The sequence below is a fragment of the Streptomyces hebeiensis genome, from assembly GCF_052983195.1.
The window spans coordinates 7,458,861-7,513,245 of sequence record NZ_CM129812.1; the positions used below are offsets into that span (position 1 = coordinate 7,458,861).

Here is a 54,385-nt window from a genome sequence, read left to right on the forward strand (position 1 = left end):
AGCACCGTTCCAGGGCGGCATCCACGTCGGCGTAGGCATATCGCCCCGCCGCGCTCAGGAGCTCCTGGCCGGTTGCCGTGACGTGGAGTTCTGCGGCGCGGCCTCGTCCAGGGTCGGTGTGGCGCTCGACGGCACCGCGCTCTTCCAGTTGCCGGACCGTGGCTTGGGCGCTCTGTGCGGTGATCCCCGCCCTGCCGCCCAGTTCGCTGTAGGACATTCCCGGTTCCCTCAACAGGTGACCGAGAGCCGAGAGATGGCGCAGCGTGTAACCGGTCGGCTTGAGCGCTCGCTCGACCTCCTGGCGTGCTCGTCGTCCCAGGGCCGCGAGCAGGAAGGCGGTGCTGGCGGGCGGGGGCTGCGACAAGTCTCCGGCCAGCAAATGCTCAGCTTCATCTGGCACCCGTGGATGCTCGCCGACCAACCCGAAGGTGTCCAGCGTTTTCTAAGCACTCCGGGCAACCGGCCCGCGACAGCATCCACCACTGCAACCTCAGCCTCGGTGAACGTCACTGGTCATGGCGCCGGTCGGCCACACAGTCGCTAGTCGGTCACACGGTCGATGAGCCGCGTGAGACTGGCGCTGTACTCTTTCAGTTCCGGGGAGACCAGCCCGCTTGCTCCTGCCAGTCGCCGCGCCACTGCTTCTTGCTCTCGCACGCAGTCAACTGTGGTGAATACTGAGCGGTCGCCATCTTCCACCGCTCCTTCCGCAGCTGCGAGGACAACCTCGGCGTAGCTTGGGTCCATGTAGGTCATGGTGTGCGGCACCTTGAGAGTGGACCCATCATCTAGGTGCAAGGTAAGTCGGAACTGATAAACGGTTGGAAAGGCCCCGGTGAATACGGATTCCGGGCCAATCGTGAAGGCGATCCGTTCCTGGCCGTGCGGTGATACGGAGTATGCCATCGCTCGCTTGAGAGTGAATGGGGCTTTTTTCTCGAGCGGGACTTTGAAGTGGTAGCGTGCCTGCACATCCAAATCCCCCGCCCCGTAAGGGCATCCGACTCTGGAAAGGGTGCTGAAGTGCACCTCGGCGCGCCTGACCAGCACGGGGTCGTCGCTCGGGTTGCGCAGTACGACTGAGACGAGAGAGGATTTCCAGTCCTCGATGGCAGTCTTCGAGCCGTCCGCCGCGGAAACGACGTCTGCGGCGATGGCCTGTTCGCGGTCGAGATCAACAGCTACGACCTCCAGGCCGGGCTGCTCCGGTTCCGGCTGTGCATCGGGAAATAGCAGAAAGAAGGTGCCGATAACAGTGCCGACCACCGTCAACAGCCCTCCGACGATCCCCAAGATCACCTGCGGGCGCTGAAGGAACGACTGCTCGGACGCGCCATCTGACGTAGCACTGTGTGGTTCTCCCTCATCTCGTGACATGAGCACTATGTTCCCCTGGATGCGCGGGTGCGCACAGAGGACGGAGACGAAGCCCCATGAGACCATCCTCCGTGCCTCGAGCAGGAGGGGAGAAGGCGATGAGCGCAAGGCCCTGGGGGTATCGACATCCTCGGGTTTGGTCCCGGAGTCGGCGAACACGCAGTTGAACACAGGCGGGGGCGTGCGGACTGCGTCGAGTTGACGTGCCAGTCCGCGCCAGCCGGGGCGGCCGGCGGCTTCTTCGTGCAGCAGATCGGTGCCGTCGGTACGGCTGCCCAGCAGACGGGTCCAGCCCCCATAGAACGCGGTGTATCGCGCCGGGAACGCACCGCGTGCAGTTCAACTCGTGTTCGGGCCGGCGGCAGTGGACCTCGGACGGAGCGAAGCGTCTGGTCGGGCAGCAGGTCGAGCGGCCGGTGACGGTCGAGGAGAAGGACAGGGCGGTCGAGCACCCGACCCGTGTCGGCGTACAAGTGGAAGTGCGCCACCTTGTGCGGATGAGTGCCCACCAAGGTTGATGCGGTGGCGGGTTGCGTCCGTGGGCCTGCTGCCGCTGATTCGGGTGCCAGAGGGGCGGCCGATCGGGATCACCTGACCTGCTGGATCAGGTGGCTTCCATGACCCGGCCGAAGAGCCGGCCGGCGAGATCGACGCCTATGACCGCGCCGTTGTCGTCGCGGGAGAAGTAGCCGCGCTGCCCCTTGAGGCCGCCTTCGGTGATGATGTACTCGTCGCCGTCGCCGGGAAGGAAGCCGATGGCCGCAGCCGCGTAGCCGGGTGGCATCTCCTCGTCCGATGCTGCGCGGGTCTCCGGCTTGATATCGACGGCCAGAGTGAGGCGCGTGCTGTCGGTGGCGATGTCGAGGTTCATGGCATCGATCTCGTAGTGGCCGACGACCTGCCGGGCCTGCTCCTCGTCGTACGGGAGCGGCTCCGCCGCCTGCTCGACGATGCCGAGGTATTGCTCGAGCGCCCACTTCACCACGGACTGGTTGAAGGGGTAGCCGTCCGGCCCGGCGTTGGCCAGGGAAACCACCGCGAAGTTGCGTTCCGGCACGATGAGCAGTTCGGCGAACTGGCCGTTGCCCGAGCCGCCGTGCCCGATGCGGTGGACGCCGTCCAGGCCGTTCAGGAACCAGCAGATGCCCAAGCCGTCCCCGAGCGAGCTGGCGCGCAGCTCGACCGTCTGCTCCCGCATGCGGTGCAACGATGAGGCGGGCATGACGTCGTCACCGTCGCCGAGTTGGAATCGTGCCCAGCGCAGCAGATCGCTCACCGAGGAGGCGAGGCCGCCGCCGGGGTTGTCTGCGCGCGCGCCCTCTTTGAACGCCCCCCACGGCCGGGCGGGCTGCGGTTCGCCGTTCTCGCTGCGGTTGTAGCCCACCGCGAACTTGCGGACCATCACCTCGGCCAGGCCGTACACGGTGTCCGAAAGCCCCACCGGCTCCAGGACGAGCGAAGCCATGGCCTGCTCGAAGGGCAGGCCCGTGACCTTCTCGATGATCCGCCCGGCCAGGTTGTATCCGGCCTGGCTGTACGAGGCGCGGGCACCGGGCGGCGCGATCAGTGGCAGGTCGAGCAGCTTCGCCATGAGGCCGGCCAGGGAGCGGTCGACCGTGCCGTCGCCGATCAGGTTCCAGTCCAGGCCGGCGGTGTGGTTGAGCAGGTTCAGGACGGTGATCTGCGCCGCGGCCCGCTCGTCGGCGAGCTTCAGCTCGGGGACGTAGCGCCGCACCGGCGCGTGAAGGTCCACCTTTCCCTCCGCGACGAGGCGCATCAGCGCGGTCGCCGTGAAGGTCTTGGACACCGATGCCAGATGGAACAGTGTCTTCTCGTCGACTGGCAGCGGACTGCCAAGGCTCGTCACCCCGTGCGATGCGTAGATCTCCTGATCGTCCAGCAGCACCCCGACGGCGACACCGGGAACCGCGAACTCCCTGGCGCGCGCCTCGACGAAGTCCGACAGCTTCTTCTGCGACATTGCTTCCCCTCCAGAGACTTGAACTAAGTACGAGAGGGAGCGTAGGCCGCCACTTGAACTAAGTGCAAGCCTGTGCGTGAACTAAGTTCAAGTAAGGTGGTGGCCATGCCGAGAGACACGCTGACCCCGGAGCGGATCGTCCACGCGGCCATCGAGCTGCTGGACGACGAGGGACTGGACGGCCTCAACATGCGCAGCCTGGCCAAACGGCTCGACTCGGCCGCCACAGCCGTCTACTGGCACATCAAGACCAAGGACGAGCTGGTCCGGCTCGCCAGCGATGCGATCTGGTACGAGATCGAGCAGCCCGATCTCGACGCCACCGACTGGCGTACGGCCGCCACCATCCAGGCCACCGGCATGCACGCGATGCTCAACCGGCACCCCTGGCTCGGCCAGGCGTTCGGCAGCCATCTCATGCACGGCCCCGGCCAGGCCCGCCATGACGATCTCAGCCTCGCCATCTACGAAAAAGCGGGCTTCACCGCCGCCGACGCGGACCGGGCAGCCGCCACCGTGCTCACTTTCGTGCTCGGCAGCGCACTCGGCCCCGCCGCGGAGGTATCACTGAAGCGCCGGCTGAGCAAGAACGGCGCAGATGCCGAGCAATTGATGACCGACGCCATGGCTCGCGCCACCGAGACCGCCCAGCGATACCCGCGGCTGCGCGAACGCCTCGGCACCCCAGCCGCCTCGCAGTACGCCGCGGCGCCCGACAACACCTTCGAGTTCGGCTTCCAGTCCATCCTCGACGGCTTCGAGGCCCGCCTCACCGGCGGCCGCGTCGGCCCGAGTGACCCGCGCACGGACTGAACCGTCCGGCCCAGCCCAAGGCTCTCTCGGCCTTGCGCCGGCCCGGCGGCATCCAGCCGCGAGCCGTCGAATGGGACACCGACGTGGCCTGAGCGGCGGTGCGGACAACTGCGTACGTGGCGGAGCACTCAGAAGGGGTACGGGGACAACCCGCGACGACGAGGTCGCGGCGCGGGCCGCGGCGAGTCTGCCGAGGCGTCCGGAGGCCGCGGCCGCGCTTCTGGCGGCCGAGCGTGTCCGCTGGTCGAAGAAGCCGCGACCGCACCCACCCCGGGCGGTCTGCCCGGCCCACTGGCGGGCCGCCCATGAGGGACAGGGCTGAGGCGCGGTCGGCCAGATCCTTCGCCAACTGTACGCCGCCGCCGGCGGCAGTCCGCAGTTCTGCCGCTGCCTGGGCGAGCGCCGCCTTCGACTCCAGGCCATCATCGGTCAGCTCAACAGGGCAGCCGTGAACGTCTTGCGGTGGTCCACCAGCCATGTCTGTATACGGTCCCAACGTTCCCATCCACCAAGCGCGGCCAGCGCCTGGAGATAGAGGGCGTCACCGTCGGCCACGCGGCGGGCGACGAAGGCCCGGCAGACCTCCGTGGCCTGCTCGATGACTCCGGGCAACTCGGCGCGGTCCCTCGCCGAGAGGCCATAGCTGTCGGCAAGGATCCGCAGCCGTGCGGGCGCATCCAGCCCGGAGGGGTAGAAGGCGGCTGCGGAGACGGGATCGAGCACGGGCACCCAGTAGCGGGCGGTCATGGCGATGTCCCAGAGGGGACGGCCTGGGGCCGCCAGGTCGAAATCGATCAGGGCAGCGGCACGGCCGTCGCGGAAGACGACGTTGTCCGGGCAGACGTCGTTGTGGCACAGCATCGTTCCTCCCTCCGGGTCGGCCAGGTCACGGGGCCACTCGGCATGGGCGTCGACCGCGACAGCCGTGCTGGCCTCATGCAGGCGCCGCAGCAGGCTCCCCACCGATTCGAGGGCAGTCTTCGTCATCGCCCAGTCCGGGAACGGCGGCAGAGCCACGTCGCCCGAGATGAAGGTCAGCTGCTCGCGGCCATCCGGGGTGAGGCCGACAGGGGCCGGCGCCGCGTCGAAGCCGTGTTCCTTCAGCGCGAGGAGATGGGCGTGCAGGGCGCGCGCGTTGCGCGGCGCCGGGCGCTCAACCAGCGCACCCCGGCGGAAGACCGCCCCCGCGTTCATCATCCCGCCGACCAGCGCCTCGTCTTCAGCCGTCATGGGGATCACGCTATCGCCAGTGCGACCCCGCGGGGCCGGGCTGCGAGCTCGGCGCGAACACGAACTCGGCGCTCACACGCAAGATCGGGTCGGGCAAACGCCGGGACCCCGACGCGCACCCGTGACGCACGGCGGGTTCTGCTCAGGCAGATGGCGAAGTCCGCTTTGCCGGACAAATCTCAGTCGCTCGCGCCGAGAGTCTGCGCAAGTGCGTCAAGAGTCACGTCGACGATGGCGCGCAACTGCTCCGTGCTCGTTCCGGCTCTGCTCATGACGGCGAGGGACTGGTTCACGGCCGCAAGGTGGGTCGCGAAGGACTCGGCCGCCTCGTCGTGCAGTCGGCCGGCCTTCAGCGCGGCGCGTAGCCGGGTGTGCTGGAAGCCGATTGCCTCCCGTGCGCGCGCCGCGACGCTCGCGCTCAGCACCGGGGTCGCCATGACGGTTTGGGCGACCAGGCATCCGTCGGGCAGACCGGGGTCCGCGATGCGTTCCAGGGTGACGTCGAAGAACGCCCGCACGGCTGCCAGGGGCCGGTCGGCGGCGCAGGACAACGCGGCGTCGTACTTGTCTCCGTAACGCGTGGTGTAGCGCTCCAGGCAGCGCATGAAGAGCGTGTCCTTGTCGCCGAGGGAGGAGTAGATGGAGCTGCGGTTGAGTCCGGTCGCCCGGGACAGGTCGTCCACCGACGTGTCCGCGTAACCGGCCCGCCAGAACTGGATCATCGCGGCATCGAGCGCCGTGGCGATGTCGAACCGCTTCTTGCCTGCCATGCCGCGCCTCCCTCCTGCGCTGCTTTCTTAGGGGAGACCATCATCCCATCTTGAACCAATCAGTTCAAGATGGGGTAGGGTGAAGGCATGATCATGGCCGGATGCCCCGTAGACCGCACAGCGCAGCGACACGCGCACCGCGGGCTCGCGGTCGGCGCCGTCGCGTTCGTCTGCACCGTTGTCATGGCGGGCGGAACACTGACGATCCCGCTGTACGTGCTGTCGGCCTCGCAATTCGGCTTCGGACTGCTCACCACCGTTGTCGTGTTCATCGCCTACGCCGTGGGAGTCGTCGGCACCCTAGTGCCGCGACCGGCACTAGTCGTGGCCGGTTCCATGTCCGACGCCATTGGCCGCCGTCCCGTTCTCGCGCTGTCGCTCGCCCTCACGGCGCTGAGCACACTGGGATCTGCACTGGCAGACGGCCTCACGGTCCTGCTGATCTCGCGTGTGCTGAACGGCGTGGCGACCGGGCTCGTCACCGCGACGGCAACGTCGGCGATCGCGGAACTCGTGCGCGGGCGCAGGACGGCAGCCGTGCTGAGCACCACGGCCAACATCGGCGGCCTGAGTCTCGGCGTCGCCGCGGGCGTCCCGGCACAACGCGTCACGGCACCGACTCACATGCGTTCCCGCGCGACGAACTGGGCGTGTCGAAGCTTCGCCGTCATCGGCGGGGGTGCCGGAACGCTGTTCCGCACACTTCACACCATGGAGGAGAATTATGAATGACCCCGCAAGCGCCCCTCATGTCTCCGGCAACCCGGTTCGCGACCTGCCGCTGCCTGACCTGGCCGGTTTCACCCACCGTTGGGTCGACGCGGGCGGCGTCCGGCTGCACGCGGTCAAGGGCGGTCAGCCGGACGGTCCAGCCGTCGTGCTGCTCGCCGGGTTCCCGCAGACCTGGTGGGCATGGCGCAAGGTGATGCCGAACCTGGCCGACCGATTCCACGTCATCGCGATCGACCTGCCCGGCCAGGGCCACTCCGAACGCCCGGACATCAGCTACGACACGCACACGGTCGCTGCGCACGTCCATGCCGCGGTCAAGGCGCTCGGAGTCTCGACATACTGGCTGGTCGCCCACGACATCGGCGCGTGGGTCGCCTTTTCCCTCGCCTTGAAGCACCAGAGCCGGTTGCGTGGCCTGGCACTGCTCGACGCCGGCATCCCGGGCATCACACTCCCTGACGCCATTCCGACCGACCCCCAGCAGGCGTGGAAGACCTGGCACTTCGCCTTCCACCTCGTGCCCGACCTGCCCGAGGCACTGCTCGCCGGCCGCGAACGGGAGTACGTCGGCTGGTTCCTGAAGGTCAAGACCCTCTCCTCCGACACCTTCGATGACGCCGAAATTGAGCGATACGCCGCTTCCGTGGCCGCCGGCGGCGGTCTCCGTGCATCCCTGGCCTACTACCGGGACGCCGCCGAGTCGGCGCGGAAGAACCACGAAGCGCTGGAACAACAGCGCCTGACGGTCCCGGTTCTCGGGATCTCCAGCAGCCACGGCTCCATCCCCGACATGGCAGCTTCCATCAGGCCGTGGGCCGACCACGCCACCGGGATCGTCGTGCCGGACGCAGGACACTTCATCCCCGACGAACAGCCCGATGCCGTCGCTGCCGCGCTGACCGACTTCATCACCGAAGACGATTGAGACTCGGCGGAAGCAAGTGCGAGGACCGGCACCCGCGCCCCTGACCGACTCGGCTGCCCGGCATCGCAGTACTGCGACTCCGCCTGGTCCACTCTGCGGGTGATGAGCGTCACCGAACTCGTCGAGCAGGCCGCTCCAACCCCAGGGGCCCGGTGTTCGCCCGGCTCGTCCCGGCTTCCACCCGTCCCCCATCGCTGCTCCCGTTCGCCCGCGCCCCACCAGGAGCGTGAACAGCGCCGGGCTCACCGGGCCCTGGCCCGGGCCGATTCGCACTTTCGGTTGGGGTGGGCGGACTGGTTGGGGATGGCCTGGAACAGCAGACGGAGCGAGGTGTCCATGTCGCTGAACCCGTTGGGCAGATGCCGGGCCCGGATCATCCTCTCGCGGACGGCGGGGTCGGCGGGGGCCTGGGCGTCCAGGGCGATGTCCTGGTGATCGGTCTCGGCGGTGCGGGCCACGTCGTGGATGAACGGGGCGTCGGGGGCGCCGCGGAGTTTGTCGTCGACGAAGTGGTCGGTCTGAGCGATGAAGTCGACGGCGGAACTCCAGCTTCCCGTAGACCCGGCGGTGGACGCCCTCGCGGTCGACGGTGACGACGGCGCCGGGTTCGACCTCGGCCAGGCGGTCGAGGCAATCGGCAGCGCCCGCCGCGAGGCAGCCACCGCCCGCGCCAGAGCAGAACGTGACGCCCGCGAACGGGAGTACAAGGAACAGCTGTGCCGCGCGGCCGAGCGGCGGAAGGCCGAGCGGGAAGCGCGCCGTCCCGTGTGCGCGGACTGCGGCACGAAGTTCACCGACGAACGGTGGCAAACGGTCGATGCCGCCGGGTGGGGTGCGCTCCATACGATGCCCACCCGCACCTCTGCGACGCCTGTAAGCAGCGGTACATCACCGTCGAACGCCGGGCCGGGCAGGCCGTGACCGAGCACCAGGCGCACGGCGAGACCGTGCCTGAGCAGAAGGCCGGCGGCTGGTGCTCGCGCCCGCGGAGCTGACCCGGGCGAGCACCGGTAGGGCGCGGGAGCGGATCCGGCGGCCGGTCGTGGGAGGCCGGGCCAGGCCAGGCCCGCATCCCCGCCGACAACCCGTCCGGGACATTCGGAGCGGGCAGCGCCTCCCGGCCTGCCAGAGAAACGCCGCTCTTCGTCATTGGCAGAGCCACGTGACGAACATGTGCCGGTCACCGGGGATCGACCAGCGGCCGCGCCTGGCCTTTGCCACGGCCGAACCCGTCGACGACGCTTCCTTGATCGGCATCAGCCTGATGGCGGGACTGGCAGCCGCGGGGCGGGTCCGCGGATGCGCGCGGCCGACAAGGAGCTCGCCATACGCCTGACCGAGACCGTGCGGCGCCTGGACGGGACCTGTCCCCGAGTGGTGGACACCTCTGAGCCCGGCCCCGGTAGGGGCCGGGTAGGAGGCATCTTTTATGGTGATGAAGGTCTACTCGCCCGAGTTCAAGGCGGACGCCGTCGCGCTGTACCTGTCGGACCCGGGCCACACCTTCGAGGGCGTCGGCAAGGACCTGGGGATCAGCCGGGAGACGCTGCGCAACTGGGTACGGACCGAACGGGCCCGACACGGCGGGGGCAGCACGACGAGTACGAGCACGGAGAAGAACACGGTGGATTCCCCGCCGACGGCCGAAGAGCTTCAGGCCGAGAACGAGGCCCTGCGCCGTGAGCTGGCGACGGTGCGCAAGGAGAACCAGAAACTGGCCACCGAGCGTGACATCCTACGCAAGGCCACGAAGTTTTTCGCACAAGAGATGACCTGGTGACCAACCGCTTCCAGTTCGTCGAGGACCACCACCGCGCCTGGGGCGTGAAGCGGTTGTGTCACGTGCTGGAGGTCGCCCGCTCCAGCTTCTACAAATGGCGGGCCGGCCGTCAGGCCCGCGCCGCGCGCGAGCGGGCGGACGCCGCGCTCGCCGAGCGGATCAGGGCCGTGCACGCCGAATGGGACGGCACCTACGGTCGCCCGCGGATCACCGCCGAGCTGCGCGACCAGGGCGAGCACGTGAACCACAAGCGTGTCGGACGGGTCATGCGCAAGTACGGCATCGCCGGGCTGCGGCTGCGCAAGCGCCAGGTCACCACCGTGCCCGAACCGTCCGCGACGCCGGTGCCGGACCTCTTCCGGCGCGACTTCACCGCCACCGCCCCGAACACCAAGTACGTCGGCGACATCACGTACTTGCCGGTGGGCGACGGCCAGTTCCTGTATCTGGCGACGGTGATCGACTGCTTCTCGCGCCGCCTGGTGGGCTGGTCGATCGCCGACCACATGCGCACCTCGCTGGTCGCCGACGCGCTCCAGGCAGCCGCCGCGACCCGCGGCAGCCTGGCCGGAGCCGTCTTCCACAGCGATCACGGAGTGCAATACACCTCCCGCCAATTCGGCGATGTATGCGCTGAGTTGGGGGTGCGACAGTCCATGGGTGCGGTCGGCACGAGCGCGGACAATGCGCTCGCCGAGAGCTTCAACGCGGCCCTCAAACGCGAGACGCTCCGCGGCGCCCGCCGCTTCGACGGGGCCCGCGCCTGCCGCCTGGCCGTCTTCCGCTGGACCACCCGCTACAACACCCGCCGACGACACTCAGCGAACGGACAGCAGGCACCGATCGCCTACGGGCAACGGTCAGCTACCCTGACACTCGCCGCATAACAACACGAACAGGTGTCCACTCCTCCGGGACAAGGCCCGAGTGCAGCTCTGGTCGTCGAGGCCGCAACGGCGCAGCACAGCCCGCAATCCGCGCTCCTTACGGCGGTCCCGGCGACGCGGTGCGCCGTGGGACCGCCGTAAGGGGCGCGACAAGACGCGCCACGGCGGCGTGAGCTGCACCTGCGACCTCATCAAGCGCTGCGGACCGAACTCCGAGCGCGACGACCACTGGCTCCCGGCTCTGTGCGAGGCCCCGGGCCTCGCACAGAGCACGTCGGAAGGAGGCAGCGCGCCTCCTGGCTCATGACGACAGCGGCGGGCAGGCAGCTATTGGCCGCGGCAGGTCCTGAGGTAGCTGAGGAATGATGCCTGCAGCCCGGTCACGTGCGTTTCGCGCATGAGTGCGCTGGTGACGGAGCCGTTGCGCGCGGTGAGGTGGTGGAGGAACGAGGCCGCGTTCTTCGAAAGATTCTGATAGACCGCCAGGTCTCCGAGGACTTCTTTGTCGTTGAGTGTCAGGTGGAGCTTGGTGGCGGGCAGGGTGTCGCCCATCTCTCGAAGACGAGCGAAGACCTGGCTCTCCCCGTTGATGATGCCGGGGCTGCCCGCGCCGATGCTCTCGAAGAAGGTGCCGTTGGTGAGCCAGGCGTAGAGGCTGAAGAGTCCGCCGTAGGAGTAGCCGAAGAGGCCGTGCCCGCTCGGGGCGGTGCCGTAGTCGCGTTCGATCCGCCGGTGCAGGTCGTCGGTGAGGAAGTTCAGGAACATGTCCGCGCGACTGTCGTTCAGTTCAGCGAGGTAGGCGTCGGCTTGTTCGCGCGTCATCGTGCCTGCGTCGACCCTCGACTCCACCGCGTCGATGAACTCCTTCGCGATGGGTTCGCCGGGGGGCACCAGGTCGCGGTTGCGCAGCCGCTCCCAGTGCTCCGCTTCCTCACCCGCGTAACCCACGCTGACTTGGATGTAGGGCTGAATCGACTGCAGGGGGTCCAGTTGCGTGACGATGAGCGGGGCGGTCAGGCCCACGGCCCAGTTGCCGTCGAGCACGTACACGACGGGTGCTTGCGCCGCGGCAGGGTCGTAGTTCGGTGGGGTGGTGACCCAGACGCCGTAGTCGTGCCCACCGCTGGAGCGCGTCTCGAAGTAGTCGGTGTCGGCGAGGCAGCCCTGCCACATGGTGCTCATCTGAGGTCCTTCACGATTGGGCCGGCCTGGATGACGAGGACGGCGTAGGCGGGGTCGCGCTGGAGGCACCGGGCTGGGGCATGCGGCCGTTCTCGACAGTGACGTCGAGGTTGCCGGGATCGCGCCGCGATCCATCGACGGATGCCGCGCAACTGCCTGAGCAGGTCCCAAGGTCGACCCTCCGCCGTTTTGAGCTGACTGCGACCGTGTGCGAAGCAGCACGGGATCGCCTATCATTCTTTTCCAATGGAAAAACTATAGGAGTGATTCTGTCAACTTCAGACCACAAGGGCAGCGCGCCGCGCGAGCGGCTCCTGGCACGGCTTCTCGACGCCTTCGGAGAGGCCCTTCCCCCGCCGGAGATGTCGCTCCGTGAGATCGCCGCCCGTACCGAGACCAGCCATGCCCTGCTGCGCTACCACTTCGGGTCGCTCTCGGGCACCCTCGCCGCCATGCTCACGGCACAGCGGTCCCGTGACAACGAGAGGCTTCTGCGAGCAGCCCAGCAGGGCACCTTCGACGATTTCGTCGCGGCGATCTGGCGTACGTACACCCGGCCGGAACAGCTGTCGCGGGTCCGGGGCTTCTTCCACGTCGTCGGACTGGCCGCGTACGAACCTCAGAAATTCCGTGAGTTCGTGAAGTCGATCGGCGACCTCACCGTGACGCTGTCCTCACTCGCGGAACGCGAAGGGCTCGACACGGAGGAGGCGCGGAATGTGGCCGCCGTCACCGTTGCCGCGATACGCGGCCTCCTTCTGCAGGAGGTCCTGACTCCCGGAACCCGCCCGGAGGACGCGCTCACCTTGATCCTGCGCATGAAAGAGGGCCGGTCCCATCCTCGATCACATCCCGAGCGTTAAGCAGGCGCGCCGATCCGGAACAGCACAAAGATCACTTCGAAAAACTCGGCAGCCCTTGCCGCCGCCGACGGCCACCTGCCTCCACATCGCCCCTCGGGGGGCACGTTCGACAGCCATGGCATCGGCACGTGGAGGTGGCGGCAAGTGGCCGTTTCCATCGGATCACCGCGCCGACCAGATGAAGATGGCGGCGAGGTGGAGCCCGGCCAGGAAGACGGTGGCCATCTTGTCGTCGCGAGCGGCCAGGCCGCTCCATTGCTTGGGCTTGTTGATGCACCGCTCAACGGTGTTCCGTTGCTTGTACGTCTCGCGGTCGAAGGCCGGAGGGCGGCCGCCGAGCCGACCGCGCCGCTTGCGGTTCGCGGTCTGGTCCGCCCGCTGCGGGATCACCGCCCTGATCTTCCGCCGCCGCGGATGAAGACGGATCGACCGGGACGAATACGCTTGGCCGGCCAGGACCACGTCGGCGTGTCCCTGGGACGGCCGAGCCGTCTGGGCACTCGCAACCGGGCCATGACCTGCTCGAATGCGGGTGCGTCACCGGCATGGCCCGGCATGATGACGAACGCCAGCGGTCGGTGGCGGCTGTCCGCGGCGAGGTGGATCTTCGTGGTCAGCCCACCGCGGGAGCGACCGAGGGCATGGTCGGCGGGCTCGCCGGCCGGGGCCCCTTTTGACGGGCCCGGCGGCGTGCTGGTGTGCACGCACGATGGTGGAGTCGAGCGCGACGACCCAGTCCAGGTCGCCTTCGGCGTCGGCCTGGGCGAGCAGATCGTCGTGGTCCCGGGGACCGGCACCCTCGACATCGTCATCCCGTCCCTGGCCCGCTGCCAGCGCGGCAGATACCGCACCGCCTGCTGTGCCTGCCCGGCGCGCCGCGCGGTGTACGACCGGCGGGCGAACGCCGCTTCGCCCGCCACCGCGCCCGCCGCCCGCCACCGCGCCTGCGCCAGGGCGGCCTCCCGGCCGCTGCTGATCTTGGGATCATCCACGGTGAACGCGGGCAGAGCACGCGCCCGCACCGCCGGCTCGACCCCGCACAGCTCGGCGAGCACACCCCGCCCGGCTTCGTTGAGCACGATCTCCGCATCGGCCCGCACACCGCCGCCGTCGTCGTTCCGGGCGGGGGAGTTACGGCACAGCCACAGCCACAGCCACAGCTCACCGGCGACCGGCAGGCCGTAGCGGTCCGCGGCCCGGCTGATCAGTGACGAGGTCAGGTCCCCGGCCAGCCGGAACGGTCCGTAACGCTCCTGCTTTCACAGCTCTCCCCGACGCCCTTGTGTCGAAGCGTGTTAGTTGTCCCCATTGTAATTTCCGACCAGGAGCGTCCCGTCTCGCGAAGCAGGTCAGTTGTCATCGACGAGGCAGGCCGCTTGTCACCAGTGCTGAGTTCGCAGGGTTGTTGTCACCGCTCAGCGTCGTCCGACAGGCCGGGCGGGGGAGCTTTCGGGCAGACCGGGGCGACCGGGCGTGGCTGAAATCCGGCCTGGGTTACCGTCCGGACGCGAATGCCGCGGTAACGGCGGCCTCGGCGTGCAGGCGGGTGGTGGCGAAGACAGGAACCGGACTGTGCTCCGGGCTGATGAGGAGCTCGATCTCGGTGCAGCCGAGGATGATGCCCTCCGCGCCAGAAGCCACAAGCCGGCTGATCACCTCACCGTAGGCCGCTCGGGACTCCTCCCGGATGATACCGAGGCAGAGCTCTTCGTAGATCACTCTATGGACGACGGCCCGGTCGTCCGCGTCAGGCACCAGGACCTCCAGGCCGTGCCCGGCCACGCGGTCGCGGTAGAAGTCCTGCTCCATGGTGAACGCGGTGCCCAATAGCCCCACTCGGCGCAGACCTGCGGTCCGCACCGCAGATGCTGTCGCGTCGGCCAGATGAAGCAGCGGAATGTCTACCGCCGCCACCACCTGGTCGGCGACCTTGTGCATCGTGTTGGTGCAGATCAGCAGCAGGTCCGCACCAGCCGCCTGCAGGGACCGGGCGGCGTCGGCGAGTACTTCGCCGGCCTCATTCCAGAGCCCGGCCACCTGCAGCCGCTCGATCTCGGCGAAGTCGACCGAATACAGCACGCACTTGGCGGAGTGGAGGCCGCCCAATCGCTCCCGGACCCGCTCGTTGAGCAGCCGGTAGTACTCGGCCGTCGACTCCCAGCTCATGCCGCCAATCAACCCGATGGTCTTCATCGTCACACTCTCGCACGCACTTCGCTGGTCGCGGGGCGAGGGTCCGGGTGGCTTTGCTCACCAGAAGGAGCAGCACCTCGACACCGGTTTGGGAGGCGCCGCGCCGTGGGGTGCGGAGCGGAATGCTCACGAGTTTCGGCAGCACTCTCCCCTAGCGGCACGTATCAATCCATGAATCCATGAATTCAGGATTCAGTGTACTGTCGTGGTGTGCTGACTGTTGCCTCCGACATCGAGGTGCTGGCCCGGTTCGGTCGTGCGCTCGCCGACCCGATCCGCTGCCGCATCCTGCTCGCCCTGCGTGATGCCCCCGCCTACCCGTCTGACCTCGCCGACGCGCTCGGGGTCTCCCGAACGCGGCTGTCCAACCACCTGGCGTGCCTGCGGGACTGTGGTCTGGTCGTCCCCGTGCCCGACGGCCGTCGCACCCGCTACGAACTCGCCGACGAACGCCTCGGCCGCGCACTCGACGACCTGCGCACTGCCATGGTCGCCGTGGAGACCGACCGGACCTGCGTCGACGCCGACGAGAAGGGCTGCTGCTGAGATGGCCGCCGAGATACCAATATCCCTCGGGCCCTCCCCGGCCCGCCGCGACGCCCTCACCCGGCGGATACGGCTGCTGGTCGCGGCCACGATCACCTACAACGTCATCGAGGCGGTCGTCGCCATCACCGCCGGCACGATCGCCTCCTCCACCGCCCTGATCGGCTTCGGTCTCGACTCCGTGATCGAGGTCTCCTCGGCCGCAGCGGTCGCCTGGCAGTTCTCCGCTCGCGACCATGCCGTCCGCGAGGCCCGCGAGCAGCGCACCCTGCGGATCATCGCCGTCTCCTTCTTCGCGCTCGCCGCCTACGTGAGCATCGACGCCGTCCGGGCCCTGGCCGGCGCCGGTGAGGCCGACCGCTCGATCCCGGGCATCGTGATCGCCGCCCTGTCGCTGGCGATCATGCCGTTCCTGTCCGCCGCGCAGCGCCGCGCGGGCCGCGAACTCGGCTCCGCGAGCGCGGTCGCCGACTCCAAGCAGACGCTCCTGTGCACCTACCTGTCCGCCGTGCTGCTGCTCGGCTTGGTCCTCAACGCGACCCTCGGCTGGTCCTGGGCCGACCCGATCGCCGCCCTGGTCATCGCCGCCATCGCGGTCAAGGAAGGCCGCGACGCGTGGCAGGGCAAGGGCTGCTGCGCCCCCACCGCCACGCTCGCACCGCCCGCCGACGGCCAGGCGGATGGGTGCGGCTGCCAGCCGGGCTGCGACTGCTGCAACTGACCGCCACCGGCGCGAAGAGGGCCCTGGTCGGTTCCAAGGCCCTCTTCGTTCTGACCGGATGCCGAGATACCGCTCCCTGCATCAGGGCCGACACCAGGTGCCTCCCGTTCTCGTGAGCATGGCCTATTCGCGCGAGTGTGCGACGCCCAATTACATGTCAAACGACGACGCTTCTCGCGTACAAAGCCAGTCCGGGTGACAGCAAGGCTGCCTTTGTGACAACTATCGTGCTTCGGCTCAGCCCTGTCCTGCTTCCCGCCCCCGGTGCACTGACCGGCTAAGGCTCGAACTGCAGGTCGACGCTGACTTTGAGTTCCACTTCGAGGCCGTGGGCACGGTGGCCGCCGTCGCGGAAGTACACCTCACCCAACGCCTCGGCAGCGATACCGCGGAGGTCGTCCTCGTCGATCGCGGCCTCCCGGGCTTGAAAGAGGAGGGCGGCAGGGCGAGGGTGAGGTGGCGCACGCGGGCCTGGTCGGTGCTGCAGACGGCGGCGGTGTAGCCGAACCTCGCCTGCACATCGATCATGATGCCGCTTGTAGTGGCCGCGGCCTCCTTCGCCTTCGCCCTGATCTGCGGCTGCCAGCGCGTGCGCACTTCGCGTTCGAGGCACTCAGCGAGCTCCGGCCGGGGCCTTTTGATCTGGTTCTTCACATAGCGTTCGATAGTGCGCTGGCTGATGCCGAGCAGCTCAGCGACGCGCCGGGTACTGCGCTGGTGCTGCTTGACCAGGTACCGCATCTGCGCCCCGGCGGACTTGGGAACGGGAAGTAACGGCCCGTGGCTGCCGCCAGGGCGAGCATCTTGCGGTGCATGTTGACCACGGTCCTCAGCTCCGGAGCACGGCTCTTGTAACCGTCCATCGCCTGAAGGAACTCGGCCGGGGGCAGCTTCTCCGCGACGCCGAGGTCCGCCATGGTGTCGACGTAGGCGTTGCGCAGCCGCTTGTACCAGCCGTCCAGGAACCGGCTGCTCTCACGGCGCACCCAGGCTTCGACGGGGGCGACGTCGTAGCCGAGCTCGACGGCGTACGCGACCGTGGGGGTTGCGTACCAGTCCGGACCGGTGGGGCGCCGGCCGGTCGGCGTGAACGGGCTGGGCAGCAGCGCGGCGTCGAGGTCGTGCCTCTGCTTGCCGATCTTCACCCGGGAGAGGTCGGGAGCGTTGGTTACTCAGGGGCAGTGGGCCGCCGGTAGTGGCGGTCAAGGGGCGCTGAAGAGAAGGCTCGAGAAGTCCCAGGTCGGAGTGTTCTTCGCCTAGGCGACCAGCCGGGGATGGGCACTGGTCGACCGTCGGCTCGTTGTTGGTGGTTGGTTGGGTGGCTGGTTGGGTGAATGGTGATGAGTAGTTGCTGGATGGCTGTGTCTACGGTGCGGAGCGCGGTGACCTCAATCCTGGTCTGTTTCTGTACCGGACTTACGCCGGACTGGTCGGCGGCCCGCTGGGCGGTCTGCTGCTGGACATCCACGGCTGGCGGACTGAGGTACTCGATGGCGGCGTGGTTTTGACGGCTGAGTTCTCGCGGTGGCCCGGGGGCCGTGCCCTGTACGGTTCCGTGCTCCGGCGAGCCTCGTATATCCGGCCTGGGTGTGAGCTGCCGTTTCTACTGCTCCGGCGGCATGCTCTGAGCCTCGCCCTGATCACGGCGGGTCCGAGCGCTGCTCGTCCCCGGCCGGTTTGCCGGTGACCGGCCCTGGGTCAGCTCACTGGTGGTGCTCGGTGCCTCGCCCTGATCACGGCGGGTCCGAGCGCTGCTCGTCCCCGGCCGGTTTGCCGGTGACCGGCCCTGGGTCAGCTCACCTGGTGGTGCTCTCGACCCGCAGCAGTGTCCACTCGATATCGGCCTGTCACCCGGGCCGGGCTCGTACTGTCGTAGCGGCCTTCGGCGTTGGTACGGATGTCGGCTGCGAGGGGGCGCAGGTCCTTCTGTAGTCCCTGTTGCCGGGCTGTGTCCATGGCCTGGATGGTTTCCTCAGGGATGTCACCGGGTCGGGGCGCGCTCATCGCCCTGCCTTGGATGACCGCCCTACCGTTGGCCGGACCGGTCACGGCACCGGTCACGCGCCGTGATCCGTGACCATGACCCCGGCCAGGGCTGGTCGGCGGGGGGCAGCTGTGGCCCGCAGCGCTACGAGCCGGGTGCCTGGCGTCCAGCGCTACGAGCCGGGTGCCTGGCGTCCAGCGCTACGAGCCGGGTGCCTGGCGTCCAGCGCTACGAGCCGGGTGCCTGGCGCAGGTTGAGGAAGCAGCGCAGCCGCACACCGGGTTCGCCGGGCTCCCGGGTCGTATGGTCGGCCGGGGCGATCGCGTATCGTGCGGCGAGTGGTTCCCGGACCGGGAGTGCGGTTTCCTCATCGGTGGCCGCGATCTCCGCCATGGCCGGGCCAGGCGCCGCCCCATGTGTGTCATTGATCTGCTTCACGCACAGCACGGCGTCCGGCGGCCGCGGGGGGTTCTGCAGCCGGGCCGTCTTCCCCCGACCGGTTAGGTGAGCGAACCGGGACGAGAGGCGCGCACGGACGCGGTGCGGATACCGGCCTCGCTCGCCGGTGTTGTGTGCCGGTGCCGCCGTACCGGGCCACCGTCCCTGAGGGCGGCCGGGGTCAGGGGGCGTCGGGAGCGGAGTCGGTGATGTGGTCGAAGCCGCGGAGGAGAAGCGTGGGTTCCTGCGAGCACTCCTCGGGCGGGGCGTCGCCCTCCCGGACGGCCGCGTGCTGCCGGTCTCCGAGGACGGCCTCGCCCGACTGCCCCTGCCGGCCGAGTACACGATCACCGTGGCGGGCTTCGTCGAGCCGACGGGTGTGGTCCCGATCAGCTGCGACCGGGCGTACTGTGTCGCTTCCGCGGCGCCGGCCGTGGACCGTCCGTACGCCGTGCTGCTGGCCGGTGCGCTGGGCCGAGCCGGGCGTGGCCGCCGGTCACGCCCCGGCGCGGGCTGCCGGCCGCTTGTCAGGGTCCGGTGACGAGCATGACGATCAGGACGAGGATGAGCAGGGCCACGTAGGCGGACGAGTGGAGCCGGTCGGGGACCCGCGTGGCGATCCGCCTGACCAGGGCAACGGTCGGCAGTGATCCGCTGAGCAGCGCGGCGCACGCCAGGAGATCGACGTAGCCGACGCGGCCGGGGAGCGACTGGGCGGCGGGCGCGAGGGTGTAGACGAGGCTTCCCGCTACGGCGACGGGGACGCTGAGCGCGTTCGCCAGAGCGGTCGTGGTGGCCATGGGCAGCCCGCGCCGGCGCAGCAGCGGGACCGTCATGACACTGCCGCCGACGCCCAGGCCGGCGGCCACCGTGCCGATGCCGACACCGCCGAACGTCGTCGTGATCCGGCCGAGCGGGCGCGGCTCCCCGCCGTCGGTGGCGGTGAGGAACCCCTCGCGCAGCAGGCAGTCCGCGATCGCGATCAGCAGGTACACGACGAAGAGGGCATGCAGCAGGATGCCGCTGAGCCAGGTGGACGCGAGCGAGCCGATCGCCGCGCCCAGCAGCACGAAACCGGCCAGGGGCCACAGGTACTCCCGGCGCGGCCGGCCGGAGCGGCGGTGCCCCGACGCGGCGGTTGTCGCGTTCACGGCCATGACGGCCGTCGACGTCGCCACGGCCACGTGCATGGCGTCGGCGCCGTCGTCCTGACCCGTCGCGATCAGGAACCCGTGGACGACGGGGATGGTGACGAAGCCGCCGCCGAAGCCGAACAGCACCGTCGTGACGCCGGTCAGGCAGCCGAACAGGAGAAGGGTGAGAAACGCGGTCAGCACGGTGGACACGCTAGGAACCGGGGCCGCTGGCGGGCAATCGACTGTTCGACAGTGCCTTACTCGTACACGACAGCGTGGGCGTAGGGTCGCAAGGTGCGCAACATTCCCGTCGACGAGGTGGACGGCCTGGACCGGGCGGTGCTCGCCATCGGCACCGACTACCCGTACGAGCATCTGCTCCCCTTCCACGAGCACCGCCGCGCCCAGGTCCTCTACGCCGCGACCGGCGTGATGCGGGTCGAGACGGCGGACGGTGCCTGGACCGTGCCCACGGCACGCGCGGTCCTGATCCCGCCGCGCACCCGCCACCAGGTCACCATGACGGGGGTCAGCACCCGGAGCCTGTACGTCGAGCCCGGGGCCGCGCCCTGGTTCCCCGACCGCTGCCGGGTGGTGGACGTCTCCGCGCTGCTGCGGGCGCTGATCCTCGACGCCGTCGACATGGCGCCCCGCTATCCCGCGCACGGCCGGGACGCGACCGCGGTGGAGCTGATCCTTTACGAGCTGCGGAACCTGTCACCGCTCCCGCTCGACCTGCCCCTGCCCGCCGCCCCGGAACTCCGGCGGCTGTGCGACGCGTTCCTGCGGGCCCCCGACATCCACGACCCGCCCGCCCGCTGGGCGGCCGCCCTGAACGTCAGCGAGCGCACACTCAGCCGCCTGTTCCGGCGCGGTACCGGGCTGAGCTTCGCCCAGTGGCGGCAGCGGGCGTGCGTCCTGCGGTCGGTGCACGAACTGGCCGCCGGCAGGCCGGTGACCCGGGTCGCGGTGGCGCTCGGGTACGAGAACCCCGCCGCGTTCACGGCGGCCTTCCGGAGTTTGCTGGGCCGTGCCCCGTCCGCGTACCGGGCCGAGCAGCGTGCCACGCCGGAGGGGGAGCGGCCCGTCCGGCCGGACACACCGCCCGCGGGCGGTGTGTCCTGAACCGGCGGGGCACCGGCCGTGGTCCGACGGACGAATGCTCCTGCCGCGTGACGGAGCCGGGTCGTTGAACCGGTCGGCGGCACCGGACACCGGACGTGGGTGCCGCCGTCCTCGGGTGCGTCGACGGCCGGTGTCCCGCCGTGCGGATCGGCGCGCGTGCGCATGTTCGCCACCTCGCCCAGCGCCCCGGACACTGCCGAACCCCAGTCACCGCCCTGCGCGCCGTACCGTTCATAACCCAGCGAGACCATCAACGTGTCCCAGGCGCGCGCGGTGCGAGTGATGCCCCATCCGGTCGTCGACGGCTTGTCGCTCCAGCCGTACCCGGGCAACGACGGCGCGACCACGTGGAACGCGTCCGCCGGGTCACCGCCGTGCGCGCGGGGGTCGGTCAGCGGGCCGGGGACCTCCAGGAACCCGAGCACCGAACCCGGCCACCCGTGCGTGAGCACGAGCGGGACACGTCGGGCGGGAGCGCATCCCGGCTCGGGCGTCGACGGCTTCTACGACTGGGCGGTGGCATCGGACAGGCGCTTTGCCAGGATGCGCCGGTTCCCGCCCGGAGCCGGCCGGGTGGTCAGCCCAGCGCGGGGCGTGTGCGGCGTGCGGTGTGTGCGGGCCGCCCGACTGCGGCGTACCAGACCAGGGCCGCACATATGAAGCCCGTCGCCGCGGAGACCAGTGACCTTGTGAGGGTGTCGTTCCGTGCGCCGGAAACGAGGGCGACGGCCAGCGCCGGCGTCAGGGTGATGACGGGCAGCGCTCGGGGGCTCCGCGTGGCACCCGGCGCGGCGGCTGGCGGCAGCAGCCAGGTTGCGAGGCCGTAACAGGCACAGGCCAGCAGTGTGGCCCCCAGCACTTCGCTGGGCCGGTGGCCGCCGTTGGTCGCGCTGTAGGCGGCGATGCAGGCGAGCCACAGCACACCGGCCGTGGCGGCATAGGGGCGGATGCGGGAGGACACCACGAGGACGGCGGCGAGGGTCAGCGCGGCGGGGATGGCCGTGTGCCCGCTGGGGAAACCCTGATCAAGGAGATTCTCGGGCGCGCCCACCAGATCGGGGCGGGGCAGGATGGTCGATTTGAGGACCTCCTTGCCTCCGGTCGTGAGAATGACGACCCCGAGTGCCGCGCACCCCTGCCACCAGCACCGCCGCACCAGGGTGAGGACCACGATGACGGCCAGGCCCACCATCAGGGTGGGTTTGGCGCTCAATTCCAGCGGCGGCAGGGGCGTCGAGCCGTAGGCCGCTCCTGACAGGGGGTAGATCCATACAGCTTCGGGGTCCCCTTTACCGAGACCAAACAGGGCGTTCTCAGCTCGTTGCCCCCACGGGGTGCAGATGGCGAGCAGGTAGACCGTCAGGAACCCCAGGGTGTACAGCAGAGCCGGCATCCACGGCCGTGTCGTACGCGACAGGCTGGGGGCGTCGGGGGCCTCGGGGGCCTGCCTTGAGGCCCCCGGACGGTGCGCGGGCAGGGGCGGAGAATCGTGCTGAGTCATCGCTCTGTTTCTTCCGTTGAGGGGGGTTAGGTCACGCACGTCTTGTGGCACGACGTGGGCCGCCGGGCTCGGCCACCGGGGGTCCGCTCCTATTCGGGGAGTGCCTGCGCCTGTCGGCGCTGGGCGGTGATCGCCAGGGCGGGGAGGGGTGCCACAAGCAGGATGAGGACGACCATGTCCGGAAAGGACTGCATGAACGCGTCCGGCTGGACGATGATCGCCTGCGTGCGGACGATCGCGACCGCTGCGACGGGGATCAGCCACCGGTGGTCGCCGGTGGCGGCCGTCGCCACCCACGCGGCGATCAGCGCGGCGGCCTCGAGGGCGAACAGGCCGCGTTGGAAGGCCGGGCTGACGGAGATGATGTGCAGGCCCCCGGCCACGAACATGGCGAGTACGACGGGGGCCAGCCAGCGGTAGGAGCGGCGCCGTAGCCGACTGGGAGGGCAGAGCGCCAGCACGGCGCACGCGGCACACAGTGCCCCCGAGAGGGCCAGGTCACGGGCCGTTATCGGCGCGCCCAGCCCGTAGTAGCTCAGGCCTCTCTTGCCCTCGTCGCCGAAGAGGGTGCGGCCGTGGGACGTGGCGCCGGCCCAGATCATGGCTGCCGCGGCCGGCAGGGCGATCCAGGGCTTGCCGCGCAGCAGGGCGATCAGGCCGACCAGCGGGAGCAGCCCGTAGGGCAGGAGCCGTGTCGGCCCGGGCCCGCCCGCCCACGGGTACCAGCCGGAGAAGTGGAAGGCGATGGCATGCTGCCCGGGGTCGATGCGCAGTGCCCAGTGCCACACGTCCTGCAGGTACGGGACCAGCGCCAGCGCGGCGAGGACGAGGGCGGTCAGATGGATGCCGTCCAGCCACCACGGCCCAGTGGTGTCGTCAACGGTGGCACGGGCGCGGGCCTGCACCCCGGCACGCGCCAGGGCGACGACCTCCCGCGGTGGGGGCCAGGCGCGGCCGGGATACGCCTCGGCCAGGCAGGTCAGCAACTCCTTGCCCTGCCGGGAACGGTAGGACTTGGGATAGGCCGCGAGCAGCAGACGGTTCATGCGGGGGACGCCCCGGTGTTCCGTGAGCGTCCGATGACGACGGCCGCCGCCTGCTGCATCCTGAGCGCCTCCCGGCCGAGTGCCCGGGTGCCGTCCTCGGTGACTCGGTAGTAGCGCCGCGCCCGTCCGTCCACGATCTCCTCGTCGCCGGGGGCCACCAGTCCGGCCCGCTCCAACCGCTCCAGCGCGCCGTAGAGAGTGCCGACAGCGATCCGGAGCCGCCCGTCGGTGGCCTGCTCGGCGGCCTTGATGATGCCGTAACCGTGCAACGGGCCATCCATGAGCGCAGCGAGGATGAAGTATTGCGGTTCCGTCAGGGACGGGTTCCGTATGGTCATGCGTCAACTATATATCGGGCTGCGAAATATATCGGCCAGTCCTGAGTGATCTGCGCTGGGACACCACCGGCGTCATGGAGAACGCGCAGATCAGTGGGGTCTTCTGGCGGCGCCACCAGGGTTCGTCGTCGATCTGGGACGCGAAGACCTTCGGGCGGCGCCGGCGGCCGCGCCGCGTCCGGCGCGCACCACCAGGCCGACGTCGACGTCGCGCCGTCCGGGCGCGAAGAAGGCAGCCCCGGTCGGCACCCGGCGGGCGGCACTGACCCGCAGTTCGAGAACGGCCCGCTGGCGGTCGCCGGCGTCGAGGGCGGCCAGGTGCTGGCGTACTGCACCGGCGGCCTGGTCCTGGACGTGCCCGCCAAGTCCTTGTCGTCGTTGGTGGAATGGACGCTCAAGGAGGCCAAGCCCGGTCAGCCGAAGCTCTCCGGTCCCGGCAAGGACGCCGACCCGCTGCTCGTACTCACCGAGGCCGCGCTGGAGCGCTACGGTCTCCCGGCCACGCTCACGCAGGAAGAGCAGCTCGCCGGACGCCTGCCGGAGGGCCACAAGGTCATCAAGCAGCTGGTCCGCGCGGAGTGGAAGCTGACCGAGCGCGGATTCGGTCCGTGGGCGCGGATCTACCGCCCCGCGCAGGGCTCGGAGCGGGCCTGCGCGCAGCTGTGCATCCCGTCGTGGCACGCGCTGGACACCCGGCACCGGGGCGAGGCCGGGCAGCCGGCGCCGGCCGAACTCGCCCGCGTCCTGGGCGCGTACGCCTCGCGGGTGAGGACGCCGCGTGGCTCCACCGCCGTGACCGGCCTGGAGCTGATGACCGCGCTGCACCCGCCGACCCGCGCCTCCGAGCCCGACGAGAACGGCAAGCGTCACTCCGAGCACAACCCCGGCTCGCTGGGGAAGGACCCGATCGACCTGATGGCCTGGCCGCCGTGCGAGGTCCCCGACGGGCACCCGGTACTCAACGACCTGCCGCGCTTCCACGTACGCGGCCCGGCGGAGAAGCTGTTCGAGGAGGCGTACGACTGGGCGCGGCCGATGACGGACGACGAATGCCTGCGCCGTCACCTGGTCGGCATCGACGTGAACATGGCCTTCGCAGCGGGCGCCAACGGGCTGCTCGTCGGCCTCGCCGCGCCGCCGGCACACGTCACGAACCCGGTCTTCGACCCGAAGCTGCCCGGCTCGTGGCTGGTCGACCTCTCCCACGTCGATCTGTCGAAGGTGAAGGTCGCCAAGGACAAGTTGGGCGGAGCTGGACGGCTCGCTGCTGCCCAGCCCGTTCACGCCGAAGGGCGAGCGCCCCGAAGGGCGAGCGACCGGAGGGGCCGGCCTGGTACGCGACGCCGACCGTGGCGTACGCGGTGGAGCTCGGCTACGAGATGCGCCCGCTGGAAGCGTGGGTGCGCTACGACAACGGCCGCTACCTGGACGGCTGGTACAACCGGCTGCGCGACGCCTACCTCGCCACGATGGCCGACCTCGGCGTCGACGTCGACCTCGCTCCGGCCGGCTTCCTCGCGGCGATGGACGGCTACAAGGCCCGTGACCCGGAGCTGGTGATCGTCGTGTCGGCGGTCAAGGCGACGGTGAAGGGCGGTCTGGGCAAGCTCCGCGAGCGCCCGCGCGGGGAGGGCCGCGTCGACGAGCTTCTCGGCGTCTGCGGCATCCTCCGGGAGCGCCCGCGCGGGGAGGGCTGGCGGCCGGGCGAGCCGTGGCGGGCCCTGTCCCGGCCGACATGGCGGCCGGACATCCGGGCGGCGGTCATCTCCCGCACCCGTGTCAACCTGCACCGCAAGATCGTCAAGCACGCGGCGTTCACCGGCCAGTACCCGATCGCGATCCTGTCGGACTGCGTCGTGTACGCCGCCGACGGACCCTCGCCGCTGGACTTCCTGCCCTACCGGGAGGGCAAGCCGCTGCCCGGCGGCTTCAAGCCCGGCGTCAACCCCGGCCTGGTCAAGGGGGAGGGCACGCAGACCGTTTTGTGGGGAGAGGAAGTCCGCGACCGCTTCAACGCCCCGGAGCGCAACCTCGCCCGGTCCATCAAGGACGGCACCGTCACCGACGTCGACAACGGAGAGCAGGAGAGGGCGATGAGCATGTTCGGGGACGGCCTGGACGCCGCCGTGCAGAAGGCGTTCACCCGCCCGGCGCCCAAGACCGCGGGCCCGCAGATGCGGTACTTGGTCAAGCAGTTCAAGGGCACCAAGGCGGTCGCTGAGCTGCTCGGCATCTCCCAGCGGCAGGTGGAGCGGTACGTGGCGGGCAAGGCCAAGAAGCCCCGCCCAGAGCTCGCCGCGCGCCTGGAGCGCGAAGTGAAGGCCCGGTGGCAGCCGCAGATCCGGGCCAAGGCCCGCGAGAAGGCGGCGTCCACGGGCGGCATCGTCATCGACACCCGCGCCCGCATGGGCTGCACCGCGCCGATCGGGTCGACGGACCAGGACCGCGTCCGGCACCTGACCGTCGCCCTGCCACCCGTCTACGCCGCCCGCCTCTTCGACGCCCAGGAGCAGGGGGCCGGCGACGACCGTCTGCGGGAGATCGCCGCTGAAGCTCGGAGATACGCGGCGGCTCGGGCTTGCCCCGGTCCCGGTGCAAGCCATGCGTGGCCCGTGGCGAACGGACAGCCGCCGCGGACCACGCATGCGACCCTGCCGGTCGCGTCGGCACGCCGTACGTCAGCGCCGTGCGTCCTCCGAGGCGTCCAGGAGCGGCAGGCCGGCCGCGTACCGGCGCAGGTATCCCGCGGTGGGAGTGTCCGCGCCGGCGACGGTGTCGGGGGTGCCCTGCGCGACCACTGCGCCTCCGTTGGGGCCGGCTCCCGGTCCGAGGTCGATCACCCAGTCCGCGGACGCGGCGACGGGGATGTCGTGTTCGGCCACGACGACGGTGTTGCCGGAGCCGAGCAGCATGTCGAGCGCGTCGACGACCCGCTGGATGTCGGACGGGTGCAGGCCGGAGACGGGTTCATCGAGGATGACGAGGCCGGCCTTGCGGCTCGCCGCGCCGCGCTGGATCGCGGACGCGAGTTTGAGGCGCTGGGCCTCTCCGCCGGACAGTTCGGTGGCGCTCTGGCCCAGTCGGAGGTAGCCGAGCCCGACCCGGTCGAGCGCAGTGAGGGTCTCCGCGAGCTGCCGGGGTTCGGTGAAGACCTCCCCGGCCTCGGCGACGGTCAGGTCCAGCACCTGGTCGACGGACAGCCCCCGGTAGGTGACCTCCAGGGCCTCGGGTCCGTAGCGCCGGCCGTCGCACGTGTCGCACACCACCCACATGTCGGGGAGGAAGTGCATGTCGACGAGCCTGCGGCCGTAGCCGGTGCAGGTCTCGCAGCGGCCGCCGGTGGTGTTGAAGCTGAACCAGGAGGCGTCGACGCCGCGCGCGCGTGCCGTATCGGTGGCGGCGAACAGTTTGCGGACGATGTCGAACGCCTTGCTGTACGTGGCCGGGTTGGATCGCGGCGTGCGCCCGAGGGGTTCCTGGTCGACCACGGCGACCCAGCCGAATCCGTCGAGTCCGGTCACCTCGCGCACGGTGTCGGCGGCCGTGCCTTTGAGGGCGGCCGCCGCGCCCGCGGCGAGTGCGCCCAGGACGCTGCTCTTGCCGCTGCCGCTGACCCCGGTCAGGCAGGTGAGCCGCCCGGCAGGGAGGCGCAGCAGCTCTGCGGTCGTGTTGTGGGCGCGCAGGCCGTGCAGTTCCACCCAGCCGGCGTCATCGCGGACCGGGCGGGGCGTACGGCGCAGCCGCGGCCCGTTGCCGGCCAGGTAGCGGCCAGTGGCCGAGGTGGGGTTGGCGGCGGCCAGGGCGGGTGAGCCAGAGACCAGGACCTCGCCGCCGAGGCGGCCCGCGCCGGGGCCCATATCGACGATCCAGTCGGCGTGGGCGATCAGTTCGGGGTCGTGTTCGACGAGGAGGACGGTGTTGCCGGCTTCGCGCAACTCCAGGGCGATGCCGAGGAGGTGATTCTTGTCCGCCGGGTGCAGCCCGGCGCCGGGTTCGTCCAGGACGAAGATGACGTCGCTCAGCTCGGTGCCGAGCTGAGCGACGAGCCGGGTGCGCTGCAACTCACCGCCGGACAGTGTGGCGGCGCTGCGGGACAGCTGCAGGTGGGCAAGGCCGAGCCGGTCCAGGAGGCGGATCCGGCGTCCGAGGTCTTGCAGCAGGGGCTCGCCGACGGTGCGCTGCCGGGTGTCGAGGGACTCAGCGACGTGCCCGGCCCAGCGGCGGACCTCGCGTACATCCACGTCCAGCAGCTCGGGGTAGGTCAGGCCGCCGAGACGTACGGACCGGGCGACCCGATCGAATCCGCTGCCGTGGCAGGTGCCGCAGGGCTGCTTGCGCATGTACGGGAGGTAGCGCTGCTTGGCGTCGGCCGTCTGGGCGTTGACGAACACCCGTTCCACCTCGGCGAGCGCGCCGCGCAGCGGTTGGCTGGAGGTGTAGGTCATACGAGCTGTCTCGTTCTTGTTCGGGATGTCCATGGTGGCCTCGACCGCCTCCTCGCCGGTGCCGTACAGGACCTCGTGTTGGAAAGCTGCAGGCAGCGACTGCCAGGGGCGGTCGAGGTCCACGCCGCGTTTGGCGGCGAGTGCGGGGACGAACATGTGCTCTCCGGACCGCCATTTGGCGTACCAGGGGGAGGCGCCTTCGAAGAGGGGGAGGTCCGGGCGGGTGATGACGAGGTCTTCCTGGGCCTGCCAGCGTCCGCCGGCGCCGTGGCAGTCCGGGCAGCTGCCTTCGGGGGTGTGGCGGTCGAAGTGCGCAGTGGTCAGGGCGCCGGCGTCCGCGGCCGGGTCCGTGTCCGGGCCGATCCGCGGGAGGCGCGAGTAGAGCAGTCCGAGGTGCCCATCGATCCCGGTGATGGTGGCGATCGTGGAGCGGGGGCTGCGGTTCAGGCGGCGCTGGTCGACCGCGAGTGTGGCGCTGAGGCCGAGGATGCGGTCGACCTTGGGGCGGTTGCGCTGGGTGATGTACTGGCGTACGAACGGCGAAAGGCCCTCCAGATACCGCAGTTGGGCCTCGCTGTGCAGGGTGTCGATGGCGAGTGAGGTCTTGCCGCTGCCGCTGACGCCGGTGAAGGCGACGAGGCGGCCTTTGGGAATGCTGACGGACACGTCACGCAGGTTGTTGGTGCGGGCGCCCACGACGTCGATGGTGTCGCGCGTCTTGCCGGCCCCGGCAGCGTGTGGGGCCGGCATGCGCGTGTCTGGTACGGGCGGGGTCACGCCTCGTCCGCCTTCCCACCGAGCTTGGCGAGATCGGGGGCGAACACGGCCATCCACTGCGGGTGCAGTCGGTAGAAGACCACGTCGTTGTCCCAGTCGAAGGCGTCGTCGCCATAGAAGTCCCGGAAGTACGCGAGCAGGTCCGGCCAGTCGGCGGCCGGCTCGCCGTCTCGGGGGTTGAGGACCTCCGCGGTGCCGTGTGTGAACACGCCCAGGTCCTCCCCGCGCATGTGCGCGGCGCTGACGGCGGGCCGGGCGGCGAGGTGCCGGGCCTTGGCGGCGCCGCGCGCGGTGCCGAAGTGCCATGTGCCGTGCAAGAAGTGCCCGTCCACGCCGCTGACCCGCGGCTCGCCCTTTGCCGTCACGGTGGACAGCGCAAGCGTGCACATGTCAGTGAGCACACCGGTGAGCTGCTCGGCGGTGAGCGTGCGCTCGCTGCTGATGATCGACCGCAGGTGCGCCGTGGAGCGGGCGAGCGAGGCGTCGAGGAGGGCTTGGAGCCGGTGGAGATCGTCGGGTGTCTCACGCATGAGGGTCCTTGTCTGTCCGTCGTCCCGGCCCGCGCCACCACGACACCGGCCGGCGCCCCCACTGTCTCCACAAAACTCGACATCTTCTGTCGTATTTCTTGCGGTGTCCTCTGCACCCTGCCACCGGGGTGTGGGCAGGCGTACGGCTGCGGACACCGCGACCCTGCGCCGCGCCCCCGGCTGGGCGGTACTGGATTGTTCCGGACGGGTTGTGGGAGACCGCCAAGCTGTTGATCCCGCCGTCGAATGTGTGGCCACAGGGCGGCGGGACGCAGGACACGCCTGATGAGACACTGTTCGCGGCGATCATCTACGCGCTGGTCAGTGGCTGTGCCTGGCGGGGACCGTCTCACGCCCGGACTCGCCGGCCAACGTTCCACAGACCCGCCAACAAGGAATCAACGAAACGCTCCCACCTTGTGCTTCGGGAGCCCAGCCTCGCCATCTATCGATCCAAGTCACAGTCGGCGCTCGCGTTGCCCCTTGTCCAGTTCCGCTACCTGCGACATTCCGCCCATTTAGGCAGGGGAGAAAACTCCGTCCCGTCACGCTGCGCGACGTCCCCGGAAAAGCCGCTGCCGCCCGGGGTGCGCCGCCGGGAGACTGCGCGGATGACCACGCAGCGGCTGCCGTCCCCGGTCCCGGACGAACGCGCCCACCTCTTCGTCGGCAGCTACGCCGACATACACGACCTCGTTGAGGATCTGGTCGTGCCCGCCGGCGTGCCCGAGGCCGCGGCGACCGTCCTGCGTACGGCCCGGGAGCTGCTGCGCCAGTCGTACTACTGCTACGAGTTCTCCACCGTGGCGGTCATGCACTCCCTGATCGCGGTGGAGATCGTGCTGCGCGACCGCATCCCGGACGCGGGCAAGAAGCCGCTGCACCAGCTCATCAAGCAGTGCGCCGCCGACGGGATCCTGACGGCCCGGCAGGCGGAGTACCTCGACTATGGCCGGCAGATCCGCAACGGCATGGCGCATGGCCAGACCACCCACGCGGTGATGCCGCCGGCCATGGCGGTGCCGATGGTGACGACCTCGTTCGCGATCGTCTCCGAGCTCTGCGCCGCGCACGCCTGACGATCACGGCTCGGTAACGGCACTCAGCGGAGCGTCACACCGTCGACTTTCGCCGCACCTCTACCAGGTGACAGGGGGATTCCATCCGGACCCCCGCGCCACCTGCGTGAGGAGCTTCGTCATGACGGACACCGGCAGCGCCCGGCAGCCCGAGCCGGAGCCGCGCCCGAGCTGGGCAAGGGGTGCTGAGCGGCCTCTGGGCGGCCAGGAATCCAGTGCCGTGAACGGTGCCGCGAACGATTCCAACGTCGTTCCCATCACCGCAGCTCACACCGCCCGCCAGGGGGTCTCCCGGCGCGCTGACACCTCTCTCCCTTCCCCTGAGACGTCGGCGAAGGGGGAAGAAGTCCACTCCCACGGCCGGGAAGGTGCGGGCCGATGCGCTGCGAATGCTGGGGTGCGTGCGGATAGCCACGGTGCGGCAGATGGCTGAGGTGATCACTGCGGAGGAAGCCGACGGCCGGTCGTACGTGCGCAGGACGATGAAGAAGCTGGCGGAGACGAATGGCAAGGCGGGCAGGCACCCGATCTGGAATCTGAGCTGCCCCGACTTTTGTAGAGTCCGCGATCGTGTGATCAAGCTGTCTGCGGGACTTGCTCCAGTCTCGCCCAGTACGCCTGTTCGTACTCGTCGGGTGGCATGTAACCGAGGGAGGAGTGGAGGCGTTCACCGTTGTACCACGCGACCCACCGGAAGACGGCCCGCTCGACTTCGTCGAAGTCCCGCCATGGCCCCTGATGCTCGATCAGTTCGGCCTTGAACGTGCCGTTCAAGGCCTCCGCCGTCGCGTTGTCGTACGAATCGGCGACGGAGCCCACGGACGCCGAGGCGCCAACCTCGGGCAATCGCTCTGTGTAGCGAATGGACACGTATTGCGACCCGCGGTCGCTGTGATGAATGCGGCCGGCGTCCTTCTTGATCTTCTGCCGCCACAGCGCCATCTCCAGCGCGTCCAACGGCAGGTCCGTGCGCATGTGGGTGGCGGCCTGCCAGCCCACGATCCGACGCGAGTACGCGTCCAGGACGAACGCCACGTAGACCCAGCCCGACCAGGTCCGGATGTAGGTCAGGTCCGCCAGCCAGAGCTGGTTCGGACGCTCAGCGGTGAACCGCCGGTTGACCAGGTCCGGCGGCCGAGGCGCGGTCGGCTCAGGGATCGTGGTGCGACGCCGCTGCCCGCGGATGACGCCCTCGATCCCGAGTTCCCGCATCAGCCGCCCGACCGTGCAGCGGGCCACCGCGTGGCCGGCGCGTGGCCGGCGCGTGGCCGGCGCGCGGGTGACCCGGCGGGCGCCGTAGGTGCGGCCGGAGTCTTCCCACGCGGCTGTGACCAGTGGAATCAGCTCTTCATCGCGCAACCGGCGGGCGGACTTCGGTCGGGACTTGCACGCGAAGTACGTCGAGGGAGACAGGTCCAGCACCCGGCAGACGGGATCGACCCCGAGGCCCTTGTCCCGCAGGTGGTCGATCACCTGCTCGGCCCGTCCGGGGACGGTCGATCTCCTGGGCAAAAAACACCGACGCGGCCTTGAGGATCTCGTTGGCCCGCCTCAACTCGGCATTCTCTTTGCGGAGTTGCTTCAGTTCCTCCAGTTCGGAGCTGGTCAGGCGGTCGTCGCGCTCGCCGGCGTCGGCCTCGGCCTGGCGGACCCACGACCGCAGGGCCTCCTTGTGAATGCCGAGGTCGCGGGCGACATACGCCACCGGGCGGCCGGTCGAGCGGACCTCGCGGACGGCGCGCTCGCGGAGTTCATCGGGGTACTTACAAGACCACGGAGTTAGAGCCGATCCGCGGCTGTCAACCGGGTCAGGCTATTTCGAGGAAGCGCAGGTCAGGGCAACGAGGCTCCTGGTAGGGCAGGGAAGCCGACCAAGGTCTTCCTGCTCGAAGGAGCCCCGTTGCCCGTTCAGCGTTCCACCGTCACGCTCACGTCGTCCATCACCGTTGCCGATGGCATCTTCGCTCCGGGGCATCTCGGCGAGCTGACCCGGCAGCTGCCCTTCGAACTCGTCGATGACGTGCTGGAACGCGTCGGCAGTGCCCAGCGGAGGCTGCGGCTGCTGCCGTCGAGGGTGGGTGTGTACTTCGTGCTGGCACTGGCCCTCTTTCCGCAGCTGGGGTACGTGCGCGTGTGGGACAAGCTCACCGCGGGACTGCGCGGGCTCCTTCACCGGCGTCCCTCGGAGAAGGCACTACGGGAGGTTCACCGGCGGCTGGGCGTCGCGCCGTTTCGGCTGCTGTTCGAAACGCTGGCCCGTCCCGTGGCACAGCCGAAGACACCCGGGGTGCGATACCGGTGCTGGCGTACGGTCGCCTTCGACGGGTGCAGCTCCGCCAAGGCCCCTGACCGGCCGCGCGTCTGTGCATGGCTGGGCAAGCAGAAACACCGCTACGGCACGGACGGATATCCGATGCTGAAGATCATGGTGTTGTGCGAGACCGGGACTCGTGCCCTGCTCGGCGCGGTCTTCGGACCGACGCCGGAGAAGGAGACCGGCTACGCCGAGAAATTGCTGCCGCTGCTGGACGACGGGATGCTGCTGCTCAACGACCGGGGATTCGACTCCGACGACTTCCTCGCGAAAGCCGCGGCCACCGGAGCACAGCTGCTGGTACGGCTCAAGGGAACCAGGACACCCGCCCGCTGGGCGCTACTGCCGGACGGGTCGTTCCTGACAAGGATCAACGGGACCCGACTGAGGATCATCGACGCGCGCATCACCGTGACGACCGCCAAAGGGCTGCGGCTGGAAGGCCACTACCGGCTGGCCACCACGCTGACCGATCACCGCCGCTACCCCGCCGCCGAGCTCGTGGAGCTCTACCACGAGCGATGGGAGATCGAATCCGCGTTCTACTCGCTCCGTCACACCCTGCAGTGCGGCCTGGTACTGCGCTCCCAGGACGCGGCCGGGGTTCAGCAGGAGCTATGGGCTCACCTGACCGTCTACCAGGCACTGCGCCGGGCGATGACCGAGGCCATCGAACCAGACCCCGCCGCCGACCCGGACCGCGCTTCCTTCAGCGTCGCTCTGGAGACCGCGAAAGACCAGGTCATCGCCGCTGGCGATGTAGTAACCGAGACCGGACGGGGCCGGATCGCATCGGCAGTGCTGCACAACCTGCTCCCGCCCCGCCGGGCGCGCGTCAACCCCCGCCGCGTCAAGTGCCCGATCTCCCGCTACGCCGCCCCGCCCGACCAGGCGCAAGTCCTGGGCGCCTCCAGGCTCACCAGCATCGACATCACCGTGCGCTCGGCCGCCGGACTGAGCACCGACGGGCGTCGCGACCGCACACTGCAACTCCTGCGCACTGACCCGTGCCGCACCTGGCGCGCATGCGAAATCGCCAGAGGTATCGGACTGGAGGACGCCCGTGGCCTTCGCGCTGAACTGGGACGCTGGGTCCGTGAAGGCATTCTCCGCCGCACCGGAAGGGGAATCTACGCACTCGAACACGAGTGGAACACGCCCGACCTTCATTGTCCCTCGATGCAGGCCACTTGACAGCCGCGGATCGGCTCTAACTCCGTGGTCTTGGGGTACTTACGTGGTGCTGGCACCGCAGGTGGTTCTCCTTACGCCTGGATCGTAACCCAGGCTTCAAGGACTCGACGAAGATCAGTGCAGCTCAGAGCCCCAGCACCAGCGGGCTCAGTCCCATCGCCTCGATCGTCTTGTCAAGCCATGACGCCGGGATCCTCTCGACGTCGCGGGGCCGCACCCACAGCCAGCGCGCACCGGCCCACAGAGCCATGACCAGGGCCAGGGCACCGAGACTCACCCGTAGCGCGACGAACGCCCGGTGAGCGTGCGTGGCCACTGTCCCCGGTGTGGTCTTCAGCACCCGGGCAGCCTCCGCCTGGGTCATCCCCATTTCCCTGCGTCAGCAGCATCACCCTGCGCTGCTGCAACGGAAGGACCCCCAGCGACTCGCTGACCACATGCCGCAGCTCGGCATCACCGACCGAATGGACCGCGGGCCCGTCCTCCTCCATCTTCAAGTCGATGTCGAGCGACGCGTACCCCCGGCCGGTGAAGTGGTGTCGGGCCGCCCGTCTGATCTCGTCGTCCATGACCTTGTAGAAGTAAACGCGCGTGTTCTCGACCGGCTCGGCGCGAGCCAGAACGGATCTGAGGGATTCCTGCACAACATCCTCGGCGTCTGCCGAGGACTCCGGCACTCCGCGGGCACGCAGTCGCTTGCGAGCGTAACCAATCAACTTTCCGTACTGCTCGACTACCAACTCCCTCAGTGCGTCGGCGTTCGGTTGTCCCAGCTTCTCCAGATCAGCCACGCCGCCCTCTCTTCCCCCCTCGCCGACTGGCCAGCGTGCTGTCCGCCTCCCGCTCGGCACGCACCAGCTCCGCCTGGCCTGCTGCCCGGATACGGAACGCGATGCTCTTAAGCACGCTGCTCACCCCCGGCGCGAGCAGCAGAAAGATGACACCACCCGTCCCCGCAAGCTCCACTGAACCCTCCTCATATCAGCGGCCATGAGCGCCTCACGGTGAAGCAACGGCCGTACCCTCCTGACAGTCATCCGACGGCCAGATTCTTGACACGACTGGCCAAGATTTTTCTCCTGTGGCACCCGAGCACAGACGTGCAGGTCACAGGGCTGGAGTAGCAGTCCGGAAGCACCACACGCACTGCGGCAAGGGCGAAACCGGTGCCCGCCGTCGTACGACTGGCGCGGACTCGCCAGCCCCACGACACGGGCGGTGCATCCCATCCAACAGGCAGACACGCTACGGCGTTTGAGGAGCGCTGTATGTGACACTTCAACTACCCACCGGAGGCAAAGTACCCCCGGCTGCCTGATGACCAAGGGCGGCTGACCGCGCTGGAAGGGCCCGAGGGCGTCGTGACCATCGGACCCTTTCCTTGGTGATCTGGCCCTCGAAGTACGTGGTGCCACCAGCACTCACTCGCGGGTTCCGGCCAGTCCGCCTGCGCCCCCGGCGTCGATCCAGGAACTGTATGAAGGCCAGCCACAGGTCCCGCTTGTGCTCGGAGTCCTGGGGGACAACGGTTTGGATGAAGAGGATCACGCCGGGCGTCACGATTGCGAGAACGGCGGCGGCCAGAAGGCGAAGTCGAAGCCGCGGGTCGTCCGTACGGCGCGCAGGGACGGAGGCGAGCCGACGGGGCTCGGTGCCGCGATCGGCGCACTGGTCACCGCCGTGGGAGCTCCCGGCTGTCGGCGCCACGCTGCGCGAACGGTGGCCATCGCCCGGAACTGGCCGGACGCGTTACAGCCGTCGCTTTCGACGCCGCCCGGGCCGACTGACCGTGTGCCCTGAGTGATGGGAGTTTCGATTATCGTTCGGTCGTGCGTGTCTGAAGCGTGTGAGCTTTGAGGGTGGGGACCTGATAATGCGAAGAGCCGGACGCCGACTGGCTTCTCCCGTGGCGCTCCTGACAGCGATCGGGCTGATCTCAGCCTGCGGTGAGGCCGGCGGGGCTGGGAGGCCGGTGGGGGAGGTGAGCGCGAGTGGCGCGTCGGACACACGTGTGGAGCGCTCCGAGCCTCTCACGGCTGCCGAGCTGCGGGCAGCGCTGCTTACCGAGGAGCAGGCCGTGGGCTTCAGGATCAATGGCGGCGACTCCGGGACGGGCGCTTTCCCAGGGCCTGCCAAGGATGAGACGGCCGTGCCCGGGGCATGCCTGCCTCTCCGGGAGGTGCGCAGGCAGAGCGCCCTGGGCCGCGGGGAGTCGGCGGTCGCCTGGTCGATTATGTACCGAGGAGACACAGCTGCGTCCCCTCGGTCGGTTGTGCTCACCAGCTTTTCCGTGGACACCGCACGAGCCCGTATGGCTGATCTGCGTCGCGCTGTCGCCGCGTGTGACCAGTTCGGCGTCCGCAACGCCTACGGCACGAGCTCCGTGACGTCCGAGACGCTCCCTGTCCCCGAGCTTGGCGAGGAGGCTGTGCGGTATCGGATGCTGGGACGCACGGTGTCCCGGGTCGGCGACAAGGGTTTCAGGCTACTCGCTGGTGACCGCTGTACGGGTCGGAGGCGTCATCGCGTCGGTCGAGACCAGCAATGTCCTGGGGCCGCTTCCAGCTGACAAACTCGCCGAGTTCAAGCCGGAGCCCGACACCGACGAACATGTCATCGCAACCCTCGTCGAGAACGTTGTCAAGGCCGAGACAACCTGAGCACCGGCCGGGGCGTGGGGTAAATCCGTTGCGCGTTGGACCGGTCTCGTCGAGCCGTCCGGCATGGAGTTGACCGAAGCGGCACGGGCATGGGCGCGAGGACGGTCCGTGATCCTTCCCGGACTCGTCCCGCCTCGGCACCTACCAACCGGAGAGACCTTGCGCGCCAAGGGACAGACCGGTCCCCTGCGCTTCTTCCTCTACCCCGGGGCCCCGCGCAGTGGGCGCTGGTGGCCGCTCCGACGATGGCCTGGCGGTAGGTATGGTCGACGACGTCGCTGGCGGTGAACACGCCGGGCAGGCTGGTGCGCGTCGTCGGGAGGCGACGGTGATGTAGCCTCCGCCGTCGACGTCGAGTTGCCCGGCGAACAGCTCGGTGCGCGGGCCACGAGCTCTGCCGGAGAGTGCGGGAAGAGCCCGGCTATACCAGCGCTCAGCACCCCTGGATCGATCCGAGCTGGGACGCCGCTACGGCGGCGACCAGCACGCCGCCAGCGTCAATCGAGAGCGAGCTGAGCGATTCGGCGTGCCAGGATGGACGGACACTACGGCCGGGGGGACCGTGCCCGCCGTTCAAGCAGATCGCCGGCCTGGAGCGCGAGGTCGGGACCCGGCTGTTCGAACGCGTCCGCCGGGGCGTGTTCCCGACGGGTGCGGGCGAGGGGTTCCTCGGCCAGCGCCTGGCCCCATCACATCCCCATCCGGCCGGCCCGCACCACCGCGTTGGTCCAGCTCGCCCAGGACCTGCCGCCCGCTGCCCTTAGCTCGGGCGTCCGGGGGTGCGTCGTTGGAGGATGGCCAGGGCATCCTGGATTCGGCCGAGGTCGATGAGGTAGCCGGCCAGGTCATGGCTGTTCGTGGAGGCGTGTTGTTCGAGAACGGCGACGGCCTCGTCGATGCGTCCGGCGCCGGCGAGTAGTTCGGCGATGTGCGGGGCCGCGTACCAGGTGGCGCCCTCGGGATGGGAGCGGGCCTGTGCGATCGCTTCGTCGATGCCGTCACGGGCGGCGATCAGCGGCAGCCGTATCGAGTACAGGTCCCACTCCTCCTCGCCCCCGCGGGCGGCGGCGAGGGCGTCGAGGTGCGCGAGGCCGTCCTCGGGGCGGCCCTGGTCGAGGCACAGGTCGGACAGGGTATGGAGGATGCAGTCGTCTCCGTTGCTGGCATTGGCCTGGATTCTCATCACGTCGATCGCTTCGTTCGCCCGGCCGTGCCGGGCCAGGAGTTGCGCGAGTTCGAAAGTCGAGTTGGGGTCGTGGGCCGTGGGGCGGTCGGCTTGCCGGTATGCCGTGATCGCCCCCTCCGCGTCGCCGCGCTCCTCCAGCAACTTCGCGAGCCGTTGTACGGCGTGCCCCGAGTCATCGGTCGCCGCTGCCGCCCGCAGCTCATCGAGCCGACCGTGCCGTGCCAGCAGTGCGGCCAGTTGCTCACGGTTGTTGAGCAGCGTGGCGCTGTCGGTGCGCAGCAGGGCAATCGCCTCATCGGTGCGACCCTGGCGCTCGCGAATTGTGGCGAGCAGCCCGATGGCTGTGTCGCGATCGAGGCCTCGGCAGCACCACGGGAAGTCCGAACACCGGTGCTCGGTCCGGGCGGCGAGCAGCGCGGCGGCTTCCTCGTCGCGGCCGGCGGCACCAGCGACGTCGACCAGCGCCACGGCGAGGGAAGGCTCGCCGATATGTGGGCGCAGCAGGGTGAACGCCTCCTTAGCGCGGCCGTGCCGGGCGAGCAGGCGCGTGTAGGACTCCAGCGTCATCGGGTGCCCGGCCTCCATGCGGACCCGGGTGATCTCGATGGCCTCGTCGATGCGACCCCAGCCCTCCAGCATCTCGGCGGTGGCTTCGACGGCCGTCCACCAGCCGGTTGCCCGATATGGGCCGAGCACCTCCAACGCGTCGGCCTGGCGGCCCTGCTCATCCAGCAACCGCGCCCACGCCAGCGCGCAGAACCACTCCCCGTCTCTGGCCTGCGGCTCCACCACGTTGACGTGGCCGCGTTCGAGCAGCCGCGAGACCAGCTCCGGCGGGATGCAGCCGGACCGCGTCCGGGCCTGGTAGTCAAGATCAGTAGCGTCCACGGCCACGCACGATAGCGCTCGCCCCTGACACCTTTGCCGACACCACCGGCGGCTACGAGTACAGCACAGATGGAATGACGCTCCCCGCCAGTTGGCGCGGCAGCCTGGACGGCGAAGGAACGCGAGGCATACGCCAACGACTTCGACGACGACCGCTCCGTGCTGGCCGTCCACGACAGCGCCAACCAGTCAAAGGCCGATCGCGATCCCGCCGAATGGAAGCCTCCCCGCGTGCTTCACTAACGGGCGCCCGTTAGACATCTCAGGGGGCCAAGAAGCCAAGTCCGACGATCCTGTCCGCGTCGGAGGCCAGTCGGTATGAGCGGCCGAGACCGACTTCCTGCCGCGCTGTCCGGAGTCAACGAGGATGGCAGCATGACAGGGGAAGCGAGCAAGGTTGTTCTGAGCAAGCAGGATCTTCGTGCAGTCACCGCGTTCGCCGCGGCTTCTGCGGAGGTCGTGCTGGAGATATTCGAGGCTGATCAGCCGGACGACTCGCGGCCTCGAGATGCCATCGGTGCCGCGTGGGCATTCGCCCGGGGCAGCGAGCGCGGGAAATCTTTGCGCGACACAGCGTCGGCGGCACTCAAGGCAGCCAAGAGCGCCCACACTGCGGCTGCGCGCGAGGCAGCGTGGGCAGCGATGTCTGCGGCAGGCGCCGCCTACCTGCATCCGTTAGCCAAAGCCACCCAGGTCAAGCATATTCTGGGAGCCGGCGCTTACGCAGCCAGAGCGGCCGAACTCCTCGCCGACGACGACCGTGTCAACGACTCCTGAATTTTGACCCCCTCCGGGCTCCTGAAAATTGACCCCCTGGGGTCGGTTCAGTCGCGGTGGGCTCGGTTTTCCTTGGCGAGGAGTTCGCGTCGTTGGCGGGTGCGGTAGGAGTCGCCGGTGAGGGTAAGGACCTCGGCGTGGTGGACCAGGCGGTCGATCATGGCGGCGGCGACGACGTCGTCGGAGAAGGTCTCTCCCCAGCGTCCGAAGGGCAGGTTCGAGGTCACCATCACGGAGCCCTGCTCGTAGCGGGAGGCGATCAGCTGGAAGAACAGGTTGGCCGCGTCCTGGTCGAACGGGATGTATCCGACCTCGTCCACGATGATCAGTTTGTAGCGGCGGATCTTCTTCAGCCCGGCCTCGAGACGGCCGGCCTGGTGGGCGGCGGCGAGGCGGGTGATCCAGTTGCTCGCGGTGTCGAACAGGACGGAGTGGCCGGCGTGGGCGGCCTTGACCCCGAGCCCGATCGCGAGGTGCGTCTTGCCGAGCCCGGGCGGTCCGAGGAGGATCACGTTCTCCGCCTTTGCGACGAACGTCCCGGTGGCCAGATGGGCCAGCACGTCGCGGCGGAGTGAGGGCAGATGGTCGAGGTTGAAGTCCTCCAGGGTCTTGACCTGCGGGAAGTGGGCGGTGCGGATCCTCATCACGGTGCCCTTGGACTCCCGGTCGGCGACCTGCCGCTGCAGCAGGGCCGCCAGATACTCCTCGTGGGACCAGTTCTCATCGCGGGCCTGGGCGGCCAGCTCTTCCCAGAATGCGCCGATGGTCGGGGTCTTCAGGACCCGGGTGAGGTAGGCGATCATGGACGGCAGGCCGTCCTTCGTCGCCGCGGTGGTCGTCATTCGTTGCTCGCTTTCGTGCTCGCGGGGTCGAAGTCGACGCCGAACAGGGCGTCGTAGTCGGGCAGAGCCCGCAGAGCGACGCCATGTCCGTCGCTGTGGTGGCGGGTCGCCGCCTGGCGTTGTTCGCGGTCGATGGCCAGGGCCTGGCGCATCCGGGCCGCGGTGGCGGCGTGGACGGGGTCGGTGATCACGGCCTGTTTCGCCCAGGACCGCTGATGAAGTGCGACGATCTGGCCGTCGCAGAGCACCGCGACCTCCTGCGGGGAAGCGGTCACGTCGACGAAGCGGCCGATGGCCTGCGGGTCGACGGAGTAGTCGACCGTGTCGATGCGGACGTAGTAGTCACGGCCGAGCCGGACACGGGCAGTGAGCCCGACCGGCGGGCGGACCGGTGGCAGCGGGACCATCGCCAGATAGTCGGTCCGCAGCAGGTCGACGGGCCGGCCCTGGATCGAGCGGACGGTGCGGGCGTTGGCCTTCACCAGCCACTCGGCCAGCTGCTGGTTGAAGTCCGCCGGGGAGGCGAACCCCCGGCCGGGCAGGAACGACGTCTCCAGGTACTGGTTGGCGCGTTCGACGATGCCTTTGTATTCGGGGTCGCGGGGCGGCGCGAGCTTGATCCTGGTGGCCAGGGTGCCGGCGAACGCCGCCGCCGGAGCGGTGACTTTCCCGGTGCCGCCGATCGCGGACTCTCGGTCCCAGACGAGTGTCTTGGTGACCCGGCCGATGCCATCGATCAGCGACCACATCCCCGCCAGGATATCGCCGGCCTGCCGGGACGGGATCATCGTCGGGCCTTGTCCCGGAGGAGTGGACACCTGTTCGTGTTGTTATGCGGCGAGTGTCAGGGTAGCTGACCGTTGCTCGTAGGCGATCGGTGCCTGCTGTCCGTTCGCTGAGTGTCGTCGGCGGGTGTTGTAGCGGGTGGTCCAGCGGAAGACGGCCAGGCGGCAGGCGCGGGCCCCGTCGAAGCGGCGGGCGCCGCGGAGCGTCTCGCGTTTGAGGGCCGCGTTGAAGCTCTCGGCGAGCGCATTGTCCGCGCTCGTGCCGACCGCACCCATGGACTGTCGCACCCCCAACTCAGCGCATACATCGCCGAATTGGCGGGAGGTGTATTGCACTCCGTGATCGCTGTGGAAGACGGCTCCGGCCAGGCTGCCGCGGGTCGCGGCGGCTGCCTGGAGCGCGTCGGCGACCAGCGAGGTGCGCATGTGGTCGGCGATCGACCAGCCCACCAGGCGGCGCGAGAAGCAGTCGATCACCGTCGCCAGATACAGGAACTGGCCGTCGCCCACCGGCAAGTACGTGATGTCGCCGACGTACTTGGTGTTCGGGGCGGTGGCGGTGAAGTCGCGCCGGAAGAGGTCCGGCACCGGCGTCGCGGACGGTTCGGGCACGGTGGTGACCTGGCGCTTGCGCAGCCGCAGCCCGGCGATGCCGTACTTGCGCATGACCCGTCCGACACGCTTGTGGTTCACGTGCTCGCCCTGGTCGCGCAGCTCGGCGGTGATCCGCGGGCGACCGTAGGTGCCGTCCCATTCGGCGTGCACGGCCCTGATCCGCTCGGCGAGCGCGGCGTCCGCCCGCTCGCGCGCGGCGCGGGCCTGACGGCCGGCCCGCCATTTGTAGAAGCTGGAGCGGGCGACCTCCAGCACGTGACACAACCGCTTCACGCCCCAGGCGCGGTGGTGGTCCTCGACGAACTGGAAGCGGTTGGTCACCAGGTCATCTCTTGTGCGAAAAACTTCGTGGCCTTGCGTAGGATGTCACGCTCGGTGGCCAGTTTCTGGTTCTCCTTGCGCACCGTCGCCAGCTCACGGCGCAGGGCCTCGTTCTCGGCCTGAAGCTCTTCGGCCGTCGGCGGGGAATCCACCGTGTTCTTCTCCGTGCTCGTACTCGTCGTGCTGCCCCCGCCGTGTCGGGCCCGTTCGGTCCGTACCCAGTTGCGCAGCGTCTCCCGGCTGATCCCCAGGTCCTTGCCGACGCCCTCGAAGGTGTGGCCCGGGTCCGACAGGTACAGCGCGACGGCGTCCGCCTTGAACTCGGGCGAGTAGACCTTCATCACCATAAAAGATGCCTCCTACCCGGCCCCTACCGGGGCCGGGCTCAGAGGTGTCCACCACTCGGGGACAGGTCCCGTCGCGGTCATGAACCGGGAGAAGCCCAGCGTCATCACCAGCACCGGCAGGATTCTCTCCTGTCCGGCGCCGACCTGGACCTTCGTCTCGGGGAACCACAGATCGCACTGGGCGACCTCGCCGGGCTCGTAGGTCAGGTCGACCGGATCGATGCCCACATACTCCGGCCGGATCCTGGCCAGCCGCTTCTTCAGCGGTGTCATCGAGTACGGCCAGCCGATCCGCTCGGCGATCACCGGCCCCGGCATTCGGGGCCACTCGTTCAGCAAGGCCCGAATCTGCGGCTCGAAAACATCGGCCACCGACGCCCGCGGGGCCCGTTCGTACTTCGGGGGCCGGTCCGAGGCCAACGCGGCCCGCACCGTGTTCCGGGCCACCCCCAACCGCCGTGCGATCTCCTTGATCGGCACACCCTCCGCTCGGTGCAGCCGACGTATCTCTGCCCAGTCCTCCACTTTCAGCACCCTCCAAGGATCAGGAGGGGTCAATTTTCAGGAGTCGCTCAGGGGTCAGTTTTCACGAGTCGCCAACAGACCGGAGCGTCGGTGCTGAACACCTTGAACGGACGGTGCGTCGTGCAACACCGGTCGTGGTTGACGTGCTCAAACGCTTCCCGACGGCGCCGGCTGACGGCGGACGGGTTGGCGAGTTGATCCGCATGTTGGACGCTGAACTTCGCTTACTCACCCTCACTGAGTAACTCTGAGCGCCCAGGTGGCGCAGCCTCAACGAGGGCCGCCAAGCGCTCACTGACTGAGCTTCTGCCCATCTCCTGAATTACGCGGAAGCTGGGAGAAGTGGTGCGAAAGCTCGTTGTTCGTCGAAGTGTTGCCGGGTCTGGAGGCAGTGGTGGAGCTGGCCGAGGAAGCGGTTGAGCAGGTGACGCTGGGCGGCGTTGTGCCAGTCTCCGTGCTCGCGTCGGCGGCGGTAGTGGGCGTTGGCTCCGGGTGAGGCCTGGAGGGCTGAGAAGGCCCAGAGGAAGCCGGCGTGCATGAGCCGGTTGTTCTTGACGAAGCGGCGGCCGACGAAGCGTTTCTTGCCGGAAGCGCGGGTGATCGGGGCGGAACCGGCGTAGGACTTGAGCGCTCTCGCGTCGGCGAAGCGGCTCCGGTCGTCGCCGATCTCGGCGAGGACGCGGGCCGCGAGCAGGGGGCCGAGGCCAGGGAAGCTGAGCAGGATCTCGCTGTCGGCGTGCTGCTTGAAGGCAGCCTCGGCAGCTGCGGCCAGGTCGTCCGCGGCCTGGCAGGTGGCATCCAGCTGCTTGAGGAGGGCCAGAAGTTGCTTGCCGAACGCGTCCTCGACGGCCGGGAGCTGGCGGGCGTACTCGGAGCGGAAGATGTCCCGCAGGCGAGCGGCCTCGGTGTCGAAGGCACGGATGCGGCCACTGCGCTTGAGGGCGGCGCGCAGCTGGGCGAGGGTGAGTTTCGCCGCCCTGGCCGGGGTCGGGGCGAGTGCGAGGACCATCCGGGCGTCTGCCCTGGTCAGGCCGCCCTCTTTGCCCTGGAAGGCGTGCAGGGCGGCGGGGTAGTACTCGCGCAGCAGCGAGCGGACCTGGTTGGCGACCTGTTGGCGGCTCCAGACGGCGTCCTGCTGTGCGCGGGCCAGCACGGTGATGGCCTGGGCGAGTTCGCTGTCGGCGGGCAGGGGGCGGTGGGCGTGCATGTCGGTGCGCAGGATGTTCGCCAGGACCAGGGCATCACCGGGGTCGGACTTCTTGCGGCTGACGCCGTGGCGGTCGCGGTAGCGGGAGGCAGCGAGCGGGTTGATCGCGAAGACCTTGCGGCTGCCGGTGCGCGGGGTGGCCACGAGCATGCCCTGGCTGGTTTCGATGGCCACCGGTATGGGAGAGTCCGGGCTGTCGCCGTGTTCGGCCAGGAGGTCCAGGAGCTTGCTGTAGCCGGCCGCGTCATCGCTGATGCGGGCCTTGGCGAGCAGTGTGCCGGTGTCGTCAACGAGGGCGAAGTCGTGGTGGAGCTCTGCCCAGTCGATGCCGCAGAACACAGTCAAGCTGTCCTCCCAGATGCAGTCCAGATGCAGTCCAGATGCAGTCATTTATGCAGGTCACGAGCACATGCGGGTCACGCGGCGCCCTAATCCCAGGACTCGTCGGTCCGCCATCTCAGTAGCCGTTCGCGACACCAGCGCACCCCAGGGGCTCGATCTGTTGCAGAGCTCACGGCTCGCGGATGGAACAAGAGGTCGACCCTGGGGTGGGCTCGCGCCGTGACGATCAACGTCCGGCCGGCCGCCGCGAGTTTCGCGGCGACCACGGAGACGCCTGGCTGTGCCGCTAGCCCGGGTGGTGGCCTCGTTCTGCTGGGCCTGGAGCATCGGCCGCCGAAAGGGGATCAAGGAAAGGGGCGGTAGGCCGTAGCCGTACCGCCCCGAGCTATACCGCCTCCTCCGCGAAAGGGTCATCCCGTGTCGGTGCGAGCGATGCTCGCCTGGTCCACCGCGGACAGCGGCCCCAGCCAGTCCCGTCCCACCCGCTCGCCCAGCCGGCGGCAGAACGCCGCGTCGGCGGTCAGCGGCCGCGGCCGCCCGGCGCCGCTGTCCCTCCACACCAGCTCGGCCATGGCCGGGTCCAGCAACGCGTCGGTCCCTCCCGGCCAGCGCCCGCAGCCGGGAGGCCACCAGCGCCGCCCCGGGCCCCCGAGTCAGAGCGCCGCCCGGGAACAAGCAGCGTGGCCGCGCCTCGCCGAAGTCGAGGCGCCCGCCGCCGAGGCGGCGGGCACGAAGGCTCAGCACAAGCAGGAGCCGGCCGAGCACAACGTGGCCCAAGCCCAGCGCCGAGAGCGCCAGGCCCAGGGTGTGCCAGGCGCGGGGGTGGGCGCACGCACCTTGGCCTGGGGTGGACTTCGTTGCCGTGCGGCAGCGTGGTCAGCCGGCGCGGCGGCGCAGGGCACGGAGCCCGACGTCGTACGCCATCGTGCCGAGGGCGAGGACCACGAGCGGCCACACGAGCGGGGATGCTGCCGGGATGGCGCCGTGGACCAGGGCCGCGCCGACGCTGCCGGTGCCGAGTACCGCGGTGCAGGCCGGAATGCCCGGCAGGGCGATCCGCAACACCACCTCCCGGCGCCTGGCCGGGCGGGCTGCGACAGGGGCCGGGGCGCTCATCGGCCGCTCACCGTGGCCGCCTCGGCCCCGGTCGAGCTGCCGGTGATGCGCCCAGCGAGCCCCTTCACCTTCCGGCGGACCTTCTCACCCTGCCTCTCCGGATCCGCAGCACCTGCGGCCATGGCCGCTTCGGCCCAGGTGGTGACCCCACGGGCGCCGAGAGCGAGAGTCACCGCTCGCTCGGCCGGGGAGAGGGCCTTCAGGATCTCGGTCAGGCGCGAGTCCTCGAAGCCGGCCTCGAAGCCGGGGTCGACGGCGGCCTGTCCGCAGACCAGGTCGTACAGGGTCAGCCCGTCGCCGAGCGGGGTGTCGAGCAGCAGCAGCCGCGACTGGTTGACCTTGCGGCGCCAGACCGGGGTGAGTTGCCGGTGGATGACACTGGCCTCTGACCTCAGCTTGTCCAAGGCCTCAGGGGTCAGGTGACCTTGGTCGTAGAGAGGGTCCGCCCAGTCGCCGAGCAGGGCGGTGGAGACCGGCTCGTTCCATCCGCTCCACCTTCCCAGCACCTCCGATGTGAAGGAGTGAATCGTGGGCCCGTCGCCGACGAGTGCCGCCTCGCGGGCGCTCAGCGCCTGGATCACCTCGGGGACCGGAATGTTCAGAGCCCGGAACCCGGACTCCGGAAGGTCGAACGTGCCGTCCATGTCGAGGGCGATGCTCCCGTCCCCCCGGAGAGTCACGGTATCGCCGGCGCTCCCGCTCCATTGGGCCGGGAACAAGGCCATGACCGCCACGCCGGTATCGGACTCGTAGTTGAACTGGCTGATCCGCTCCGCCAGATCGTTCTGGACGGAGCAGTCATCCTCGACCATGGTGTAACTGGGCGTCGGGTCCTCGGTGGCCATGGGTGCCTCTGAACCGTTCCGGGTTCGGTAGAGACTTCAGATTATGGTTGTGACCTGGGGTTTCAGGGTTTCGCGGTAGTAGTTGGCCTCGTATTCGGCGGGTGGGATGTGCCCGATTTCACCATGAAGTCGGCGGTGGCAGTACCAGTCGATCCACTCGGCGGTGGCGAGTTCGACCTGGGAAAGGGTTCGCCAGGGCCGTCCGGGCTTGATCAGTTCGGTCTTGAACAAGCCGATCGTGGACTCCATGAGGGCGTTGTCGTAGGCGTCGCCGACCGAGCCGATCGAGGCCGCTATGCCGACGGCGTCCAGGTGCTCGGCAAGCCGGAAACTCGTATATTGCGACCCGGCATCGGAGTGATGTATCAACTCACCTGCCTGGTACGGCTGTTCGTCGCGGTCGCGTTGCCACAGAGCCATGTCCAGGGCGTCCAGAACGAGCCTGGTCTCCTTCGACAAGGCAGCAGACCAGCCGACGATCCTGCGGGAGAAGGTGTCCACGACGAAAGCGACGTAGACCACTCCCGACCACGTGCTGATGTGGGTGAAGTCCGCGACCCAGCACCGGTTGGGGGCCGGCGCGACGAAGTTGCGGTCCACCAGGTCAGGCGCCCGCTCGACGGAGCCGTCCGGGATCGTGGTGATGATCTTCTTCCCGCGGACGGCACCGGTGATGCCGAGCTCGCGCATGAGGCGTTCGACCGTGCACCGGGCCACGATGTGGCCCTGACGGTGCAGCTCACGCCAGACCTTCCTGGCCCCGTAGACACGGTAGTTGGCCTCGAAGATCTGCTGGATGAGCGACTTCAGCTCGGCGTCGCGGACAGTGCGGGCAGACGGGGCCCGGAGTCGCTTGCGGTGGGCGTAGTAGGTGGAGGGGGCGATCTTGCAGTCGTGGTCGGTGAGGACCCGGCAGATCGGCTCGACCCCGCCGAAGCGGTCCTTGTGCTCGTCGATGAACGCTACGAGCGCGTGTGTGGCCGGTCGAGTTCGGCGATGCTTCTATGTCAAGCAGCCTGCGGAAGATCCGTTATGGGTCCGTGGGAGGCGCGTGCCGCCTCGTCGGCCAGCAGGGCCCGAAAGACCCGGTCGGAGATGCGGCGCCGCAGCAGGCGAAGGGCTTCCTTGACAGTGGTGCCTGCGGCGAGTTGCTTGGCGTAGTAGTCGGCGCCGGGCCCGCCGCGGCGGACTTGGGTGACCGCGGCCATGTGCAGGGCGTTGTTGATGGCGCGGTTGCCGCCCCGATTGAGCCGGACACGTACGGTGTTGGAGGACCAGACAGGGATCGGCGCGGTGCCGTTGAACCGGGCGAAGGCGTCCTTGGACTTGAAGCGGGTGGCGCCGGCCGTCTCTCCGAGGATCATCGCCGCAGACAAGACCCCGCAGCCGGGCACCTCCAGCAGGCTGGGAGCGAGTTCGCGGACCAAATGGCGCAGCTGCGCCTCCATCGCGTTGATGCGTATGGACAGACGCCGGCAGTCCTGAACCAGATCCAACGCGATCTCCGGCACGACTCCGCTGCGGGCCGCGAGGTCCGCTTCCAAGGCGTCAAGGACGCACAGCCGCCGCAGGCCGCGCGAGGGGACAGCCAGCTCGGGGTCGATCTCGTGCAGGAACCAGCGCAGCTTGTTGGCGATGGCAGTGCGCTGGCGGACCAGGGTGCGACGGTGGTCGGAACGCAGCTTCACCTCGCGGGTCGGGCCGTCCAGCTCGGCCCTGGGCAGGTCGGGCTCTCGCAGGGCGACGCGCGCGACCGCTTCCGCGTCGATCGGATCCGACTTGCCGCGCTCGCGGGCCGAACGACGCGCGCCGGCCATCAGTCGGGTGTGCACGCGCACCACCGCGTGGCCCGCCAGCAGCAGGTCGGCCTCGAAGCGCCGGGTCAGATGCCGGCAGTCCTCGATGGCGAGCATCACTTGTTCGAACTGCCGCAGCCAGACGCAGACCTGCCGGTGCCCCTTGGCAGTCGCGTCCACGGTCAACTGCGTCAGGCGCTTTCCGACCTGGTCGACTGCGACCAGGGTGTGGGTCTTCTTACTGATCGTTTCAGAATGAGGTTCGGAGTCGTCTCAAGCAGATGATGCTGCAGGCGAGTTGGAGCAGTCCGAGGTGAAGGTCGGCTCGTATCTCGTAGCGGATCCGGAGGCGCTTGAACTGGTGGAGCCAGGCGAAGGTTCGCTCGACGACCCACCTGGTCCTGCCCAGGCCGGATCCGTGGGCGGTGCCCTTGCGGGCGATCTTCGGCGTGATGCCGCGAGCGCGGAGGAGCCGCCGGTACTTGTCGTAGTCGTAGCCGCGGTCGGCGAACAGCCGCCGTGGTCGGTGACGTGGCCTGCCCGCCAGGCCGCGGATGCGGGGTATCGCGTCCAGCAGGGGCATGAGCTGGGTGACGTCGTGACGGTTTCCGCTGGTCAACGACACCGCTAGGGGTGTTCCGTGTCGGTCCGTGATCACATGGTGCTTGCTGCCCCGGCGGCCGCGGTCGACCGGTGAAGGTCCGGTGTGAGCCCCCCTTTCAGGGCCCGGACGTGCGAGCCGTCGACCGCGGCGTCCTCCATGTCCAACAGTCCGGCCTTGCGGAGTTCCGCGAGGAGGATCTCGTGCAGGCGGGGCCAGACGCCGGCCTCGGTCCAGTCCCGCAGCCGCCGCCAGCACGTCACCCCGCTGCAGCCGATCGTCTCGGTCGGCACGTCCGCCCAGGTCACTCCCGTGCGCAGCACGTAGACGATCCCCCGCAGAGCCGCACGGTCATCCGCCGGCAGTCGGCCTGGATACCGCCGACGCCGCGGCGGGCGAGGCGGGAGCAGCGGAGCGACACGATCCCACAGGTCATCAGGCACAAGATCATCCGACACACTCAGAACTCTGCCGTCCACCAGCCCAACTGCCAAGCCTGTGAGCCAAACTCATTCTGAAACGATCAGTTATGCGAATCGATACCGACAACGATCACAGAGGGCCTCCGGCGGGAGTCGGACGAGGTGTCGTCGCTCTCCGCGGGGGCACGCCTCAATCGGGCGAGCAGCACGCTTCTATCAGGCCACATCGCGAAGAACGAGGACGCCGACGGGGCGGCACATCGCCGACAAGCCCGCAACGGACGGGGCAGCAAAGAAAAGAGCCAGTCCCGTCGGCGTCCGTCAGTGTCGCACCGTCACTGGTTCGACGTCTCCAACGATGGCATTGACGCGAAGAAAGACGCCGCAGCCTTCAAGATGTCGTTCGCCCGCTTCAGCTCGGCGATCTCCTTCTTCATCGCCTTGATCTGAGCGGACTCCTCCGTGGACGCCCCCGGCCGCTGCCCGGAATCGACCTCGTCGCGCCTGACCCAGTTCCGCAGGGTCTCGGCCGAACCGATGCCCAGCTTCTGGGCGACCGCTCGCAGCGCGGCCGACTCGTTCGGATAGTCACCACGGACCTCGGCGACCATACGGACCGCTCGTTTGCGCAGCTCAACGGGATAGGAGGAAGGACGTGCCATGACTCGATTTTTTCACGGAATCGAGTCTCTACCGAACCCGGAACGGTTCACCCGTCTCCGCAACGACCTCGGAGCACAGCTAGACCGAGCCACGTCAGCCTTCGTCAGCGATCAGACCGACCGCATCCGCGCCACCGCCGCCGAACAAGCCCGGCTTGAAGAACGCTTGATCAGCCTAGAACAAGCCCTGTCGTTGTACGAGCGTTCCCAGAAGCAGGCACGCCGCATCGCCGAGCTTGAGCAGGAACAAGAATCTCTCAACGCGAGCATCGACGCTTCCAGGCACAGCAACCCTGCCGTCCAAGAACGACTGCGGAAACTCGACGAAGCCTTCGAGACGATCCTCCGCGCCTTCGACACTCCACGATTCGAAGAACCGGCAGGCACGTACATCAGTCGCAAGACGTACCTGCCCATCGTCGACGGCCGGTCCTTCTCAGACCTCGGCTCTCAGGGAGTGGAAGTCCTCGTCAACGTGGCGCACGTCCTCGCACACCAACTTGTTGCCCTGCGGGACAACAGCATTCCGCTCCCGAACATCCTGATCATCGACGGCCTCAGCAACAACGTCGGCCACGAAGGCATCGATCTCGAGCGGCTACGCAAGATGTACACCACCCTGCTCAGCGCTGCCCTCCAGCATATCGATGACCTGCAGATCATCGTGGCGGACAACGATCCCCCGCCCATCTCGGGAGTTCACCGCGCGCTAAAACTGTCGGACACCGATCGCCTCGTCCCAGAAGCGACCGCCGGGCAAGAGGCCCCGGACACAGAAACTGATCAGAGTGGCGACAGCAGCTGAGACACCAGTCGAATCTGCAACCCGCAGTCCCTGCAGGCGTTCCCTTGGGGACTGCGGGCTCGGCGCTGTCTGGTTAGCGCACCGATGGGTCGGTGCCAGAGTCATGCCCAAGCGATACCGAGCTCCCGTAGGGCAACGAGTTGCTCCTGAGTGAGCTTGTCCCGCCTCGACTTGGTGTTCGAGACCCACACGCCAAGCTTCACCGGCACCGGCTCGTCCTTGCCATCGACCTCGATCTCGACGACCGCGCCGCGCGGGACCGGCCGGTCCACGCCTTCCCGCTCGACCCACTGCGTGAGGGCCGCGAGTCCGCGCTGGAATGCCTGCTGCGCCTTGCTCGGCCCCTTCGCCGTGCGGCTCGCCGTCGGGGCGGGGGCCGGGGCCTGGTCGGGCTGTAGGCCTAGCTTCAACAGCCGCTGCTGCTGCTCCTCGGAGAGCTGTTTCCAGGTGCCTGGATTTTTCTGGCGCTCCAGCCATCGTCCGATGTCATCGCCGTCCATCAGTACGCCAGGGGCGATGTCGGGCAGTACTCCACCGTCCTCGTCGGCGGCGAGGTCGGCGAGCACCTTGTAGTGGCGTTGCCAGTCGAGCGGCCAGGGGCAGTTCCAGTCCGGGTCGATCTCCGCGAGCTGCGCGGCCCGGGTCTCCGCGCGCTGCAGGTCCTTGGCGAGGCCGTCCTTGCGGCGGAGGTTCGCCACGTGCTGTCCGATGGGCAGCATTGCCGCGCCTTCGCCCCAGACAGCGTCTTGTCGGGGTGCGAGGTGTCCGGTGGCTCGCCGGTAGGAGCGGAGTGCGGCGAGCTTGGCCTCCCACGCTTCATCGCCGGGTTCCCACACCATCCCGGCGTCCTCGAGGAGCTCTTTGCGGTGGGGGTCGAGTTCGCCGGCGCGCAGCGCCTTGCGCTGCTGGTGCACCCATCGGCCCAGGGGAAAGTCCTTCGTGACGCCGACCTCGGTCTCGACGTCGTAGGGGACGGCGTGCAGGCCGGTGATGCCGTTCTCGATGCGCCACCGGACCAGGGCCTGGTAGCCCTCGAGCCAGACCAGGGACTGGGGCCGGATGACGCGGCAGCGGGTCAGGGCGGCGATGTCGGCGGCGTCGCGGGGGGAGGCGAAGTTGACCACGACCGAGGTGACGCGGTCGACCTCCTGCTGCGCCTCGCGGGCCTCCTCGGACAGGTCCCCGTTTTCCGGGCCGGCCGCGGAGGCAGACCGGACGTAGATACGCCGCCGTTCGGTTGCGCGGGGCAGGGCGCGGGAGGCGAGCTGGTCGACCATGCGTTCCGAGTGTGAGCGCAGGGCTTGGAGGATGTCGACCAGGGGCTGGTAGCTGGCGGAGGCGACCATGTCCTTCGGGTCCTCCCCGGGCTGGAGGAAGACGGGGATGATGATCCGCGCGGTCTTGGTCGTGCCATCCGGGTTGGGGCGCAGTGCCCGTCCGATGTTCTGGACGATGTCGACCTGGGAGCTGCGCGAGCCGACGATGCACACAGCCTCGACCCCGCGCAGCCCGGTGATATCGACCCCGACCCCGAGAGCGCGTACCGAGGACAGGAACGCCCGGTGCACCCGCCGGTTCTGGGCGTCGATGCCGTTGGCGAACCGCTGGATCACCGCACGCCGATGCGCGATGGGATGGTCCCCGCACAGCCAGTCCGCCCACACCCGCTCCGCAGGCACGTGACGGCCCTCCTCCAGCTCGTACAGCTCAGCGTCGATCGACGACGCGGGCAGCTCCTCCGCACTGGCCAGCGCCGCCGCGGAGGCCTCAGCGGCATACAGCTCCGCGGCTGTGCGCGGCATCTGCTCGGCGAACGCGGCCGCCTCCTCGACCCGCTGGTGGAACACCATGGTGGTGTGCAGATTCTGCTGCGCCGCGTGCTCCAGCAGCGCCGCCTGGAGCAGGGCCATGCGCCGGCCACGCAGGGCGTCCTCGGACAGGCCCAGGATCGGGTCCGGGTTGCGGATCTCCAGCACGTCGATCTCGAACCCCGCGAGGATCGAGCGTTCCACCGCTTCCGCCAGACCGAGATCGAAAATTCGGGTGCCGTAGGTGCTGGAGTCGTCCTCCATCGACGCGACCACCACCTCCCGCCCGTCCCGGCCTCGCTGCGGCCGGGGCGCGGCGAGGATCCGAGGGGTCGCGGTCAGGTAGAGCCGGAAGTCGACAGGGATCCGGCTGTTGTCATGGATCGCCGCCCACGGCCGCCCCATATCCCCTGCGGTCATGTGCCCCTCGTCCAGAATGGCCAGGTCAAACGGAGCCATCCGCTGCCCGTACAGCCGCTCCCCGCCCGCCAGAGCCGACTCCAACGGCCCAGGAACAGTCCCACGGCCAGCGACGTCAGCGGGGTCCTCGCGGTCCACCAGGGAGGCGTACGTGGCGAACACGACCACCGGACCGCTCCCGGCCCACAGAGCGAGCTGGATCGGGTTGGTGGTGGTGCGCACTCCGAGCTGCTCCAGGACCTCGTCCTTGTCCACCGAGCAGACCGCGACCATCGGCGCACGGTGCCCGACCCGCCGCCAGGACTGGGCACTCTGCACGATCAGATCCAGGGTGGGCACCATGACGAGGATCCGGCCGTCCGGGAAGTACTCCAGAGCGCACGCAGCGGTGGTGATCGTCTTACCGGACCCGGTCGCGGACACCCCCATGGCACGTGCCCCCTCCGGAGGCATAAAGGATCTTGCAGGAAACCCTACCCAGTCACGAAAGCGCAATTTCTGGTCGACCTGGTGTTCCTTGAGCGAAAGCAAAAGCATTTCTAAGCCCTCCCCGGTTCCTATTCCTGTGGTCCTTCGATGGCCGCGTGCCGAATAGAGGCCGCACCCGAGCCGTTCCAGATCGACGCACCCGCCCTATGCCAGCCGGGCTTTCCGTCCTTGAAGGGCGGCTGGCCGTCCGGGCCGTAGTGCCCGACACCGAACGCGCAGAGGATGCAGTCCTCGTCGCTGTTCACCCTCCGCGCCGCACACAGACCGCCAGCCTCGCCCAGCACCTCCAGCACCCGGCGCCGCGCCATGGTGTGCAGCAGCACGGACTCCCGAACGAACCCCTCCAGCCGCACCAGGTCTGCCCCTTCACGCTGCCTCACGTCCGCGAAACGTACGGCCAGCTCAACCACCCGCCCGACCGGCCGCCGCGCCGTGGCCAGTCCCGGACCGCGATGCCCCCAGGGGCCTCACTCACCGCCATCACCCCTTCGTCCCAGCCGCCCGCGAACACAGCACACCTTGAGAAGCCGGCACCATGCCGTCCAGCTCCACCACGTCGCACTGCGCCCCGGCCACCAGGTCGCCCGCCTCGCTCGCGGGCAGGCCCTGCGTCTCCAGGAGCGCGAACGGTCTCAACCGGGCCTTCACACCCGCCGTCTGATACTGCGCCACCCAGAGCATTGAATCGCTGCTCAGGGCAGGATCTGGTCCGGTAGATTCGTGGTGACCAGCCATCTGGCCATCCTCTCGAAAGTTGGGAGAATCCCGAGTGACTGGCGGGGTGTCCCCAATTTCCGCCAACGATACATGCTGCATCTACTTGAGGCAGCCACCACACTAGAACCCGGCACGAACGAGCGACCCCCCGCTCCCCGTAGCCAGTCAGGCCCGCGTCAGCGGGCCTCGGGCCCTGGAGGCGCAGCCGGAAGGGCCCTTGAGGCGGGGGAGCGCAGCGGACCCGCCGGCCCAGGGCAGAGCGAAGCGAAGCCCAGGGCCGGCGGGGCAAAGCCCCGCAGCTC

42 protein-coding genes and 16 pseudogenes are annotated in these 54,385 nt (G+C 69.1%); 20 read left to right on the top strand and 38 right to left on the bottom strand.

The genetic code is table 11. From position 1 onward, the window contains the following. Positions 1 to 154: 154 nt before the first annotated feature. Positions 155 to 217, bottom strand: a pseudogene (locus tag ACU6P3_RS32025) (MarR family winged helix-turn-helix transcriptional regulator); the annotation flags it as partial. A gap of 323 nt (positions 218 to 540) precedes the next feature. Beyond that, positions 541 to 1,377 (bottom strand): hypothetical protein, encoded by an 837-nt coding sequence (locus tag ACU6P3_RS32030; RefSeq protein WP_447195281.1) that lies wholly within the window; start codon positions 1,375 to 1,377, stop codon positions 541 to 543. Between the two features lie 332 nt (positions 1,378 to 1,709). Between ACU6P3_RS32030 and ACU6P3_RS32035 the strand changes: the two genes are divergently transcribed. Next, the gene (locus tag ACU6P3_RS32035) at positions 1,710 to 1,895 is read left to right on the top strand and encodes a DUF6192 family protein (protein WP_447195282.1); all 186 of its coding nucleotides are present in this window, start codon (positions 1,710 to 1,712) and stop codon (positions 1,893 to 1,895) included. An 86-nt stretch (positions 1,896 to 1,981) separates the two neighbouring features. Here the strand turns inward: ACU6P3_RS32035 and ACU6P3_RS32040 are convergent, their stop codons facing one another. Beyond that, positions 1,982 to 3,358 (bottom strand): serine hydrolase domain-containing protein, encoded by a 1,377-nt coding sequence (locus ACU6P3_RS32040; protein ID WP_447195283.1) that lies wholly within the window; start codon positions 3,356 to 3,358, stop codon positions 1,982 to 1,984. A 105-nt stretch (positions 3,359 to 3,463) separates the two neighbouring features. Here ACU6P3_RS32040 and ACU6P3_RS32045 point away from each other — a divergent pair, with 105 nt between their 5' ends. Then, entirely contained in the window at positions 3,464 to 4,171 is a 708-nt protein-coding gene (locus tag ACU6P3_RS32045; RefSeq protein WP_344274065.1) for a TetR/AcrR family transcriptional regulator, read from the top strand. Between the two features lie 429 nt (positions 4,172 to 4,600). Here the strand turns inward: ACU6P3_RS32045 and ACU6P3_RS32050 are convergent, their stop codons facing one another. Together ACU6P3_RS32050 and ACU6P3_RS32055 are read right to left on the bottom strand one after the other, a co-directional pair. Further along, a complete protein-coding gene (locus tag ACU6P3_RS32050) occupies positions 4,601 to 5,401 on the bottom strand; it encodes a phosphotransferase (RefSeq protein WP_447195284.1) in 801 nt (266 codons plus the stop codon). Positions 5,402 to 5,580: 179 nt separating this feature from the next. Further along, positions 5,581 to 6,171 carry a TetR/AcrR family transcriptional regulator gene (locus ACU6P3_RS32055; protein ID WP_447195285.1) on the bottom strand — a complete coding sequence of 197 codons (591 nt, stop codon included), beginning with the start codon at positions 6,169 to 6,171 and terminating at the stop codon, positions 5,581 to 5,583. 87 nt (positions 6,172 to 6,258) lie between these two features. Here ACU6P3_RS32055 and ACU6P3_RS32060 point away from each other — a divergent pair, with 87 nt between their 5' ends. Continuing rightward, entirely contained in the window at positions 6,259 to 6,903 is a 645-nt protein-coding gene (locus ACU6P3_RS32060) for an MFS transporter (protein ID WP_447195286.1), read from the top strand. After that, a complete protein-coding gene (locus ACU6P3_RS32065; protein ID WP_447195287.1) occupies positions 6,896 to 7,828 on the top strand; it encodes an alpha/beta fold hydrolase in 933 nt (310 codons plus the stop codon). The genes ACU6P3_RS32060 and ACU6P3_RS32065 overlap by 8 nt, the downstream gene beginning before the upstream one ends. Positions 7,829 to 8,070: 242 nt before the next feature. Here the strand turns inward: ACU6P3_RS32065 and ACU6P3_RS32070 are convergent, their stop codons facing one another. Then, positions 8,071 to 8,286, bottom strand: a complete 216-nt coding sequence (locus ACU6P3_RS32070) for a hypothetical protein (protein ID WP_447195288.1) — start codon at positions 8,284 to 8,286, stop codon at positions 8,071 to 8,073. A 67-nt stretch (positions 8,287 to 8,353) separates the two neighbouring features. On the opposite strand from ACU6P3_RS32070, the gene ACU6P3_RS32075 reads away from it, so the two are divergent. Next, positions 8,354 to 8,749, top strand: coding sequence for a hypothetical protein (locus tag ACU6P3_RS32075; protein ID WP_447195289.1), 396 nt, complete (start codon positions 8,354 to 8,356; stop codon positions 8,747 to 8,749). 508 nt (positions 8,750 to 9,257) lie between these two features. Next, a protein-coding gene (locus ACU6P3_RS32080; protein WP_447195290.1) for an IS3 family transposase occupies positions 9,258 to 10,495 on the top strand; the annotation gives its coding sequence in 2 pieces (ribosomal slippage) (positions 9,258 to 9,587 and positions 9,590 to 10,495; 1,236 coding nt in all). Between the two features lie 327 nt (positions 10,496 to 10,822). Here ACU6P3_RS32080 and ACU6P3_RS32085 read toward each other — a convergent pair. After that, the gene (locus tag ACU6P3_RS32085; protein ID WP_447195291.1) at positions 10,823 to 11,677 is read right to left on the bottom strand and encodes an alpha/beta hydrolase; all 855 of its coding nucleotides are present in this window, start codon (positions 11,675 to 11,677) and stop codon (positions 10,823 to 10,825) included. A 263-nt stretch (positions 11,678 to 11,940) separates the two neighbouring features. Here ACU6P3_RS32085 and ACU6P3_RS32090 point away from each other — a divergent pair, with 263 nt between their 5' ends. Further along, entirely contained in the window at positions 11,941 to 12,540 is a 600-nt protein-coding gene (locus ACU6P3_RS32090) for a TetR/AcrR family transcriptional regulator (RefSeq protein ID WP_447195292.1), read from the top strand. Positions 12,541 to 12,702: 162 nt separating this feature from the next. Here ACU6P3_RS32090 and ACU6P3_RS32095 read toward each other — a convergent pair. Further along, positions 12,703 to 13,311: pseudogene (locus ACU6P3_RS32095) on the bottom strand (IS5 family transposase); the annotation flags it as partial. Between the two features lie 723 nt (positions 13,312 to 14,034). Beyond that, positions 14,035 to 14,733 carry an aspartate/glutamate racemase family protein gene (locus tag ACU6P3_RS32100; RefSeq protein ID WP_447195293.1) on the bottom strand — a complete coding sequence of 233 codons (699 nt, stop codon included), beginning with the start codon at positions 14,731 to 14,733 and terminating at the stop codon, positions 14,035 to 14,037. A 210-nt stretch (positions 14,734 to 14,943) separates the two neighbouring features. Between ACU6P3_RS32100 and ACU6P3_RS32105 the strand changes: the two genes are divergently transcribed. Together ACU6P3_RS32105 and ACU6P3_RS32110 are read left to right on the top strand one after the other, a co-directional pair. Continuing rightward, positions 14,944 to 15,279, top strand: a complete 336-nt coding sequence (locus ACU6P3_RS32105) for an ArsR/SmtB family transcription factor (protein ID WP_447195294.1) — start codon at positions 14,944 to 14,946, stop codon at positions 15,277 to 15,279. 1 nt (position 15,280) lies between these two features. Further along, positions 15,281 to 16,000: a cation efflux transmembrane domain-containing protein gene (locus ACU6P3_RS32110; protein ID WP_447195295.1), complete on the top strand. Its 720-nt coding sequence runs from the start codon at positions 15,281 to 15,283 to the stop codon at positions 15,998 to 16,000. Positions 16,001 to 16,277: 277 nt separating this feature from the next. Here the strand turns inward: ACU6P3_RS32110 and tpg (ACU6P3_RS32115) are convergent. The 3 genes and pseudogenes from tpg (ACU6P3_RS32115) to ACU6P3_RS32125 form a co-directional block, all read right to left on the bottom strand. Then, positions 16,278 to 16,768, bottom strand: a pseudogene (tpg, locus tag ACU6P3_RS32115) (telomere-protecting terminal protein Tpg); the annotation flags it as partial. Positions 16,769 to 16,770: 2 nt separating this feature from the next. Then, positions 16,771 to 17,157 (bottom strand): annotated as a pseudogene (locus ACU6P3_RS32120) (telomere-associated protein Tap); the annotation flags it as partial. A 1,055-nt stretch (positions 17,158 to 18,212) separates the two neighbouring features. Beyond that, positions 18,213 to 18,422, bottom strand: a complete 210-nt coding sequence (locus ACU6P3_RS32125; RefSeq protein ID WP_447195296.1) for a DUF6207 family protein — start codon at positions 18,420 to 18,422, stop codon at positions 18,213 to 18,215. Positions 18,423 to 18,633: 211 nt separating this feature from the next. Between ACU6P3_RS32125 and ACU6P3_RS32130 the strand changes: the two genes are divergently transcribed. Beyond that, positions 18,634 to 18,963: a hypothetical protein gene (locus tag ACU6P3_RS32130; RefSeq protein WP_447195297.1), complete on the top strand. Its 330-nt coding sequence runs from the start codon at positions 18,634 to 18,636 to the stop codon at positions 18,961 to 18,963. On the opposite strand, the gene ACU6P3_RS32135 is transcribed toward ACU6P3_RS32130, so the two are convergent. Next, on the bottom strand, positions 18,950 to 19,759 hold the full coding sequence (locus ACU6P3_RS32135; protein WP_447195298.1) for a sulfite exporter TauE/SafE family protein: 810 nt from the start codon (positions 19,757 to 19,759) through the stop codon (positions 18,950 to 18,952). The genes ACU6P3_RS32130 and ACU6P3_RS32135 overlap by 14 nt on opposite strands. Positions 19,760 to 19,852: 93 nt before the next feature. Between ACU6P3_RS32135 and ACU6P3_RS32140 the strand changes: the two genes are divergently transcribed. Next, positions 19,853 to 20,683, top strand: a complete 831-nt coding sequence (locus tag ACU6P3_RS32140; protein ID WP_447195299.1) for an AraC family transcriptional regulator — start codon at positions 19,853 to 19,855, stop codon at positions 20,681 to 20,683. On the opposite strand, the pseudogene ACU6P3_RS32145 reads toward ACU6P3_RS32140, so the two are convergent. The 4 genes and pseudogenes from ACU6P3_RS32145 to ACU6P3_RS32160 all read right to left on the bottom strand — a co-directional run. Further along, a pseudogene (locus ACU6P3_RS32145) lies at positions 20,620 to 21,177 on the bottom strand (alpha/beta fold hydrolase); the annotation flags it as partial. The gene ACU6P3_RS32140 and the pseudogene ACU6P3_RS32145 sit on opposite strands and share 64 nt — an antisense overlap. 83 nt (positions 21,178 to 21,260) lie before the next feature. Beyond that, positions 21,261 to 22,184 carry a phosphatase PAP2 family protein gene (locus ACU6P3_RS32150; protein ID WP_447195300.1) on the bottom strand — a complete coding sequence of 308 codons (924 nt, stop codon included), beginning with the start codon at positions 22,182 to 22,184 and terminating at the stop codon, positions 21,261 to 21,263. 89 nt (positions 22,185 to 22,273) lie between these two features. Continuing rightward, positions 22,274 to 23,230: a hypothetical protein gene (locus tag ACU6P3_RS32155; RefSeq protein WP_447195301.1), complete on the bottom strand. Its 957-nt coding sequence runs from the start codon at positions 23,228 to 23,230 to the stop codon at positions 22,274 to 22,276. Further along, the gene (locus tag ACU6P3_RS32160) at positions 23,227 to 23,568 is read right to left on the bottom strand and encodes a PadR family transcriptional regulator (RefSeq protein ID WP_447195302.1); all 342 of its coding nucleotides are present in this window, start codon (positions 23,566 to 23,568) and stop codon (positions 23,227 to 23,229) included. Before ACU6P3_RS32160 ends, ACU6P3_RS32155 begins: the two co-directional genes overlap by 4 nt. A gap of 154 nt (positions 23,569 to 23,722) precedes the next feature. On the opposite strand from ACU6P3_RS32160, the pseudogene tap reads away from it, so the two are divergent. Both tap and tpg (ACU6P3_RS32170) read left to right on the top strand, forming a co-directional pair. Beyond that, a pseudogene (gene tap / locus ACU6P3_RS32165) lies at positions 23,723 to 25,649 on the top strand (telomere-associated protein Tap); the annotation flags it as partial. A gap of 12 nt (positions 25,650 to 25,661) precedes the next feature. Next, a pseudogene (tpg, locus tag ACU6P3_RS32170) lies at positions 25,662 to 26,129 on the top strand (telomere-protecting terminal protein Tpg); the annotation flags it as partial. 117 nt (positions 26,130 to 26,246) lie between these two features. Here the strand turns inward: tpg (ACU6P3_RS32170) and ACU6P3_RS32175 are convergent. After that, a complete protein-coding gene (locus ACU6P3_RS32175) occupies positions 26,247 to 28,763 on the bottom strand; it encodes an excinuclease ABC subunit UvrA (protein WP_447198151.1) in 2,517 nt (838 codons plus the stop codon). Between the two features lie 23 nt (positions 28,764 to 28,786). After that, positions 28,787 to 29,320 (bottom strand): pyridoxamine 5'-phosphate oxidase family protein, encoded by a 534-nt coding sequence (locus ACU6P3_RS32180; RefSeq protein ID WP_447195303.1) that lies wholly within the window; start codon positions 29,318 to 29,320, stop codon positions 28,787 to 28,789. A 146-nt stretch (positions 29,321 to 29,466) separates the two neighbouring features. Here ACU6P3_RS32180 and ACU6P3_RS32185 point away from each other — a divergent pair. Both ACU6P3_RS32185 and ACU6P3_RS32190 read left to right on the top strand, forming a co-directional pair. Next, a pseudogene (locus ACU6P3_RS32185) lies at positions 29,467 to 29,703 on the top strand (hypothetical protein); the annotation flags it as partial. A 228-nt stretch (positions 29,704 to 29,931) separates the two neighbouring features. Further along, entirely contained in the window at positions 29,932 to 30,399 is a 468-nt protein-coding gene (locus ACU6P3_RS32190; protein WP_447198152.1) for a hypothetical protein, read from the top strand. Between the two features lie 576 nt (positions 30,400 to 30,975). Here the strand turns inward: ACU6P3_RS32190 and ACU6P3_RS32195 are convergent. Then, positions 30,976 to 32,164, bottom strand: a pseudogene (locus ACU6P3_RS32195) (IS3 family transposase); the annotation flags it as partial. Positions 32,165 to 32,299: 135 nt separating this feature from the next. Between ACU6P3_RS32195 and ACU6P3_RS32200 the strand changes: the two are divergent. Further along, a pseudogene (locus ACU6P3_RS32200) lies at positions 32,300 to 33,927 on the top strand (IS4 family transposase). 104 nt (positions 33,928 to 34,031) lie between these two features. On the opposite strand, the gene ACU6P3_RS32205 reads toward ACU6P3_RS32200, so the two are convergent. After that, positions 34,032 to 34,277, bottom strand: coding sequence for an RNA polymerase sigma factor (locus ACU6P3_RS32205; protein WP_447195304.1), 246 nt, complete (start codon positions 34,275 to 34,277; stop codon positions 34,032 to 34,034). A gap of 2,125 nt (positions 34,278 to 36,402) precedes the next feature. Here ACU6P3_RS32205 and ACU6P3_RS32210 point away from each other — a divergent pair. Continuing rightward, a complete protein-coding gene (locus tag ACU6P3_RS32210; protein ID WP_447195305.1) occupies positions 36,403 to 36,567 on the top strand; it encodes a hypothetical protein in 165 nt (54 codons plus the stop codon). Positions 36,568 to 36,781: 214 nt separating this feature from the next. On the opposite strand, the pseudogene ACU6P3_RS32215 reads toward ACU6P3_RS32210, so the two are convergent. Further along, positions 36,782 to 36,951, bottom strand: a pseudogene (locus ACU6P3_RS32215) (thioredoxin-disulfide reductase); the annotation flags it as partial. Between the two features lie 182 nt (positions 36,952 to 37,133). Between ACU6P3_RS32215 and ACU6P3_RS32220 the strand changes: the two are divergent. Further along, positions 37,134 to 37,238, top strand: a pseudogene (locus ACU6P3_RS32220) (LysR family transcriptional regulator); the annotation flags it as partial. A gap of 89 nt (positions 37,239 to 37,327) precedes the next feature. Here ACU6P3_RS32220 and ACU6P3_RS32225 read toward each other — a convergent pair. Next, positions 37,328 to 38,641: a tetratricopeptide repeat protein gene (locus ACU6P3_RS32225; protein ID WP_447195306.1), complete on the bottom strand. Its 1,314-nt coding sequence runs from the start codon at positions 38,639 to 38,641 to the stop codon at positions 37,328 to 37,330. Positions 38,642 to 39,016: 375 nt separating this feature from the next. Here ACU6P3_RS32225 and ACU6P3_RS32230 point away from each other — a divergent pair, with 375 nt between their 5' ends. Then, positions 39,017 to 39,418 carry a putative immunity protein gene (locus ACU6P3_RS32230; protein ID WP_447195307.1) on the top strand — a complete coding sequence of 134 codons (402 nt, stop codon included), beginning with the start codon at positions 39,017 to 39,019 and terminating at the stop codon, positions 39,416 to 39,418. Between the two features lie 47 nt (positions 39,419 to 39,465). Here ACU6P3_RS32230 and istB read toward each other — a convergent pair whose 3' ends face one another. The 12 genes and pseudogenes from istB to ACU6P3_RS32290 form a co-directional block, all read right to left on the bottom strand. After that, the gene (gene istB / locus ACU6P3_RS32235) at positions 39,466 to 40,260 is read right to left on the bottom strand and encodes an IS21-like element helper ATPase IstB (protein ID WP_447195308.1); all 795 of its coding nucleotides are present in this window, start codon (positions 40,258 to 40,260) and stop codon (positions 39,466 to 39,468) included. Further along, positions 40,257 to 41,051, bottom strand: a pseudogene (locus ACU6P3_RS32240) (Mu transposase domain-containing protein); the annotation flags it as partial. The pseudogene ACU6P3_RS32240 and the gene istB, both read right to left, overlap by 4 nt. Positions 41,052 to 41,090: 39 nt before the next feature. Continuing rightward, positions 41,091 to 42,328, bottom strand: a protein-coding gene (locus tag ACU6P3_RS32245; RefSeq protein WP_447195309.1) for an IS3 family transposase whose coding sequence is annotated in 2 segments (ribosomal slippage) — positions 41,091 to 41,996 and positions 41,999 to 42,328 — 1,236 coding nt in all. Because the reading frame shifts where the segments join, the coding sequence is not laid out codon by codon here. Positions 42,329 to 42,562: 234 nt separating this feature from the next. Further along, positions 42,563 to 42,862, bottom strand: a pseudogene (locus ACU6P3_RS32250) (helix-turn-helix domain-containing protein); the annotation flags it as partial. Between the two features lie 313 nt (positions 42,863 to 43,175). Continuing rightward, the gene (locus ACU6P3_RS32255) at positions 43,176 to 44,420 is read right to left on the bottom strand and encodes an IS110 family RNA-guided transposase (protein ID WP_447198153.1); all 1,245 of its coding nucleotides are present in this window, start codon (positions 44,418 to 44,420) and stop codon (positions 43,176 to 43,178) included. A gap of 392 nt (positions 44,421 to 44,812) precedes the next feature. Further along, complete coding sequence (locus ACU6P3_RS32260) at positions 44,813 to 44,974, bottom strand: hypothetical protein (protein ID WP_447195310.1); 162 nt, start codon at positions 44,972 to 44,974, stop codon at positions 44,813 to 44,815. A gap of 304 nt (positions 44,975 to 45,278) precedes the next feature. Then, positions 45,279 to 45,518, bottom strand: a complete 240-nt coding sequence (locus ACU6P3_RS32265; RefSeq protein WP_447195311.1) for a hypothetical protein — start codon at positions 45,516 to 45,518, stop codon at positions 45,279 to 45,281. Further along, entirely contained in the window at positions 45,515 to 46,363 is an 849-nt protein-coding gene (locus tag ACU6P3_RS32270; protein WP_447195312.1) for a hypothetical protein, read from the bottom strand. Before ACU6P3_RS32270 ends, ACU6P3_RS32265 begins: the two co-directional genes overlap by 4 nt. 36 nt (positions 46,364 to 46,399) lie before the next feature. Beyond that, positions 46,400 to 47,326, bottom strand: a pseudogene (locus tag ACU6P3_RS32275) (IS3 family transposase); the annotation flags it as partial. Positions 47,327 to 47,370: 44 nt separating this feature from the next. After that, entirely contained in the window at positions 47,371 to 48,405 is a 1,035-nt protein-coding gene (locus ACU6P3_RS32280) for an IS110 family RNA-guided transposase (protein WP_447198154.1), read from the bottom strand. Between the two features lie 4 nt (positions 48,406 to 48,409). Beyond that, positions 48,410 to 49,218, bottom strand: a protein-coding gene (locus ACU6P3_RS32285) for an IS5 family transposase (protein ID WP_447195313.1) whose coding sequence is annotated in 2 segments (ribosomal slippage) — positions 48,410 to 48,879 and positions 48,879 to 49,218 — 810 coding nt in all. Because the reading frame shifts where the segments join, the coding sequence is not laid out codon by codon here. A gap of 338 nt (positions 49,219 to 49,556) precedes the next feature. Beyond that, a pseudogene (locus ACU6P3_RS32290) lies at positions 49,557 to 49,844 on the bottom strand (transposase); the annotation flags it as partial. Here ACU6P3_RS32290 and ACU6P3_RS32295 point away from each other — a divergent pair. Continuing rightward, entirely contained in the window at positions 49,843 to 50,649 is an 807-nt protein-coding gene (locus ACU6P3_RS32295) for a hypothetical protein (RefSeq protein ID WP_447195314.1), read from the top strand. The pseudogene ACU6P3_RS32290 and the gene ACU6P3_RS32295 overlap by 2 nt on opposite strands. A gap of 101 nt (positions 50,650 to 50,750) precedes the next feature. Here the strand turns inward: ACU6P3_RS32295 and ACU6P3_RS32300 are convergent, their stop codons facing one another. The 3 genes from ACU6P3_RS32300 to ACU6P3_RS32310 all read right to left on the bottom strand — a co-directional run bounded on the left by ACU6P3_RS32300 (position 50,751) and on the right by ACU6P3_RS32310 (position 54,038). After that, a complete protein-coding gene (locus ACU6P3_RS32300; protein ID WP_447195315.1) occupies positions 50,751 to 53,414 on the bottom strand; it encodes a helicase associated domain-containing protein in 2,664 nt (887 codons plus the stop codon). Between the two features lie 20 nt (positions 53,415 to 53,434). After that, positions 53,435 to 53,746 (bottom strand): hypothetical protein, encoded by a 312-nt coding sequence (locus ACU6P3_RS32305; RefSeq protein WP_447195316.1) that lies wholly within the window; start codon positions 53,744 to 53,746, stop codon positions 53,435 to 53,437. Between the two features lie 100 nt (positions 53,747 to 53,846). Continuing rightward, positions 53,847 to 54,038, bottom strand: coding sequence for a hypothetical protein (locus tag ACU6P3_RS32310; protein ID WP_447195317.1), 192 nt, complete (start codon positions 54,036 to 54,038; stop codon positions 53,847 to 53,849). Positions 54,039 to 54,385 lie beyond the last annotated feature (347 nt).

What these genes read in the sequence shown, in the direction of transcription:
- ACU6P3_RS32030 (WP_447195281.1), bottom strand. Translation starts at nt 1,377, where the DNA reads ATGTCACGAGATGAGGGAGAACCACACAGTGCTACGTCAGATGGCGCG.
- ACU6P3_RS32040 (WP_447195283.1), bottom strand. Translation starts at nt 3,358, where the DNA reads ATGTCGCAGAAGAAGCTGTCGGACTTCGTCGAGGCGCGCGCCAGGGAG.
- ACU6P3_RS32045 (WP_344274065.1), top strand. Translation starts at nt 3,464, where the DNA reads ATGCCGAGAGACACGCTGACCCCGGAGCGGATCGTCCACGCGGCCATC.
- ACU6P3_RS32050 (WP_447195284.1), bottom strand. Translation starts at nt 5,401, where the DNA reads ATGACGGCTGAAGACGAGGCGCTGGTCGGCGGGATGATGAACGCGGGG.
- ACU6P3_RS32055 (WP_447195285.1), bottom strand. Translation starts at nt 6,171, where the DNA reads ATGGCAGGCAAGAAGCGGTTCGACATCGCCACGGCGCTCGATGCCGCG.
- ACU6P3_RS32060 (WP_447195286.1), top strand. Translation starts at nt 6,259, where the DNA reads ATGATCATGGCCGGATGCCCCGTAGACCGCACAGCGCAGCGACACGCG.
- ACU6P3_RS32065 (WP_447195287.1), top strand. Translation starts at nt 6,896, where the DNA reads ATGAATGACCCCGCAAGCGCCCCTCATGTCTCCGGCAACCCGGTTCGC.
- ACU6P3_RS32075 (WP_447195289.1), top strand. Translation starts at nt 8,354, where the DNA reads ATGAAGTCGACGGCGGAACTCCAGCTTCCCGTAGACCCGGCGGTGGAC.
- ACU6P3_RS32085 (WP_447195291.1), bottom strand. Translation starts at nt 11,677, where the DNA reads ATGAGCACCATGTGGCAGGGCTGCCTCGCCGACACCGACTACTTCGAG.
- ACU6P3_RS32100 (WP_447195293.1), bottom strand. Translation starts at nt 14,733, where the DNA reads ATGAAGACCATCGGGTTGATTGGCGGCATGAGCTGGGAGTCGACGGCC.
- ACU6P3_RS32110 (WP_447195295.1), top strand. Translation starts at nt 15,281, where the DNA reads ATGGCCGCCGAGATACCAATATCCCTCGGGCCCTCCCCGGCCCGCCGC.
- ACU6P3_RS32150 (WP_447195300.1), bottom strand. Translation starts at nt 22,184, where the DNA reads ATGACTCAGCACGATTCTCCGCCCCTGCCCGCGCACCGTCCGGGGGCC.
- ACU6P3_RS32155 (WP_447195301.1), bottom strand. Translation starts at nt 23,230, where the DNA reads ATGAACCGTCTGCTGCTCGCGGCCTATCCCAAGTCCTACCGTTCCCGG.
- ACU6P3_RS32160 (WP_447195302.1), bottom strand. Translation starts at nt 23,568, where the DNA reads ATGACCATACGGAACCCGTCCCTGACGGAACCGCAATACTTCATCCTC.
- ACU6P3_RS32175 (WP_447198151.1), bottom strand. Translation starts at nt 28,763, where the DNA reads ATGCCGGCCCCACACGCTGCCGGGGCCGGCAAGACGCGCGACACCATC.
- ACU6P3_RS32180 (WP_447195303.1), bottom strand. Translation starts at nt 29,320, where the DNA reads ATGCGTGAGACACCCGACGATCTCCACCGGCTCCAAGCCCTCCTCGAC.
- ACU6P3_RS32190 (WP_447198152.1), top strand. Translation starts at nt 29,932, where the DNA reads ATGACCACGCAGCGGCTGCCGTCCCCGGTCCCGGACGAACGCGCCCAC.
- ACU6P3_RS32205 (WP_447195304.1), bottom strand. Translation starts at nt 34,277, where the DNA reads ATGGGGATGACCCAGGCGGAGGCTGCCCGGGTGCTGAAGACCACACCG.
- ACU6P3_RS32230 (WP_447195307.1), top strand. Translation starts at nt 39,017, where the DNA reads ATGACAGGGGAAGCGAGCAAGGTTGTTCTGAGCAAGCAGGATCTTCGT.
- istB (WP_447195308.1), bottom strand. Translation starts at nt 40,260, where the DNA reads ATGACGACCACCGCGGCGACGAAGGACGGCCTGCCGTCCATGATCGCC.
- ACU6P3_RS32260 (WP_447195310.1), bottom strand. Translation starts at nt 44,974, where the DNA reads ATGGCCGAGCTGGTGTGGAGGGACAGCGGCGCCGGGCGGCCGCGGCCG.
- ACU6P3_RS32265 (WP_447195311.1), bottom strand. Translation starts at nt 45,518, where the DNA reads ATGAGCGCCCCGGCCCCTGTCGCAGCCCGCCCGGCCAGGCGCCGGGAG.
- ACU6P3_RS32270 (WP_447195312.1), bottom strand. Translation starts at nt 46,363, where the DNA reads ATGGCCACCGAGGACCCGACGCCCAGTTACACCATGGTCGAGGATGAC.
- ACU6P3_RS32295 (WP_447195314.1), top strand. Translation starts at nt 49,843, where the DNA reads ATGACTCGATTTTTTCACGGAATCGAGTCTCTACCGAACCCGGAACGG.
- ACU6P3_RS32300 (WP_447195315.1), bottom strand. Translation starts at nt 53,414, where the DNA reads ATGCTTTTGCTTTCGCTCAAGGAACACCAGGTCGACCAGAAATTGCGC.